51 protein-coding genes, 1 tRNA gene and 1 pseudogene are annotated in these 55428 nt (G+C 69.1%); 32 read left to right on the top strand and 21 right to left on the bottom strand.

The features are described 5' to 3' along the window. Both ptsP and nagE read left to right on the top strand, forming a co-directional pair. A partial coding sequence (gene ptsP, locus L8H00_RS17145) for a phosphoenolpyruvate--protein phosphotransferase (protein ID WP_242098524.1) occupies positions 1-1575 on the top strand: 1575 nt, incomplete at its 5' end. Then, positions 1572-3281 (top strand): N-acetylglucosamine-specific PTS transporter subunit IIBC, encoded by a 1710-nt coding sequence (nagE, locus tag L8H00_RS17140; protein WP_242098523.1) that lies wholly within the window; start codon positions 1572-1574, stop codon positions 3279-3281. The genes ptsP and nagE, both read left to right, overlap by 4 nt. Positions 3282-3308: 27 nt before the next feature. Here nagE and L8H00_RS17135 read toward each other — a convergent pair whose 3' ends face one another. Next, entirely contained in the window at positions 3309-3884 is a 576-nt protein-coding gene (locus L8H00_RS17135) for a helix-turn-helix transcriptional regulator (protein WP_242098522.1), read from the bottom strand. A gap of 87 nt (positions 3885-3971) precedes the next feature. Between L8H00_RS17135 and L8H00_RS17130 the strand changes: the two genes are divergently transcribed. Both L8H00_RS17130 and dapF read left to right on the top strand, forming a co-directional pair. Further along, on the top strand, positions 3972-4433 hold the full coding sequence (locus tag L8H00_RS17130; RefSeq protein ID WP_242098521.1) for a DUF6456 domain-containing protein: 462 nt from the start codon (positions 3972-3974) through the stop codon (positions 4431-4433). Next, the gene (gene dapF / locus L8H00_RS17125; protein ID WP_242098520.1) at positions 4430-5374 is read left to right on the top strand and encodes a diaminopimelate epimerase; all 945 of its coding nucleotides are present in this window, start codon (positions 4430-4432) and stop codon (positions 5372-5374) included. Before L8H00_RS17130 ends, dapF begins: the two co-directional genes overlap by 4 nt. 7 nt (positions 5375-5381) lie before the next feature. On the opposite strand, the gene L8H00_RS17120 is transcribed toward dapF, so the two are convergent. After that, positions 5382-6794 carry a hypothetical protein gene (locus L8H00_RS17120; protein ID WP_242098519.1) on the bottom strand — a complete coding sequence of 471 codons (1413 nt, stop codon included), beginning with the start codon at positions 6792-6794 and terminating at the stop codon, positions 5382-5384. A gap of 111 nt (positions 6795-6905) precedes the next feature. Here L8H00_RS17120 and glf point away from each other — a divergent pair, with 111 nt between their 5' ends. From glf to L8H00_RS17055, 13 genes are all read left to right on the top strand, one after another. Next, positions 6906-9179, top strand: a complete 2274-nt coding sequence (glf, locus tag L8H00_RS17115; protein WP_242098518.1) for a UDP-galactopyranose mutase — start codon at positions 6906-6908, stop codon at positions 9177-9179. 172 nt (positions 9180-9351) lie between these two features. Next, positions 9352-9846: a hypothetical protein gene (locus L8H00_RS17110; protein ID WP_242098517.1), complete on the top strand. Its 495-nt coding sequence runs from the start codon at positions 9352-9354 to the stop codon at positions 9844-9846. A 59-nt stretch (positions 9847-9905) separates the two neighbouring features. Further along, the gene (locus L8H00_RS17105) at positions 9906-11147 is read left to right on the top strand and encodes a terminase family protein (protein WP_242098526.1); all 1242 of its coding nucleotides are present in this window, start codon (positions 9906-9908) and stop codon (positions 11145-11147) included. A 51-nt stretch (positions 11148-11198) separates the two neighbouring features. After that, positions 11199-12311 (top strand): phage portal protein, encoded by a 1113-nt coding sequence (locus L8H00_RS17100; RefSeq protein ID WP_242098516.1) that lies wholly within the window; start codon positions 11199-11201, stop codon positions 12309-12311. After that, positions 12308-12601 (top strand): DUF6127 family protein, encoded by a 294-nt coding sequence (locus tag L8H00_RS17095; protein WP_242098515.1) that lies wholly within the window; start codon positions 12308-12310, stop codon positions 12599-12601. The genes L8H00_RS17100 and L8H00_RS17095 overlap by 4 nt, the downstream gene beginning before the upstream one ends. After that, the gene (locus L8H00_RS17090; RefSeq protein ID WP_242098514.1) at positions 12598-12966 is read left to right on the top strand and encodes an HK97 family phage prohead protease; all 369 of its coding nucleotides are present in this window, start codon (positions 12598-12600) and stop codon (positions 12964-12966) included. Before L8H00_RS17095 ends, L8H00_RS17090 begins: the two co-directional genes overlap by 4 nt. A gap of 21 nt (positions 12967-12987) precedes the next feature. Beyond that, positions 12988-14010, top strand: coding sequence for a phage major capsid protein (locus L8H00_RS17085; RefSeq protein ID WP_242098513.1), 1023 nt, complete (start codon positions 12988-12990; stop codon positions 14008-14010). 60 nt (positions 14011-14070) lie between these two features. Continuing rightward, positions 14071-14622 (top strand): hypothetical protein, encoded by a 552-nt coding sequence (locus L8H00_RS17080; protein WP_242098512.1) that lies wholly within the window; start codon positions 14071-14073, stop codon positions 14620-14622. After that, positions 14619-15008 carry a DUF3168 domain-containing protein gene (locus L8H00_RS17075; protein WP_242098511.1) on the top strand — a complete coding sequence of 130 codons (390 nt, stop codon included), beginning with the start codon at positions 14619-14621 and terminating at the stop codon, positions 15006-15008. The genes L8H00_RS17080 and L8H00_RS17075 overlap by 4 nt, the downstream gene beginning before the upstream one ends. Positions 15009-15021: 13 nt before the next feature. Further along, the gene (locus L8H00_RS17070) at positions 15022-15429 is read left to right on the top strand and encodes a phage major tail protein, TP901-1 family (RefSeq protein ID WP_242098510.1); all 408 of its coding nucleotides are present in this window, start codon (positions 15022-15024) and stop codon (positions 15427-15429) included. Then, complete coding sequence (locus tag L8H00_RS17065) at positions 15426-15770, top strand: gene transfer agent family protein (protein WP_242098509.1); 345 nt, start codon at positions 15426-15428, stop codon at positions 15768-15770. The genes L8H00_RS17070 and L8H00_RS17065 overlap by 4 nt, the downstream gene beginning before the upstream one ends. After that, positions 15767-15970, top strand: a complete 204-nt coding sequence (locus tag L8H00_RS17060) for a phage tail assembly chaperone (RefSeq protein WP_242098508.1) — start codon at positions 15767-15769, stop codon at positions 15968-15970. The genes L8H00_RS17065 and L8H00_RS17060 overlap by 4 nt, the downstream gene beginning before the upstream one ends. Next, on the top strand, positions 15963-16520 hold the full coding sequence (locus L8H00_RS17055; protein ID WP_242098507.1) for a tail tape measure protein: 558 nt from the start codon (positions 15963-15965) through the stop codon (positions 16518-16520). The genes L8H00_RS17060 and L8H00_RS17055 overlap by 8 nt, the downstream gene beginning before the upstream one ends. Positions 16521-16582: 62 nt before the next feature. Here the strand turns inward: L8H00_RS17055 and L8H00_RS17050 are convergent, their stop codons facing one another. Beyond that, positions 16583-17542 (bottom strand): response regulator, encoded by a 960-nt coding sequence (locus L8H00_RS17050; RefSeq protein WP_242098506.1) that lies wholly within the window; start codon positions 17540-17542, stop codon positions 16583-16585. Positions 17543-17809: 267 nt separating this feature from the next. Here L8H00_RS17050 and L8H00_RS17045 point away from each other — a divergent pair, with 267 nt between their 5' ends. The 6 genes from L8H00_RS17045 to L8H00_RS17020 all read left to right on the top strand — a co-directional run bounded on the left by L8H00_RS17045 (position 17810) and on the right by L8H00_RS17020 (position 25196). Continuing rightward, complete coding sequence (locus tag L8H00_RS17045; protein ID WP_242098505.1) at positions 17810-20080, top strand: DUF2460 domain-containing protein; 2271 nt, start codon at positions 17810-17812, stop codon at positions 20078-20080. Then, positions 20077-20874 (top strand): DUF2163 domain-containing protein, encoded by a 798-nt coding sequence (locus tag L8H00_RS17040; RefSeq protein WP_242098504.1) that lies wholly within the window; start codon positions 20077-20079, stop codon positions 20872-20874. Before L8H00_RS17045 ends, L8H00_RS17040 begins: the two co-directional genes overlap by 4 nt. Next, positions 20871-21251, top strand: a complete 381-nt coding sequence (locus L8H00_RS17035) for a peptidoglycan endopeptidase (protein ID WP_242098503.1) — start codon at positions 20871-20873, stop codon at positions 21249-21251. Before L8H00_RS17040 ends, L8H00_RS17035 begins: the two co-directional genes overlap by 4 nt. A 13-nt stretch (positions 21252-21264) precedes the next feature. Continuing rightward, positions 21265-23442 carry a phage tail protein gene (locus L8H00_RS17030; RefSeq protein ID WP_242098502.1) on the top strand — a complete coding sequence of 726 codons (2178 nt, stop codon included), beginning with the start codon at positions 21265-21267 and terminating at the stop codon, positions 23440-23442. Then, complete coding sequence (locus L8H00_RS17025) at positions 23439-23939, top strand: DUF2793 domain-containing protein (protein WP_242098501.1); 501 nt, start codon at positions 23439-23441, stop codon at positions 23937-23939. Before L8H00_RS17030 ends, L8H00_RS17025 begins: the two co-directional genes overlap by 4 nt. A gap of 126 nt (positions 23940-24065) precedes the next feature. Then, positions 24066-25196 (top strand): OmpA family protein, encoded by a 1131-nt coding sequence (locus L8H00_RS17020; protein WP_242098500.1) that lies wholly within the window; start codon positions 24066-24068, stop codon positions 25194-25196. A gap of 156 nt (positions 25197-25352) precedes the next feature. Here the strand turns inward: L8H00_RS17020 and L8H00_RS17015 are convergent, their stop codons facing one another. Next, positions 25353-26084, bottom strand: coding sequence for a folate-binding protein (locus L8H00_RS17015; RefSeq protein WP_242098499.1), 732 nt, complete (start codon positions 26082-26084; stop codon positions 25353-25355). 43 nt (positions 26085-26127) lie between these two features. Here L8H00_RS17015 and L8H00_RS17010 point away from each other — a divergent pair, with 43 nt between their 5' ends. Then, on the top strand, positions 26128-27450 hold the full coding sequence (locus tag L8H00_RS17010) for a dihydroorotase (RefSeq protein ID WP_242098498.1): 1323 nt from the start codon (positions 26128-26130) through the stop codon (positions 27448-27450). Between the two features lie 73 nt (positions 27451-27523). Beyond that, a complete protein-coding gene (locus tag L8H00_RS17005; protein WP_242098497.1) occupies positions 27524-27661 on the top strand; it encodes a hypothetical protein in 138 nt (45 codons plus the stop codon). A gap of 40 nt (positions 27662-27701) precedes the next feature. On the opposite strand, the gene L8H00_RS17000 is transcribed toward L8H00_RS17005, so the two are convergent. Next, positions 27702-28472: a DUF1134 domain-containing protein gene (locus L8H00_RS17000; RefSeq protein WP_242098496.1), complete on the bottom strand. Its 771-nt coding sequence runs from the start codon at positions 28470-28472 to the stop codon at positions 27702-27704. A 166-nt stretch (positions 28473-28638) separates the two neighbouring features. Between L8H00_RS17000 and L8H00_RS16995 the strand changes: the two genes are divergently transcribed. Further along, positions 28639-28728: transfer RNA gene (locus L8H00_RS16995), tRNA-Ser, on the top strand. Positions 28729-28985: 257 nt separating this feature from the next. On the opposite strand, the pseudogene L8H00_RS16990 reads toward L8H00_RS16995, so the two are convergent. The 3 genes and pseudogenes from L8H00_RS16990 to L8H00_RS16980 form a co-directional block, all read right to left on the bottom strand. Beyond that, positions 28986-29510 (bottom strand): annotated as a pseudogene (locus L8H00_RS16990) (IS5 family transposase); the annotation flags it as partial. 107 nt (positions 29511-29617) lie between these two features. Further along, positions 29618-30586: a UTP--glucose-1-phosphate uridylyltransferase GalU gene (gene galU / locus L8H00_RS16985; protein ID WP_242098495.1), complete on the bottom strand. Its 969-nt coding sequence runs from the start codon at positions 30584-30586 to the stop codon at positions 29618-29620. A gap of 170 nt (positions 30587-30756) precedes the next feature. Then, positions 30757-31734 (bottom strand): ferritin-like domain-containing protein, encoded by a 978-nt coding sequence (locus L8H00_RS16980; protein ID WP_242098494.1) that lies wholly within the window; start codon positions 31732-31734, stop codon positions 30757-30759. Positions 31735-31886: 152 nt separating this feature from the next. Here L8H00_RS16980 and L8H00_RS16975 point away from each other — a divergent pair, with 152 nt between their 5' ends. Continuing rightward, complete coding sequence (locus L8H00_RS16975; RefSeq protein ID WP_242098493.1) at positions 31887-33002, top strand: hypothetical protein; 1116 nt, start codon at positions 31887-31889, stop codon at positions 33000-33002. Between the two features lie 219 nt (positions 33003-33221). Here the strand turns inward: L8H00_RS16975 and L8H00_RS16970 are convergent, their stop codons facing one another. From L8H00_RS16970 to L8H00_RS16945, 6 genes are all read right to left on the bottom strand, one after another. Next, positions 33222-33785, bottom strand: a complete 564-nt coding sequence (locus L8H00_RS16970) for a class I SAM-dependent methyltransferase (protein WP_242098492.1) — start codon at positions 33783-33785, stop codon at positions 33222-33224. A gap of 315 nt (positions 33786-34100) precedes the next feature. Continuing rightward, positions 34101-34742 (bottom strand): 4'-phosphopantetheinyl transferase superfamily protein, encoded by a 642-nt coding sequence (locus L8H00_RS16965; RefSeq protein ID WP_242098491.1) that lies wholly within the window; start codon positions 34740-34742, stop codon positions 34101-34103. Between the two features lie 14 nt (positions 34743-34756). After that, entirely contained in the window at positions 34757-35533 is a 777-nt protein-coding gene (locus tag L8H00_RS16960) for a Crp/Fnr family transcriptional regulator (RefSeq protein ID WP_242098490.1), read from the bottom strand. Positions 35534-35546: 13 nt separating this feature from the next. Further along, entirely contained in the window at positions 35547-37751 is a 2205-nt protein-coding gene (locus L8H00_RS16955) for a polysaccharide biosynthesis tyrosine autokinase (RefSeq protein ID WP_242098489.1), read from the bottom strand. A 16-nt stretch (positions 37752-37767) separates the two neighbouring features. Next, positions 37768-39108, bottom strand: a complete 1341-nt coding sequence (locus L8H00_RS16950; protein WP_242098488.1) for an outer membrane beta-barrel protein — start codon at positions 39106-39108, stop codon at positions 37768-37770. Next, on the bottom strand, positions 39105-39665 hold the full coding sequence (locus tag L8H00_RS16945; RefSeq protein WP_242098487.1) for a polysaccharide biosynthesis/export family protein: 561 nt from the start codon (positions 39663-39665) through the stop codon (positions 39105-39107). Before L8H00_RS16945 ends, L8H00_RS16950 begins: the two co-directional genes overlap by 4 nt. A 491-nt stretch (positions 39666-40156) precedes the next feature. Between L8H00_RS16945 and L8H00_RS16940 the strand changes: the two genes are divergently transcribed. Continuing rightward, a complete protein-coding gene (locus L8H00_RS16940) occupies positions 40157-40756 on the top strand; it encodes a sugar transferase (RefSeq protein WP_242098486.1) in 600 nt (199 codons plus the stop codon). Between the two features lie 8 nt (positions 40757-40764). Here L8H00_RS16940 and L8H00_RS16935 read toward each other — a convergent pair whose 3' ends face one another. The 4 genes from L8H00_RS16935 to L8H00_RS16920 are packed head-to-tail and all read right to left on the bottom strand — an operon-like array spanning position 40765 to position 45708. Continuing rightward, positions 40765-41970 carry a glycosyltransferase family 4 protein gene (locus L8H00_RS16935; protein ID WP_242098485.1) on the bottom strand — a complete coding sequence of 402 codons (1206 nt, stop codon included), beginning with the start codon at positions 41968-41970 and terminating at the stop codon, positions 40765-40767. Next, the gene (locus L8H00_RS16930; protein ID WP_242098484.1) at positions 41967-43169 is read right to left on the bottom strand and encodes a glycosyltransferase family 4 protein; all 1203 of its coding nucleotides are present in this window, start codon (positions 43167-43169) and stop codon (positions 41967-41969) included. Before L8H00_RS16930 ends, L8H00_RS16935 begins: the two co-directional genes overlap by 4 nt. Positions 43170-43192: 23 nt before the next feature. Then, complete coding sequence (locus L8H00_RS16925) at positions 43193-44218, bottom strand: hypothetical protein (protein WP_242098483.1); 1026 nt, start codon at positions 44216-44218, stop codon at positions 43193-43195. Then, the gene (locus tag L8H00_RS16920; protein ID WP_242098482.1) at positions 44215-45708 is read right to left on the bottom strand and encodes a DUF6418 domain-containing protein; all 1494 of its coding nucleotides are present in this window, start codon (positions 45706-45708) and stop codon (positions 44215-44217) included. The genes L8H00_RS16925 and L8H00_RS16920 overlap by 4 nt, the downstream gene beginning before the upstream one ends. Positions 45709-45834: 126 nt before the next feature. On the opposite strand from L8H00_RS16920, the gene L8H00_RS16915 reads away from it, so the two are divergent. Then, entirely contained in the window at positions 45835-47268 is a 1434-nt protein-coding gene (locus tag L8H00_RS16915) for an oligosaccharide flippase family protein (RefSeq protein WP_242098481.1), read from the top strand. On the opposite strand, the gene L8H00_RS16910 is transcribed toward L8H00_RS16915, so the two are convergent. Together L8H00_RS16910 and L8H00_RS16905 are read right to left on the bottom strand one after the other, a co-directional pair. Beyond that, positions 47255-47953 (bottom strand): hypothetical protein, encoded by a 699-nt coding sequence (locus tag L8H00_RS16910; RefSeq protein WP_242098480.1) that lies wholly within the window; start codon positions 47951-47953, stop codon positions 47255-47257. The genes L8H00_RS16915 and L8H00_RS16910 overlap by 14 nt on opposite strands. After that, positions 47950-49167: an acyltransferase gene (locus tag L8H00_RS16905; RefSeq protein ID WP_242098479.1), complete on the bottom strand. Its 1218-nt coding sequence runs from the start codon at positions 49165-49167 to the stop codon at positions 47950-47952. The genes L8H00_RS16910 and L8H00_RS16905 overlap by 4 nt, the downstream gene beginning before the upstream one ends. A gap of 68 nt (positions 49168-49235) precedes the next feature. On the opposite strand from L8H00_RS16905, the gene L8H00_RS16900 reads away from it, so the two are divergent. Together L8H00_RS16900 and L8H00_RS16895 are read left to right on the top strand one after the other, a co-directional pair. After that, positions 49236-50345: a glycosyltransferase gene (locus tag L8H00_RS16900; RefSeq protein ID WP_242098478.1), complete on the top strand. Its 1110-nt coding sequence runs from the start codon at positions 49236-49238 to the stop codon at positions 50343-50345. Continuing rightward, the gene (locus L8H00_RS16895) at positions 50338-51606 is read left to right on the top strand and encodes a glycosyltransferase family 4 protein (RefSeq protein ID WP_242098525.1); all 1269 of its coding nucleotides are present in this window, start codon (positions 50338-50340) and stop codon (positions 51604-51606) included. Before L8H00_RS16900 ends, L8H00_RS16895 begins: the two co-directional genes overlap by 8 nt. Here the strand turns inward: L8H00_RS16895 and L8H00_RS16890 are convergent. Then, complete coding sequence (locus tag L8H00_RS16890; protein ID WP_242098477.1) at positions 51533-52648, bottom strand: glycosyltransferase family 1 protein; 1116 nt, start codon at positions 52646-52648, stop codon at positions 51533-51535. The two genes, L8H00_RS16895 and L8H00_RS16890, sit on opposite strands and share 74 nt — an antisense overlap. A gap of 157 nt (positions 52649-52805) precedes the next feature. Between L8H00_RS16890 and L8H00_RS16885 the strand changes: the two genes are divergently transcribed. Beyond that, complete coding sequence (locus tag L8H00_RS16885) at positions 52806-55301, top strand: amino acid adenylation domain-containing protein (protein WP_242098476.1); 2496 nt, start codon at positions 52806-52808, stop codon at positions 55299-55301. The last annotated feature ends 127 nt before the right edge of the window (positions 55302-55428 follow it).

The following is a 55428-nucleotide window of genomic DNA, read 5'->3' as shown; positions in this document are numbered from 1 at the left end:
CGCGGCGAGGGTGTGGCGGTCGAACGGGGCCGGTTCGCCACCGGCATGGCGACCGTTCGCGCGGCGCTCGGCTTGGCGGCGGAGGCGCACGGCCAGGCAGCGGGCGTCTTCGGCGCACACCGCGAGATCCTCGACGATCCGATGCTCGCCGAGGCGGCCGAGGCGGCGATCGATGCGGGGGCGAGCGCCGCCGCCGCGATCCTGACCGCGGCCGAGGCGCAGGCCGGGCTGCTGCGCGCGGTGGGCGATCCGCGCATCGCCGAGCGCGCTGACGATATCGTCGATGTCGGCGAACGCGTCGCGCACGCGATCCTGGGCACCACGGCGGGCGGCGAAGCACCGCCCGCGGGCGCGATCCTGTTGGCCGACGATCTGCTCCCCTCGCAATTCGTCGCGCTCGATACCGCGCGCATCGCGGGCATCGCGCTCGTCCGGGGCGGCCCGACCGCGCATGTGGCGATCCTCGCGGCGGGCGCGGGCGTGCCGATGACGGTCGCACTCGGCACCGCGCTGGAAAGCGTCGCGGACGGCACGCCGATGCTGATCGACGGCGATGCGGGCCATGTCGTCGCCGATCCCGACGCGGCGACTCGCAGGGCGGCCGATACTGCCATCGCGCGCCATGCCGCCGCGGCGGTGCGGGCCGGATCGATCGGCAGCGCGTCGGTCGCCACCAGCGACGGCACGCCGATCGCGGTGCAGGTGAATTGCGGTTCGGCCGCCGATGCCGTCGCCGGCATGGCGGCGGGTGCGGACGGTTGCGGGCTGCTGCGGACCGAATTCCTGTTCCTCGATCGGACCGCCGCGCCCGATGCCGCCGAACAGACCGGGGCCTACCGCGCGGTGATGGAGGCCTTGCCCGATCGGCCGGTGACGATCCGGCTGCTCGATATCGGCGGCGACAAGCCCGCGCCCTATCTGGCGCTGCCGGTCGAGGAAAATCCGGCGCTCGGCCTGCGCGGCGTGCGGATCGCGCTGGCCCAGCCCGCGCTGCTCGACGCGCAACTGGCCGCGATTCTAGCGCTGGCCGAGCCGACGCGCGCGAAGATCATGGTGCCGATGGTCGCGAGCGCGGCCGAGCTGGCGAGCGTGCGCGCCGCACTCGAACGGATCGGCGGCGGCGCTTGCGCGCTGGGCGCGATGATCGAGACGCCCGCTGCGGCGATCGGCGCGGACCTCATTGCGCGCGAAGCCGATTTCCTGTCGATCGGCAGCAACGACCTCACCCAATATACGCTGGCGGCGGATCGCGGCAACGCCGCGGTCGCGGCGATGCTCGACGGCCTGCACCCCGCGGTGCTGCGCCTGATCGCCGAGACGTGCGCGCGGGCGGGCGTCGTGCCGGTCAGCGTCTGTGGCGGCCTTGCGGCCGATCCGCTCGCCGCGCCGATCCTGATCGGGCTCGGGGTGCGTACGCTCTCGGTGCCGCCCGCCCGCGTCGCCGCGACCAAGGCGCTGGTGATGGCGCTGGCCCTGGATGCGGCCGCCGACCATGCGCGCGCCGCGCTCGCCTGCGCCTCGGCCGCCGAGGTTCGCGCGCTCGCCCGCCGTTTCGCCGAGGAGACCGGCCGATGATCGTCAAGTTCGGTTCGCCGATGCCGCTCCTCCAAGCGCTCGGTCGTGCGCTGATGCTGCCGATCGCGGTGCTGCCGATCGCGGGATTGCTGCTGCGGCTGGGCCAGCCCGACCTGCTGAACATCGCCTTCGTCAGCGCGGCAGGCGAGGCGATCTTCGCGCATCTCGGCCTGCTGTTCGCGGTCGGCGTCGCGACCGGCATCGCGCGCGACGGCAATGGCGCGGCGGCGATGGCGGGCGTGGTCTGCTATCTCGTCATCGACAATGCCGCGCAGGTGTTCCTCGTCGCACCCGCGGGGCTGGTTCCGCCCGGCAGCGCGGCGGCGGTGGGGCAGGCGCTGCTCGGTGCGTGGAAGGCGGCGGCGATCGACAAGCTGCAGGTGCCGATCGGCATCGCCGCAGGCCTGGTGGGGGGCGGGTTCTACAATCGTTTCTCAACGGTCAAGCTGCCCGATTATCTCGCCTTTTTCGGCGGCCGGCGGCTGGTGCCGATCCTGGCCGGCATCGCCGGTCTGGCGGTCGCGTTGCCGCTCGGCCTGACCTATGGCTGGATCAGCGCCGGGGTGGACGCGCTCAGCCAGGGCATCGTGGCATCGGGCAGTTGGGGCCTGTTCGCGTTCGGTCTGCTCAACCGGCTGCTGATCGTCACCGGACTGCACCACATCCTGAACAACGTCGCCTATTTCCTCGTCGGCGATTATCACGGGCAGACGGGGGATCTGACCCGCTTCTTCGCCGGGGACCCGAGCGCCGGCGTTTTCATGAGCGGCTTCTTCCCGGTCATGATGTTCGGCCTGCCCGCCGCCTGCCTTGCCATGTACCGATCGGCGGCGCCGGACCGGCGCGCGGCGGTGGGCGGTCTGTTGCTGAGCCTGGGGCTCACCTCGTTCCTGACCGGCGTGACCGAGCCGATCGAGTTCAGCTTCATGTTCCTCGCGCCCGTACTTTACGTCGTGCACGCGGTGCTGACGGGCACGGCCGAAGTGGTGATGAACCTCCTCGGCGTGCGGCTCGGCTACGGCTTTTCGGCCGGGCTGCTCGATTATGTGCTGAACTATGGACGCGCGACGCGCCCGCTGCTGATGCTGCCGGTGGGCGCGCTCTACGCGCTGCTCTATTACGGCCTGTTCCGCTGGGCGATCGTCCGGTTCGATCTGCCGACGCCCGGGCGCGAGCCGCTGGTCGCGGGGGCGCCGCTCGCACCGCCGGTGACCGCCAAGGGCAAGGCCGCCGCGTTCGTCGCTGCACTGGGTGGTGAAGCCAATCTCCGGCAGGTCGATGCGTGCGCGACCCGGCTGCGGCTGACGCTCGCCGATTCCGGTGTGATCGACGAGGCCGCGCTTCGTGCGCTGGGCGCGCGCGGCGTGCTGCGGCCCTCGGCGAAGACCGCGCAGGTGATCGTCGGCGGGATCGCCGACGGGCTGGCGATGGAGATCCGCGCGGTGCTCGATCAGCCCGAACCGGTCGCCGCCACGCCCGCGGTGGCCATTGCGGCGCCGGCCGGCACGCTGCCGCGTTCGATCGGGACGGCGGTCGGCGGGTGGGGCAATATCCGTTCGGCGACGCGCCATGCGGGTCGCTGGCGCATTCTGGTCGAGGATCCCGAGCGGATCGACGATATCCGGCTCGCCGCGTGCGGTATCCGTGCCCTGGCCCGGCCGGCCCCCGCCATCATCCACCTGTTGTTGCAGAACGAAGAGGTCTGATGACCGCCCGTCGCGGCTAGCGGTGCGTCACAGATCGCGCACCAGCCGCACGGCGCGCGCGATCCATGGCGGATCGGCGATCACCTGCTGACGCTGGCCCGCACCGGGCGGAAGCAAATGGAGGCGCGCGCCTTGCGCGCCGGTGTCGCGCCCGATCAGCCGGCCGAACAGGAACCGGCCCGCGGCGCGCGGCACCAGCACGTCGCGGTTGAGGGCATGGCCGAACGCGTCGGGCGCCAGCGGTTCGCACCAGATCGAATCGCCCGCGCGGTAATCGCCGATGCCGCCGGTGACGCTCACCGCCACCCAGCCCGGCTGCGCCAGGGGTGGCGTCACGCTCGCCGCGCGGCGTGGCGCATGCACGCCGCCCGCATCGAGGATCGCGGCCACGGGCAGGTCGGACCGGTCGGGCAGCGTCACCAGATCGGCCGCGGTGACGCCCATCGCGGCGGCGATCCGGTTGAGCCACGCGATCGACACCGTGCGCGTGCCGGTTTCCAGGCGGCCGATCGTCTGCGGCGTGGAGGGCGGGACACAGGCGCGGGCGACATCGTCGAGCGTCAGCCCGCGGGCACGGCGAACATCGCGAATGGCAGTAATCACGATCGCTCTCCAACCATATCGGTTCGCCACTGTCCTACACATGTGCCGTTGTGGCAAGCCCGCAGCGATCTGGAGGATGGAGGCATTATGCGCGAGCTGGTGGAACATGGGCTGGAGAATGGCGTGGTGCGGGCGAACCCCGCCGGTCGGGGTCGGCGCGTCAGCGTGAATATCGCCGAATCGCCGCTGGGCTGGCTGCGCGCGCGCGGGATGGTGGATGCCCGGCAGTTCGAGGCCGGGGAGCGGCTGCGCGCCGATTACGAGCGCGCCGCGCTCGCGCCCTCGGTCACGATGCGCTGGGCGGCGCGGGTGGACGGAGCGACGGGCGAGCGGCTCGATCCCACCAGCGCGCAGATCGCCGCCAAGCGCCGCTTCGATGCGGCGACGGCCGCGCTGGGGCCTGGCCTGCGCGACGTGGCATGGCGCGTGGTGTGCGCGTGCGAGGGGCTGCCCGCGGCGGAGCGGGCGCTCGGCTGGCCCGCGCGCGCGGGACGGATCGTGTTGGGGCTGGCGCTCGACGCGCTGGCCGACCATTATGGCCTCCCATGAGGTTCGCCATCGTCAAATGCCACGGGTCGGGCAACGACTTCCCGATGATCGACGCGCGGGGGCTCGCGCTAGGCGACGCCGAATGGGCGATCGTCGCGCGCGCGCTGTCCGATCGCGCCGGCCCGGTGGGCGGCGACGGGATCCTGCTGCTCGGGCCGGCGCGCGGCGGGGCCGATTTCGCGATGACGATGCGCAACGCCGATGGCAGCGAGGCGGAGACGTGCCTCAACGGGTTGCGCTGCGTCGCGCGCGCGGGCTTCGCGGCGACCGGGCTGAGCGCGGCGACGGTCGCGTTGAAGATCTCCGCGGCGACGGCGGTGCGCGCGGAGGATCTGGCACCCGGCGTGTACACGGTGCGCGAGCGGGCGGGGCCGGCGACGCTCGACCTCGCCTCCTGGCCGATGCACATCGGGGCAGTGACCCTGGTCGATGCGCCGATCGCCGCGCTCTCGCCGGCCCAGCGTTTCACCGCGGTGCGGATGCCCAATCCCCATCTCGTGGCGTTCGTCGAGGCGATCGACGAAGCCGAACTGGCCCGGATCGGCGCGCTGTGCGAGGCAGCGCCCGATTGGCTGCCCGGCCGCGCGAACGTCAGCTTCGTAGAGGTGCGCGGGGACGCGCTCTTTGTGCGCACCTTCGAGCGCGGCGTCGGCCTGACCGACAGTTGCGGCAGCGCAATGGGCGCCTCGCTCTACGCGGCCTGTCTCACCGGACGGGTTGGCTACGGCGTCGACACCATGATCCTCAACCGCGGCGGGATGATCCGCGGTCATGCGGAGGCGGATGCCATGGTGACGCTGTCGGGCAACGCCACCTATGAATGGGCCGGCCGCGTCACGGTCGATATGGCGACCGGCATCGCCTCCGATCTGGTGGTGGAACAGCGCTTTCCGGACGAAGTGGCGGCGTGGGACGCGCTAAAGGCGCGCATCGCCGGGTAAGAGCGCCTCAGATCCGCCGGATCGCGACCGCGCAGTCGCCGCTGACGGTGACGTCGAACGCCAGTCCGTGCTCGTCCGCGACCACCTCCCGCTCATCGCGGCTTTGGCCGGCGATCGTGTCCCAAATGGTCACGCGAAACCGGCCGGGCGGCATCGGCACCGTGATCGGGCGCAGCGTGAAGGTCGCGTTGTCCACCCGGCCGTCGGGCATTCGGCCGCCGCGGCGCACCAGCCACAGCACCGCCTGATCCGCATCGCCGCAGCCGAGCGCGTGATAGCTCCGCACGCGCACCGCGAACGGCGTGCGGCGAAAGCGTTGCCAGTCGATCAGCGGCAGGAAGCCGCTCATCGCTCGCTGCGCCAGCCGCATGCCGGGGGTGAGGACGTGCGGATGGCGGTTGGGCCAGCGCATCCCGCCGCCGACCCCACCGCTGGCGAGATGCGCCCAGCTCATGTGGCGGAAATATTCGTCGTCGAACGGCGCGGGCAGCGTGCGGTGCTTGTCCTTGAAGGCGTGGATCGGGCCATGTTCGGTATCGAGAAAGGGCCGGGTGTCGGTGATCTCGCCCAGGCACTGGCGCACCACGCGACCCATCGCGAGCGCGGGTCGCACCGTGTCCGTGGGGTTGTCGATCGGACCGGAGCGATAGATGTGGATGGTCGCGAAATCGAGATCGGGGTGGCGGAAGATCGGCTCGGCCATTGCCAGCTCCGGGCGCCACCACAATTCGGGGCCGTAGATCGACACGGTCTGCGGATGGCTGCGCCCATAGAGCCGCTGCTCCAGGCCGCGCACATGCTGCGACAGGTCGGCGATGAATTCGTCGAAACAGGCCGCGCCGTTCTCCGCCTGCGCGGGGTGGATCTCGTTCCACAGATCCCAGGCGAAAAGCGCGCCCGATCCGCCCCAACGCTCGACCATGAAGGTCAGCCGCGCCTTGATCGCCTGGCGCAGCTCGGGGCTGAGCAACAGGCGCGCGGCCGTGTCGAGCGGGCCACCATTGGCGGCGTTCCACGGATGGTGGCGCCAGTGGATCCACATCCAGAACGTGTCCACCGGCGTGAGCAGGATGCGCAGGCCGGCGCGTTCGCACAGCGCGAACAGATCGTCCCACAGCCGCACCATGGCGGGAACGCGCACGCCCGCCGGCCGCTCGAAATAGCGATGCCGCACCTGCGCATATTCGACCATCAGCCGCAGGCAGGTGACGCCGTGCTCGACCAGCCAGGCGAGATGGCGCTTCACCGCGGCCAGATCGCGGCGGCGGAACAGCGGCGCGAGTTCGGGCCAGGTAATCGCGTCGTTCTGGCCGATCGGCGTCCAGTTCGCGCCGGTATCGTCGATGAAATAGGGCGCGCCCGGCGCGGTCCGGATCCACGGCAGCGGGGGCGTGCGGGGCAGGGGAACGGAATCGGTCACCCGCGCGCTCCTGCCAGACGCCGCCGCCCAGACCAAATCGCGATACGGTAGCATGGATCAATGCCTTTTCCGTGTCTTACCGGTAGGGGCGGGGCTTGATTGGAGTTGCTGATGAACGTTCTGGCCCCGCGTGCCTCCCTCGATCCCGCTGCCCGTGCCGGCCTGTTCCTCTGCTTTTCGCATCTGCGCTGGGATTTCGTCTTCCAGCGGCCGCAGCATCTGCTGACCCGCATGGCGCGGCATCATCCCATCGTCGTGTGGGAAGAGCCCGAGACGGGGGGCGTCGCCTCGCCCGATCTGGCGATCCGCGCGTCGGGGCCGGGTCTGCGCATCGCGACGCCGCGCCTTCCGCACGGGCTGGACGACGGCGCCCGCGATGCCGCGCTCGCGCAGTTGCTGGCGGCGTTCCTCGCGGACGAGCCGCCGGTGGCGGTGCGCTGGTATTACACGCCGATGATGCTCGCCTTCTCGCGCGGGGTCGCGGCCGACTGCACCGTCTATGATTGCATGGACGAACTGTCCGCCTTCCGCTTCGCGCCGCCCGAGCTGCTGGCGCTGGAGGAGGAATTGCTGGCCGCGGCCGATCTGGTCTTCACCGGCGGCTACAGCCTGTACGAGGCCAAGCGCACCCGCCATCCGGATGTGCGCCCCTTCCCCTCCAGCGTCGACGTCGCGCATTTCGCCCGCGCGCGCGACACCGTTCCCGATCGGACGGCGCGGCCGCGGTTCGGCTTCTATGGCGTGATCGACGAGCGCATGGACCTCGACCTGCTGGCCGGGCTGGCCGATGCGCGGCCGGAATGGACGATCGAAATGGTCGGCCCCGTCGTGAAGATCGATCCCGCCGATCTGCCGGTGCGCGACAACATCCTCTATTCCGGTTCGCGCGGCTATGACGAACTGCCAGCGGCCGTGGCGGGCTGGGACGTGGCGCTGATGCCGTTCGCAATTAACGCGGCGACGCGCTTCATCAGCCCGACCAAGACGCCCGAATATCTCGCTGCGGGGCGCCCGGTGGTGTCGACGCCGATCGTCGACGTCATCCGCCATTACGGCACGGTCGCGGGTGTCCGGATCGCCAAAGGCGGCGCGGATTTTGTCGCGGCCTGCGACGCGGCGCTGGCGCTGGCGCGCGGCGATGACCGCGCCTGGCGCGACGAGGCGGATGCGCTGCTCGCGGCGATGTCGTGGGACGATACCGCCGACGCGATGCTCGCCGCGATCGACGCGAAACGCGCCGCGCCGGTGGAATTGCCGCATTACGACTATCTGGTGGTGGGGGCCGGATTCGCCGGATCGGTGATGGCCGAGCGGCTGGCGGCCGATGGCGGCAAGCGCGTGCTGGTGATCGACCGGCGCCCGCATATCGCCGGCAATGCGTTCGACGTGGCGGACGAAGCGGGCATCCTGATCCACCGTTACGGCCCGCACATCTTCCACACCAATTCGGCCGAAGTGTTCGACTATCTGTCGCGCTTCACCGATTGGCGGCCCTATGAGCACCGCGTCCTGGCCGAGGTGCGCGGACAGCAGGTGCCGATCCCGATCAACCGCACCACGCTGAACGCGCTGTTCGACGCCGGGCTCGAGAGCGACGCCGATGCGGCGGCCTTCCTCGCGGCGCGCGCCGAACCGGTGGCCGCGGTGCGCACCTCGGAGGACGTCGTCGTCTCCGCGGTGGGGCAGGAGCTCTACGAACTGTTCTTCCGCGGCTACACGCGCAAGCAATGGGGGCTCGATCCGTCGGAGCTGGACAAGGCCGTCACCGCGCGGGTGCCGACGCGAACCAACGTGGACGATCGCTATTTCGCCGACACCTATCAGGCGATGCCGGCGGAGGGCTTCACCGCGATGTTCGCGGCGATGCTCGATAACCCCGGCATCACGGTGCGGCTGGGGGTCGATTTCGCCGAGGTGAAGGACAGCGTGCGTTACGACCGGCTGGTCTATACCGGGCCGATCGACGAGTATTTCGACCATTGCCACGGTCGCCTTCCCTATCGCTCGCTGCGGTTCGAACATCGCACGCTGCCGGTCGCGCAGCACCAGCCCGTGGCCGTCGTCAACTATCCCGACGAGGCGGTGCCCTTTACGCGAGTCACCGAATACAAGCATTTGACCGGGCAGGTGGCCGCGGTGACCAGCGTCACCTACGAATATCCCGCGGCCGAGGGCGATCCCTATTATCCGATCCCACGGCCCGAGAACCAGGCGCTGTTCAAGCGCTACGAGGCACTCGCGCTCGCCGAGCCCGACGTGGTCTTCGTGGGGCGGCTCGCCACCTATCGCTATTACAATATGGACCAGGTGGTGGGCCAGGCGCTGGCGACCTATCGCCGGCTGAAGGCGCGCGAACCGGATACGCTGCTTGCCGCGGCCGAGTGACCGTGCGAACCAAAAGGGTACAAAACACTTGACAGCGTCACGCTTCTTGGGTATATAACAGGAACGCTGAAGAATTGCGAGTCGGGCCGGGATGGCGCGGGCAGAAGCCCGTGTCGTCGCCGGCCCGAACTGCGTTCGGCGGCCGGCGATCATGGCGGTGCGGGGGTGGATCATGGGCAAGCGGGACGACGCGCATGACGGCGAGGTCGCGACCCGCCGCTGGACTCCAGGGCGGCGGAAGCGGTTTTTCGATGGGCTGGCGCAAACCGCCGATGTGGCGGGCTCGGCGCGGGCGGCGGGGATGTCCGCCGAACGCGCCTGCCATGCGCGCCGGACCAATGCCGCGTTCGCCACGGCATGGCGCGACGCGCTGGCGATCGGTTACGAACGGCTGGAAACGGCGTTGCTCGGCCATGCTCTGACGGGCGTCGATGCGCTCGAGGTGGCGGCGGCGGATGGATCGGATGCGTCCCCGCGCGTGATGGCGCCGGATCAGGTGAAGGTGGCAATGGCCATCCTCAACCGGCACGACGCCGCGCAGCGCCGCGGGCCCGAGCTGCCGCGCGAGCGGCCCGCCGCGACGCTGGCCGAGGCCGAGGCGGCGCTGACGAAGCGGCTGGACGCGGTCGCGCGCCGCCGGCCGGTCATCGACGGCGATCCGGCGTGAACGCGCGCGTGGGGGTCGCGCAGCTCGCGGCGATGGGGCCGATCGAACGCGCCGCGGCGATGAAGGGGTTGAACGCGGCGCAGGTCGGCCGCCTGCTCGAACATTGGGATGCCTGGGCGCTCGACGGCCAGCGCGCACCTCCCGGCGACTGGCGGGTATGGCTCATCCGCGCCGGGCGGGGTTTCGGCAAGACGCGTGCGGGCGCCGAATGGATCAGCCAGTTCGCGCGCGATCATTCCGAGGGGCGGATCGCGCTGGTCGGCGGCACGCGCGAGGACGTGCAGCGCGTGATGGTGGAAGGCGAAAGCGGGCTGGTGAGCGTGGCGCATGCGGGCGAGGCGCCGCGGTGGCGCCCGACGGCGGGCGAGCTGCGGTTCGCCTCGGGTGCGATCGGCTTCGTCTATTCGGCCGGATCGCCCGAGGCGCTGCGCGGGCCGCAGCATCACGCCGCCTGGTGCGACGAGCTCGCCAAATGGCGATACGGCGACATCGCGTGGGACAATCTGGTGATGGGCATGCGGCTGGGCGACCAACCGCGCATCGTGGTGACGACGACGCCGCGGCCCACCAACCTGATGCGTCGCGTGATGGTGGAACGCGGGATGGTCGAGACGCGCGGCCGGACGGACGACAATCCGCATCTGCCCCAGGCGTTTCGCGATGCGATGCGGGCCTATGCCGGCACGCGGCTGGGGCGGCAGGAACTCGATGGCGAACTGATCGACGACGTGGCCGATGCGCTGTGGACGCGCGCGCGGCTGGAGGAGTGGCGCGTGCGCGTCCACCCGCCCGTGCGGCGCGTCGTGGTGGCGGTGGATCCGCCCGCGGGGATCGGCGGCGATGCCTGCGGGATCGTCGCGGTGGCGCTGTGCGACGATATGCGCGCCTATGTGCTGGACGACGCGAGCGTGGAGGGGCTCGCCCCCGAAGGCTGGGCGCGCGCGGTGGCGACGTGCGCCGCGCGGCACGGTGCGGACCGGGTGGTGGCCGAGGCCAATCAGGGGGGCGCGATGGTGCGCAGCGTCCTGCACGCGGCCGACGGCACGCTGCCGCTGAAGCTCGTCCATGCCGCGCACGGCAAGGTGGCGCGGGCCGAGCCGGTGGCGATGCTCTACGACAATGACCGCGTCCGCCATGTCGGCGTCTTTCCCCGGCTGGAGGACGAATTGTGCGGGCTGGTGCCGGGCGGCGTCTATGCCGGGCCCGGCCGGTCGCCCGACCGTGCCGACGCGCTGGTCTGGGCGATGACCGCGCTGATGCTGGAACGGCGCGTCGCCGCGACGGTGCGCCCGATCGGCTGAGCCGCTTCGGCCCCCGCCCCGCGGGCGGGGCGAACCTTTAGGAGAATCATCATGAAGATCTTCGGCTGGAAGACGCCGCGCGACGGCGCGCGCCCGGCGCTGTCGACATCGGGCGGGGCGGGGGGAAGCTGGGCGACCGCCGGCGGCTGGCCGCAATCCTATGAGGCGCAGCTGCGCGAGGGCTATGGCCGCAACCCGATCGCGCGGCGCGCAGTGCGGCTGGTGGCCGATGCAGTGGCCGATGCGCCGCTGGTTGCCTCCGATCCCGCGCTCGCCGCGCTGGTAACCGCGCGGTCGGGCGGGCAGGCGCTGATGGGCGACGTGGCGGCGCATCTGCTGCTGCACGGCAACGCCTATATCCAGGTGCTGAACGATGCCGAGGGGCGCGTCGCCGAACTCTATGCGCTGCGCCCCGAGCGGGTGGTGGTCGAGCCTGACGCGGGGGGCTGGCCCGCCGCCTATCGCTATGCGGTGGGCGCGAACGTGGTGCGGCTGAATGCGGGGCCGGAGCGTCCGCAGGTGATCCACCTGCGCAGCTTCAACCCGCTCGACGACCATTATGGCCTTGGCTGCCTGGGTGCGGCGGCGGCGGGGATCGCGGTGCACAATGCCGCGGCGCGCTGGAACGCGGCGCTGCTCGACAATGCGGCGCGGCCGAGCGGCGCGCTGGTCTATGATCCGGGCGACGGCTCCGCGCTATCGCCGGACCAGTTCGCGCGGCTGAAGGCGGAGATGGAAGCGGGCTTTTCGGGCGCGGCCAATGCCGGGCGGCCGATGCTGCTGGAAGGTGGTCTCAAATGGCAGGCGCTGTCGCTGTCGCCCGCCGACATGGATTTCGCCGGCACCAAGGCCGCGGCGGCGCGCGATATCGCGCTCGCCTTCGGGGTGCCGCCGATGCTGCTCGGGCTGCCGGGCGATTCCACCTATGCCAATTACAAGGAGGCGAACCGCGCGCTGTGGCGGCTGTCGGTGCTGCCACTGGCGGGCACGATCCTCACCGGCATCGCGCAGGGGCTGCGCGGCTGGTTCGCCGGCGCGGCGCTGTCGGTCGATCTCGATCAGGTGCCGGTGCTGGCCGACGATCGCCAGCGGCTCTGGGCGAGCATCGGCGCGGCGACCTTCCTGACCGACGCCGAGAAGCGCCAGCGCCTGGGTGTCGCATGAGCGGCGCGGTGCTGGCGCAGCTCATCGCGCAGGGGCAGGCGGGCGGCACCGATCGGCTGACGCTGCGCGCGATCGCGGAGGAGGCGGGCGAACTGGGCGCGACGCGCGCGCTCACCCGGCTGGGCTTGGCCGACGAGGGCGCCGAACGCGACATGGCCGAATTGCGCGAGCTGCTGGCGGCGTGGCGCGATGCCAAGCGTTCGGCGTGGAAGGCGGTGGTGGGCTGGCTTTGCGCGGCGTTGCTCGCGCTGCTGGCGGTCAAGCTGGGCCTGAGCGAACTGGTCAAATGAGCATGGCCTTTGCGGGCTATGCCGCGCTGTTCGACCGGGTCGATCGCGCGGGCGACGTGACTCGGCCAGGCGCGTTCGGCGGCCCCGCCACCGTGCCGCTGCTGTGGCAGCATCGCGGGCGCCCGGTGGGGCACGTCACCACGCAGGAGGATGCGCACGGGCTGCGCGTGGCGGGGGTGATCGACGATCCCGAGGCGGCGCGGCTGGTGCGCAGCGGCGCGGTGGCCGGGCTGTCGGTCGGTTACCGCCCGCGCCGCGTCCACCAGGGCGCGCACCGCGAATTGCATCGGGTCGATCTGGTCGAGGTGAGTCTGGTGGCGGTGCCGATGCAGCCGCGCGCCCGGGTCGACCGGATCGACGGATAGGTTTCACACGAGGAGAATGTCATGGACACGACGACGATGGATATCGGCGGCGCCGCGGTGGCGCGCCCGGTGCTCGAGGGCGGGACGAAGCCCGACGGCGCCTTTGCAGGCTATGTGCGGCAGGGCGCCACGCTCGAGATGAAGGCGTTCACCGGGGTGACGGGCGATGCCGGCGGCTATGCGGTGCCGCGCGAGATCGATGCGGTGATCGACCGCACGCTGACCGCGATCTCGCCGATCCGCGCGCTCGCCAATGTGGTGAAGGTGGGGACGGCGGGCTATCGCAAGCTGGTGACGACGGGCGGCACGCCGTCCGGCTGGGCCAGCGAGGTGGACGCGCGGAACGGCACCGCCACGCCCGTCTTCGCCGAGATCGCGCCGCCGATGGGCGAGCTTTACGCCAATCCGGCCGCGAGCCAGGCGATGCTCGACGATGCCGCCTTCGACGTCGAGCAGTGGCTCGCCGACGAGATCGCGACCGAATTCGCGCGCGCCGAGGGGGCGGCGTTCGTCAACGGTTCGGGGGTGAACCAGCCCAAGGGCTTCCTCCAGTCGCCGACCGCGTCCACGCCCGACAAGGCGCGGCCGTTCGGCACGCTGCAATATCTGCCCAGCGGCGCGGCAGGCGATTTCGGCGCGGCGCCGCAGGAGCGGCTGATCGACCTCGTGCAGAGCCTGCGCGCACCCTATCTTCAGGGCGCCGCCTTCGTGATGAACGCCGCCACGCTGTCGCGCATCCGCAAGTTCAAGACGAGCGACGGCGCGTTCGTCTGGGCGCCGAGCCTCGCGGTGGGCGTGCCCGCCACGCTGCTCGGCTATCCGGTGGTGGAGGCCGAGGACATGCCCGACATCGCCGCGGGCAGCCTGTCGATCGCGTTCGGCAATTTCCAAGCGGGCTATCTGATCGCCGAACGCGCGGAGACCGCGATCCTGCGCGATCCCTATTCGAACAAGCCGTTCGTCAATTTCTACGCGACCAAGCGGATCGGCGGGTGCGTCGCCAATTCGGAGGCGATCAAGCTGATGATGTTCGCCGCCAACTGACCGGCCGGGGCGGGTGCGCAGCCGCGGCTCGCCCCTTGCTCGGCTTCGAGGAGAATCACCATGACGCAATCGGCGATCCCGCCGGCCGTCGTCGCGCGGGCGGCAGCGGCGGCGGGCGCGTATCTTCGCCTGCAGGGGGGCGACGAGGACGCGCTGCTCACCACGCTGGCGGCGAGCGCGCTCGCGCTGGCCGAGGCGTTTCTCGGCAGCCCCTGCGTGATCCGCGGGAGCGAGGACCTGTTGTCCGCGGGCAGCGGGTGGCAGCGGCTGGCGCAGGCGCCCGTCGTCGCGATCGACGGCATCACCGGCCTGCCGGCGGACGGCGCGCCGTTCGTGCTGCCCGTCCAGGATTATGGCTATGACATCGCGGGCGACGGCACCGGCTGGGTCCGCGTGCTCGCGCCCGGCGCCGCGGGGCGGGTGGCGGTCGCCTATCGCGCCGGGCTGGCGGCGGACTGGGACGCGCTGCCCGCACCGATCGCGCAGGGCGTCGCGATGCTGGCGGCGCATCTGTTCGAGCGGCGCGACGGCGACGGTGCGCCGCCCGCCGCGATCGCCGCGCTGTGGCGGCCGTACCGGCGCATGCACCTCGGCGGGCAGCGCGCGGCATGAGCGCGCGCATCCTGTTGCAGGCGGCCGTCGTCGCCGCGCTGAAGCCGGCGCTGCCCGGTGCCCGCGTCTTCGATGCGCCGCCGGTGCGGGGCGGCGTGCCCTATGCGGTGGTGGACGAACCCGTGCTGGCCGATTGGAGCACCAAGAGCTGGTCGGGCTTCGAGGGGCGCGTCGTCGTCGCGCTGACCGATGCGGGCGAGCGGCCGGTGCGGCTGCGCCAGCTCGTCTCCACCGCCGAGGACGCCGCCTGCGCCACCGGACCCGAGATCGGCGAGGGCTGGCGGATCGTCCAGTTCCGCCTGGTGAAAAGCCGCATCGCGCGCAGCGGCGCCGACCGATGGGGCGCGGCGAGCGAGTTTCTCGTCCGCCTCTACCGTTTATCCTGAAGGGAGAAGAATGATGGCCGTGGAAAAGGGCAGTGCGTTCCTGCTGAAGGTGGGCGACGGCGCCGCGCCGCCGAATTTCGCGACGGTGGCGGGGCTGCGCACCACGCAATTGTCGGTGAACGGCGAGACGGTGGTGGTGACCAACAAGGGATCGGGCGGGTGGCGCGAGCTGCTGTCGGGCGCCGGAGTGCGCAGCGTCAGCGTGGCCGGCGCGGGCGTGTTCACCGGATCGGCGGCGGAGGCACGGATCAAGGGCAGTGCGCTCGGCGGCGTGCTCGACGATTACCGGCTGAGCTTCGAAAGCGGCGAGACGATGACCGGGCGGTTCCTTGTCTCGCGGCTCGACTATGCGGGCGATTTCAACGGCGAGCGCTCCTATACGCTCGCGCTCGAAAGCTCCGGCCCGGTGGTGGTGGCATGAGCGCGCAGACCGGCGCCCGGCCGGCCAATCCCGTGCGCGGCGAGACCGCGCTGCGTGTGAACGGCACCGAGCTGACGCTTCGACCGAGCTTCGCCGCGCTGGTGGCCGCCGAGCAGGAGCTTGGCCCGCTCTTCACGCTGGTCGAGCGCGCGGCGGAAGGGCGGATCGGCATCGCCGAGACGGTGGCGCTGCTCTGGCACTGCCTGCGCGATGCGCCCGCCCATGTGACCCGCGAGGCGCTGGGCGAGGCGATCGTCCAGGGTGGGCTCGCCGCGGCGACGCCGATCCTGCGCGCGCTGCTCGGGCAGATTTTGAGCGGCCAGGATCTGGCTCGGCGGTGACGTTCGCGCAGAGCGCCGGGCGGCTGGCCGGCATGGCGGGGGCGGCGCTCGGCTGGAGCCCGGACCGGTTCTGGGCGGCGACGCCCGCCGAACTGGCGAGCGTGGTGAATGCGCTGGCCGGGGCGGGCGGTGGCGCGGGTGCCGCCCCGCCCGACGCGGCGATGCTGGCACAATTGAAGGAGGCCTTTCCCGATGGATGATCCGATCGCACCGGTGACGATCCCGGTCCATGCCGACAGCGCGGCGTTCATGCGCGAGGTGGCGGCGATGCGCGCCGAACTCGAGACCGGGCTGGGTGCGGGCGCGGACCGCGCCGGCCGCACGATCGAAACCAGCCTGATCCGCGCGGCGACGAGCGGCAAGCTGGGTTTCGAGGAGCTGAAGACGGTGGCGCTGAAGGCCCTGGAGCAGATCGCCGCCGCCTCGCTGCGCGCCGCCCTGGGCGGCGGGACGAGCGGCGGGGCCGGGGCTGGGCTGGGGTCGATCCTCGCGGGCCTGATCGGCCTGCCGGGCCGCGCGACCGGTGGCCCGGTGGCGCCCGGCGCGGCCTATGTCGTGGGGGAGCGCGGCCCCGAACTGTTCGTGCCCACCGCAAGCGGGCGGATCGAGACGGGCGCCGCGCCCGGTGGCGGCACGCGCGACGTGCGCGTGGCGATCACGGTGAACGCGAACGCCGCGACCACGCCCACGGCGCTCGCACAATCGAGCCGCCAGGTGGCGCGCGCGGTGAAGGCGGCGCTGGCGGAATGAGGGATTGCGCGAAAGAGGCGCGCCGCTTCGTCCGGTGCGCCTCGTCCGTGACGATCGATCCGCTAGGCGGCCAGAACCGGTCTGCGATCGATCATGCTGCCGAGAATTTCCGTCAGGGACGCCAGCTTGCGAGTCATGCTGGATGGTACCGGACGAACCTTCGTATCGAGAACGCAAAGCGCGCCGAGCTGGATCCCGTCGCCGGACACGATCGGCTGACCGACATAGGTGCGGAAGCCCGGCGCTCCCGTAACCATGGGGTTGTTGGCGAAGCGCGGATCCGTCTCGGCATTGCCGACCACGAACAATCGGCCTCCGGCGATCGTATAATTGCAGAACGCGTCGGATCGGGGTCCGCTGGTCACGTCAAAGCCGAAGGATGATTTGATCCACTGCGTGTCTTTGTCGATGAAGGTCAGCAGGCAGACCGGAAATCCGGTCTCTTCCGCCACAAACCGCGTGACGAGATCGAATTCGCGCTCCCGCACGGCATTGTCGAGCCGCCGGCGCTGCAACTCGGCCAGCCTGGCCTCTTCATCGACCGGGATCGGTATGCCGAAATGAACGGGCTGACGCGAACTGCGGGACCCGCCGCGCGTTCGTCCGTCGGACGTCAGCGTCAGCAGCGGGCCGCTGACCCAGCTTTTCGCTTCCAGCGCCTCGCATGCCTTTACCATGTTCTTGAAGAAGGCCTCCGGGCGGTGAACGAGGTCCTGCTTTCCCAGACACAGCGTCGCGCCGAGTGCCTTTAGCTTGGCGGCCATGGCGATGTTGGTCGCAGCCAGATCGGAGACGACGATCTTGCAGGTCGCCGTCAACGGCGCGAGCATGTCCAGTAACGCCGAACCATCGATATACGGCATGCACAAATCGATCGTAACCAGATCCGGGCCGAGCCGCCGAACCATCGTGTAGCCGGCCGCCGCATCGCTGGCCATGCCGACGACGTCGAACCCCCCATGAGCTTGAAAGGCGGCTTCCAGTATCAGCTGTGACGTCCGTGAATCGTCGACGATGACCACGCGCCTGATCTTCGAAGTAGCAGCCTGCATTGTGCCCTCCCGACAACCGCTCCAATCGTGCCGCATTCGTAACGGTCACGTTATTTTTTATGACGCTTTCGTTAATGCTTCATGAAACGACGATCCATGTAATTGATCGAAGGAAGGTTTGTCCGTGTGCGCCGACGCTTGGTCGGCGCGATCGTAACCGCATCCACCGCCCCGACCATCCGCCTCGCACCCACGAACGCTGCGCGCCCTGCCGCGTGGACGATAAGGAGATCCGCCATGGGACATTGGCTCGCCGCCGCGCCGACGGTGCAGGCGCAGGATGTCGTCACGCGGTTCGATCCGCGCTTCTGGACGGTGAATTTTCCGCGGCCGATGATGGCCGCCGTTACCAGCATCGCCGCGGACGCGCTGCGGGTGGATGCCGTGTTCTACAAGGCGGACGATCTCGCCGGCCTGATCTGGGAGGCGGAGGACCGGTTCGATCATCCGCTGCTCGCCTATGAGACGGCGCGCGATTTCACCGGATGCCGGCTGCGTTTCCACTGGCGCTCGGCGGGCGTGATGCCGCTCGACGCGGTCAACGGCCCGGTGCTGACGATCGAGGGGCGCGACGCGGCGGGCGCGCCGCGCGCCTGGTATGTGCGGTTGTGGAACTATGCGGTCGGCCATCCCGAGGATGCCGCGATCGCGATCGATTTCGCAACGCTCGACGGCGGGTTCCTCCTGCCGGGCGAAGCCGATCCGGTGTGGGCGGGCGATATCGACCGGATGTTCGTCTCGCTGGTGCCGCCCGGCTATACGGCCAAGGACGCGGCGCTCGCCGCGGCGTCGGAAGCCTGGGTGGAGCTGACCGGCATCGCCTGCGAGGGGCCGGGCGCGGTGCTGGCGATCGGCGCGGTGGTGGTGCCCGAACACGGGTTCGGCATCGCGAGCGGCTATGACGACAGCTACAACATCACGCCGGCGCGGCTGCTGCGCGCGGCGCTGCATCTCGGCTATCGCGGCAGCATCGTCCATTATGTCGGCATGAGCCATTATTTCCGGCTCGATGCGCTGTATGGCGGCTATTATGTCAGCCTGGCCGGCGGCACGCTGAACGTGGCGTGCGCCGCCTGGCACCGCGATTTCGCCGCGCGGGCGCAGGCGCTGGGGTTCGGCATCATCTGGTCGGTCAGCTACGAGCTGTTCGACGCGCATTGCTGGAACGACTGGAAGCAACGCGCGTCGGACGGCAGCCCGGCGCAGACCGGCTGGGTGCCGCCATCGACGCTGCTGTCGCCCGCCCACGACGGCGCGATGGCGTATCTGCGTTACGTGGTGCAGGCGTTCATGGGTATCGCGACGGCGGCGGGGCTGGTGCCGCGGTTCCAGGTGGGCGAGCCCTGGTGGTGGACGATGCCCGACGGGCGGCCCTGCCTCTATGATGCGAGCGCGGTGGCGGCGTTCGCGCCGGTCGCGATCCCGACGCTGTCCGGCGCGCTGAGCGCCGACCAGATTGCGACGCTCGACCGCGCGGGTGCGTGCCTTGCCGCCTCCACTGCGGCGCTGTGCGCGGCGGCGCGGGCCGCGGCCCCCGGATGCGTCACGCATCTGCTGACCTATCTGCCGACCGTTCTCTCGACCGCGGCGCCGGAGGCCAAGCGCGCGAACATGCCGGTCGGATGGGCCTCGCCCGCGTTCGACGTGCTGCAGCTCGAGGATTATGATTGGGCGGCGGCCGGCGACGCGGCTTCCACCGCGCGCGGTGTCGCGCTGGCCGAAGCGCGGCTCGGCTATCCGCCTGCGCGGCAGCATTACCTCTCGGGCTTCGTGCTCCGATCCGATCAGTCGGCCGAATGGTCGGCGATCGATGCGGCGGCGGAGACGGCGCGCGCGCGCGGCGTCGCGGCGACCTTTCTCTGGGCGCTGCCGCAGGTGGTGCGCGACGGCTTCGTCCATTTCGATACGCAGGAGCAAGCCATGCAGGATTTCGACGACATCGCCTTCCCGCTGGCGATGGGGCGCGAGGCGGAGGTAACGCCCGGCTTTTCCACCAGCATCGTGACGAGCGCGGGCGGCGCGGAGCAACGCAGCGCCGCCTGGGCGGAGGCGCGCACCGCCTATGATGTCGGCCCCGGCATCCGGTCGGAGGCGGACATCGCGGTGTTGCTCGGCTTTTTCCGGGCGCGGATGGGGCCGGCGCGCGGCTTTCGGCTGCGCGACCCGTTCGACAGCGACGCGGTGGCCGTCCCGATCGGCACGGGTGACGGGCAGCAGCGCCGCTTCGCGCTGGCCAAACATTATGGCGACATGGTGCGGCGGATCACGCGGCCGGTGGCGGGCAGCGTGACCGTGGCGATCGACGGCCGCGCCACCCAGGCCTTCGCGGTGACGGACGGCGGCTGGGTCGAACTGGACGTCGCCCCTGCGGCCGGCGCGGCGGTGAGCGCGAGCTTCGCCTTCGACGTGCCGGTGCGCTTCGCCGAGGATCGGCTGAGCGTGACGCGCGCGACCTTCCTGGCGGGCAACGCCGCGCAGGTGCCGCTGATCGAAGTGCGCGAGGCATGAGCGCGCTCGTCACCCTCGCCTGGTGCTGGCGGATCGAGCGGCGCGACGGCGTGACGATCGGGCTGACGGGCCACGACCGCGATCTCGTGGTGGACGGGCTGGTCCATCGCGCGGCGCCGGGCATGACGCCGTCCGCGATCGTCCGCACCGACGGGCTGGAGGCGGCGACGATGGATGCGAGCGGCGCCTTGACGAGCGATGCGATCACCGAGGTCGATCTGCTCGCCGGCCGCTTCGACGGCGCGCGCGTGACGCTGTTCGCGATCGATTGGACCGACGGCAGCGGCCGGGTCGATCTGGGCGAAGGCACGATCGGGGCGGTCGAGATCCGCGACGCCGCGTTCACCGCCGAACTGGCGGGCGCGACCGCGGCGCTGGAACGCCCGGTGGTCGAGCAGACCTCGGCCGAGTGCCGCGCCGAACTGGGCGACCGGCGCTGCCGCGTGGCGCTGGCCGGCCGCCGCCGCTTCGCGCGCGTGATCGCGGTGGACGGACAGGTGGTGACGCTCGACACGGCCGAGCCGACGCCGGGTGCTTGTGCGGGCGGGCGGCTGCGCTGGTTCGGCGGCGCCAATGGCGGGCTGGAGGGCGCGGTGGCGCGGTCGGACGGCGCCACTGTCACGCTGCGCATGCCCCCGGCGTTCGCGGGGGAACCGGACACGCTCGTCGAATTGGTGGAGGGGTGCGACAAGAGCATCGCGACCTGTGCCGCCCGGTTCGGCAACGCGGCCAATTTTCGCGGCGAGCCCTATCTGCCCGGCATCGACCTGCTCACGCGTTATCCGGGCGGATGAGCGCGGTGGCAGCGGCGGCGCGCGCTCTGGTCGGCGCGCCGTTCCGGCTCCACGGGCGCGATGCGGCGGGTGGGCTCGATTGCGTCGGGGTGGTGGCGCTCGCGCTGCAGGGTGGCGGCCATAGGGTGGTGGTGCCGAGCGGCTATGCGCTGCGCGGCGGCGATCCGGCTTCCGTGATCGCGCGGATCGATGCGGTGCTGGCGCGGGCGGCGGCCGATGCGCCGGGCGACATCGTGCTGACGACGACGGGTCCGGGGCAACTGCATCTCGCGGTGCGGGTGGCCGGCGGGTTCGTCCATGCCGATGCCGGGCTGCGGCGCGTGGTGATGCGGCCGGGCGAGCCGCCATGGCCGCTGCTGGCCGCATGGGCGACATGAAGGGAGACGCAGGATGGCGACGCTGGTGTTGACCGCGGTGGGCGGCGCGATCGGTGGTCCGGTGGGGGCGGCGATCGGCGGGTTGCTGGGCGGCTTCGCGGACCGGGCGTTGCTCGCGCCCAAGGGCCGCGAAGGGCCGCGGCTGACCGAATTGTCCGTACAGACCTCCTCCTACGGCACGCAGATCCCGTGGATCTTCGGCACGATGCGCGTGGCGGGCACGGTCATCTGGTCGACCGACCTGATCGAATCGCGCGCCACCGGCAGCGCCGGCAAGGGGCAGCCGAGCGTCACGACCTACAGCTATTCCGCCTCGTTCGCGGTGCTGCTGTCGGGTCGGCCAATCCGGAGCGTCGGGCGGATCTGGGCCGACGGCAACCTGCTGCGCGGGAGCGCTGGCGACTTCAAGGCATCCACCGGGTTCCGGCTTCACACGGGCGGCGAGGATCAGCCGGTCGATCCGCTGATTGCCTCGGCCGAAGGCGGCCTCACGCCCGCGCACCGCGGCTGCGCCTATGCGGTGTTCGAGGGTCTGGCTTTGGCCGATTACGGCAACCGCATTCCCTCGCTCACCTTCGAGGTGACCGCCGACGACGGACCGCGGGCGATCGGTGCGATCGCGCAGGCGCTCGCGCCCGAGGTGACGGGGGACGCGGCGCTGATGCTCGACGGCTTCGCGGCATCGGGCGGCAGCGTGCGCGCCGTGCTCGAGACGCTGGGCGATGTCGGGGGCGCGTGGTTTTCACCTCAGGGGCGTGCGGTCGTGATGCGCGATTCGGCGACGAACCCCGTGGCAATCACCGATTGTGGCTTTGCTGCAGATGCGAAGAGGATCCGGCGCGCGCGCAGCATGGCGGCGGCCAGCGGCATTCCCGCCGCCATCGCCGTGTCGCATTATGATCCGGCACGCGATTATCAGATCGGTCTTCAGCGGGCACGGCGACCCGGTGCCGGGGTGTCGGAATCGCGGATCGAGGTGCCGGCGGCGATCGCAGCGGGCACGGCGAAGTCGATCGCCACGGCCATGCTCGCCCGCGCCGAAATCGGCCGGACCACCCGCAGCGTCGCCGCCGCGATCGACGCGCTCGCGATCGGACCCGGGGCATGCGTGACGATCCGCGGCGATCCGGGCGTTTGGCGCGTGACGAAGGCGCGGCTCGAGGCGATGGTGGTGACGCTCGATCTCGTCGCGCTGGCGCCCGCATCGCTCTCCGCGCCCGCAGCGAGCGGTCGGGCGCTGGCCACGCCCGATCTGACGATCGGCGCGACATGGCTTCAGGCGTTCGAGATGCCGGCGCTCGACGATACGCTGCTCACGGCGCCGCGGATCGCGCTGGCGGCGACGGGCGCTGGCGCGGGGTGGCGCCGGGCAGCGCTGCTCTACAGCCTGGACGACGGTGCGAGCTGGACGGCGGCCGGGGCGACCGCGTCGCCCGCGATCCTGGGCACGATCGAGGTGCCGCCCGATCCCGCCGCTTCCGCGGCCTTCTATGATCTGCGCAGCGCCGTGGTGGTCCGGCTCGCGCATGCGGATCTGATGCTAGGCGATGCCGACGATGCGGCGCTGGATCGCGGCCGGAATCTCGCGTTGATCGGCGACGAGCTCGTCCAGTTCGGGCGGGCGGAGCCGCTGGGGGGCACAGGCTGGCGCCTCTCGCGGCTGCTGCGCGGGCGGCGGGGAACCGAGGCTGCGATGGGCGCGCAGGCGGCGGGCGCGCGGTTCGTGCTGGTCGAAGCGGACACGGTGCGCACGCTCGATCTGCCGCTGTCCGCGCTTGGGCAGCGCGTGCGCGTGCTCGCATCGGGGGTCGGCGATACGAAGGTGCCGGTGGAATCCGCCTTCGCCCTGACGGGCGCATCGATCCGGCCGCCGGCACCGGTCCATCTCGCCGTCGCGACCGACGGAACGGGCGATGCGACGCTGCGCTGGACGCGGCGGAGCCGGGCAGGGTGGCGCTGGATCGACGGCGTCGATGCGCCTCTGGGCGAAGAGGCCGAGCGGTATCGCGTCGCCCTTACGCTGGGCGACGGCAGCACCCGCACGATCGAGACGACGGAACCCCTCGTCACCATCGCTGCCGCCGACCGGGCCGCCGGTCCGATAACCGCCGCGGTACGCCAGCGCGGTACGGTCGCCGAATCGCTGCCGGCCGGCATCACCATCGCTTCATCGACAGGAGGACATGCATGACCGACATCACCGCACGCCTGGCGCTGCCCTTGCTCGAATCCGGGCAGGCGCAGAAGGAGGTGACGCACAACGAGGCGCTCGCCCGGCTCGACCTCGCGGTGCAGGCCAGCGTGCTCGCATCGGGCCTGAGCACGCCGCCGGTTGCGCCGGCAGACGGCCAGGCCTGGATCGTGGGCGATTCGCCGACCGGCGCGTGGACGGGGCAGGGCCGCGCAGTCGCGGGCTGGACGGTGGGCGGGTGGCGCTTCGTCGCGCCGTTCGAGGGCATGGCAGTGTGGAGCGTGGCTGATGCGCTGGTCCTGCGATTCATCGCGGGAGCGTGGGTCGCCGGACGGGTCACCGCGACGCGCCTTGTCGTCGGTGGCGTGCCGGTGGTGGGCCCCCAGCAGGCGCCCATCGCGGCGCCTATCGGCGGTGCGACCGTCGATGTCGAGGCGCGTACCACGATTTCCGTGATCCTGCAGACACTTCGGAGTCACGGGTTGATCGCGGGTTAACAATTCCGGCGAAATGGTTCCGTTGTATTTGGGCAACACTCGAGTTTTTGTTCGCTTGCGCGGCAACTATGGTTCGGATAGTGAGTTTGCGCTGTCCGTAGTGACACTCATGGAAAGGGGAATATGATGCGGAAGCTTGCCGTAATTCTGGCACTCGCCTCCACCGCACTCGCCACGCCCGCCTTCGCCCGCGACAAGTCGTGGTACGTCGGCGCCGAAGGCGGCGGTATGATCGTGGAAGATATGCACTACGACCTGGGGGGCGTTGTCAACGGCGCCAAGGTCGATCACCATTATGGCTACGATGTCGATGGTACGATCGGTTACGACTTCGGTCCGATCCGCATCGAAACTGAGGTTGGCTATCGTCGTGCCGGCGTCAACGGCTACACGTCGTCGCTGACCACGCCGACGTTCACGGCGACTGGTGCGCGCGTGAATTCGGCTGCTGGCACGTACAACTATGCCGGCGGCTATGACTCGGCGCTCAGCTTCATGCTGAACGGCTTGCTGGACTTCGGTCCGGATGACGGCATTCAGGGCTTCGTCGGCGGTGGTGCCGGTGTCGCTCGCGTCAAGTCGAGCTACGGCCTGAACCGTTATGGCCGCTTCCTCGACGACTCGGACACGGTGTTCGCCTATCAGGGCCTCGCCGGCGTGCGTGCGCCGCTGACCAGCCACATCGATGCGACGCTCAAGTATCGCTACTTCCGCACGCTGAACGATCATCTGGTTGACGTGTCGAACCGTGGTGCGAACGCGCACTTCGTCTCGCACAGCATCCTGGGTGGCGTGACGTACAACTTCGGCGAGCCGGCCGCACCGCCGCCCCCGCCGCCGCCGCCGCCGCCGCCCCCGCCGCCGCCTCCCCCGCCGCCTCCGGCACCGGAGCCTGTGGTCTGCTCGCCGGGTCCGTTCATCGTGTTCTTCGAGTGGAACAAGTCGGACATCACCCCCGAGGCCGCGTCGATCCTCGACAACGCCGTCACCCAGTATCAGAGCTGCGGCAATGCGCAGGTCATGCTGGCCGGCTTCACCGACACCTCGGGTACGGCGAAGTACAATGTGGGTCTCTCGCAGCGTCGTGCCGACGCGGTGAAGGCGTACATGACGTCGCACGCCATCCCGGATGCGGTCGTGACGACCCGCGCCTTCGGCGAGGATCCCGCCCACCTCCGCGTTCAGACGGCGGACGGTGTTCGCGAGGTCCAGAACCGTCGCGTGGAAGTCACCTACGGTCCGGGTTCGGGCAACTAAGCCCAGACCCCTTGTGGGACGAGATCGGGGAGGTTGGCTCATGCCGGCCTCCCTTTTCTTTTGCCTTAGCCTCAGGACGCGAACGCGAGAGATACCCGGTCGCCGGATCGGGCATCGGCCGGAGATTATGGTTCCGTCGGTGGCAACACTTCCGGTTTATTCGCCGGCGGCGATCGCCTCGACCAGCCAGTCGGGCCGCAGTGCGTCGCCAAGCGCCTCGACGCGGCGATGCTCCACCATCAGTCCGAGATCGGGATAGATCGCCCTGGTCCGCTCGCCGGCCTCGGCCAGCGGCGCGACGACGAGGCGCCGATTCACTTTCGCGCGGTGGTGCATGCGCGCGGTATTTTCCTGCCCGACATAGCAGCCCTTGCCGAAGCTCACCCCGTTCAGCTCGCGTGCGTTGCATTCGAGCCAGAGCGTTTCGCCGGATCCGAGCTCGCCCACGCCCTCGCATATTCCCAGCGTCAGTCGGCGTGCCCGCCACCCCGCGGCTGGAGCGGCCTCCCCGTCCAGCCAGCGCCACCCGAGCGCCGCCAGGCGCGGATCCTGCGGTCCCCGCGGTTCGGTCGCCGACCAGTGCACACGCCGCGGATCGGGATCGATCGCGATCGCACGCCGCAAGCGATACATTGCGAGCCGCCGGGCAAGCGCTTCCGCCTGCTCCGCTTCGCAATCGATCAGCACGTCCGCAGCATCGGCCCAGAGCACGAAATCGAACAGCGCCTTGCCCTGCGGACTCAGCAGCCCCGCCCATAGTGGCGCATCGCTCGCCAAGGCGTTCAGATCGTTCGTCACGAGCCCCTGCAGAAAGTCGCGCACATCTTCGCCCGAAAGCCGCAGCACCGCGCGGTCTGCGAGCATCGTCCCTGGGGTGGTGTCGTCCATCGGCTCAAGGTAGGAGGCGTGCGGCATCGACGAAAGGGCTCACGTGACCTACGATCTCAAGCTCAGCGGCGGCACGGTCCATCTGCCCGGCGGCCCGGTGGAGGCCGATATCGGCGTCTGGGGTGGTCGCATTGTCGCGATCGGCGCATCCGGCGATGCGGGGCGCACGATCGACTGCACGGGGCTCGATATCCTTCCCGGCGTGATCGACACGCAGGTGCATTTCCGCGAGCCCGGCCTCGTCCACAAGGAGGATCTGGAAAGCGGCGCGCGTGCGGCGGTGATGGGCGGCGTTACCGCGGTATTCGAGATGCCCAACACCAAGCCCAACACCGACAGCGCGGATGCCATCGCCGACAAGCTGGCCCGCGCCCGCAACCGGATGTGGTGCGATCATGCCTTCTATGTGGGCGCCACCAACCATAATGCCGCGGATCTGGCCGAGCTGGAGCGGTTGCCCGGCACCGCGGGCGTCAAGATCTTCATGGGCGCCTCCACGGGCGACCTGCTCGTGTCGGAGGATTCGCGCCTCGCCGCGGTGCTCGCCTCAGGCCATCGCCGCGTCGCGATCCATGCCGAGGACGAGGCGCGGATGCAGGCGCGCGCGGGCGAGCGCATCCCCGGCGACCCCGCCTCCCATCCGGTCTGGCGCGACGACGAGAGCGCGCTGATCGCCACGCGCCGCATCCTCGGCCTAGCGCGCGCGGCGCGGCGACGGATCCATGTGCTCCATGTCACCACGCCGGCCGAGCTCGCGCTGCTCGGCGAGAACAAGGATATCGCCAGTTGCGAGGTGACGCCGCAGCATCTGACGCTGGCGGGCGAGGAGGCTTATCCGCGGCTCGGCACGCTCGCCCAGATGAACCCGCCGATCCGCTCGGGCGCGCATCGCGACGGGCTGTGGCATTGGCTGAATCAGGGCGTGCCTGACGTCATCGGCTCCGATCACGCGCCGCATACGCTGGAGGAAAAGGCCAAGCCCTATCCCGATTCGCCCAGCGGCATGCCCGGCGTGCAGACGCTGCTGCCGCTGCTGCTCGATCATGTCGCGCATGGGCGCATGACGCTTCAGCGCTTGATCGAACTCACCAGCGCCGGTGCCCAGCGGATCTTCGGGATCGTCGGCAAGGGCCGGATCGCAGTCGGCTATGATGCCGATTTCTCGATCGTCGACCGAAAGAAAAACTGGACGGTGACCGAGGATTGGCTCGCCTCGCGCAGCGGCTGGTCCCCGTTCACCGGCATGACCCTGACCGGCAAGCCGATCGGCACGATCGTGCGCGGTCAGGTCGCCATGTGGGAGGACGCGCTCGGCGATGCGGCGATGGGCGAACCCATCCGATTCGAGGCAGTTGAGTTCGGATAATCCGCCGAACCGGGTTCTTTACATTGCGTTAGGCGGCCCGATCCTACGCCCGATCCGAACGAAAGGATCGGTCATGGCTTCGCCGGAACGCACGCTTGGAACCCTTCGCGCCAAACTCGCGCGTGGCGGCGGCATCATATCCAAACCCTATCAGCCGCCCGCGATCGGAGACCTGGTGCGCCGGATCGATCAGGCACTGGCCGCACGCTGACGCACCGTTCTCGCCGCGGCTTCGGCGGCGAGCATAGTCACTAGAACGGCAACCAGCGGGTCTTGTGCGTGATGTTCATATAGCCGACATTGACGCCCGCGCGCCAACCCACGCCCAGCCGGATGGGAATGAGTACTACCTTGCCGCGCCGCAGATAGGTCGCCGAAAAGCCGCCGATCGCATAAAGCCGGCCTTCGGCCGCCGGGAAGCGGTGATAGAGATCCTCGGTATCGTAGAGATTGTAGACGAGCACGAACACCTTGTTCGCGTCGCCGCCCGCGTCGAAGCCAATCGAGGGACCGGTCCAGAAGACCGGCTGTTGGCCCTCGATCTTGTGCGTCATGATCCCCGATCCGTAACGCAGGCCGACGATGAAGGCGCCCGAGGCCTCGTGCCCCGCGATATACGCGTTGGGCTGGCCTTGATCCTTCAGGATCTTTTCGAGCAGCCCCGCCAGCCCCGCGGCCCCTTTACCGAAAACGCCCTCGCCGGCACTCAGCAGATCGTCGCGCTGATAGGTGTCGGCGGCATGCGTGGTGGCGTCGGCGCGTGCCTCCTGCGCGGTTTCTCCGTTCCGTGGCACCGGAGCGGGCTCGGTCGGGGCGGTCTGCCGCATCGGCGCGGATTGGGGCGCATCATAGTCGTCTGGCGTTTGCGGCTGCACGCGGGGAGAGGGCGCGGCGCCGCGCGCGCTTCCGCCCAGATCGCCATCGATCGCTTGATTGGGATCGATCGTGCGGACCTGTGCCGCTCCCGCCCCCGCCATCGCCATGGTCAGCGCGGCACCCATTCCCAGCCATTCGATACGCATACGCCGATCCCCGCCCTTGTGCCGGCGAGTTAACCAAGCTTTGCATTGCGGTGCAATGAACGCTCGCCGAGCCGCGTCGTTTTCACGCCCGCCCGCGTGTCGGCAATGCACCACATGCGGTTGATCGCGCGCGCCAGCCTCGCTATAGCGCCCCTCTGCCGCAGCCGGAGACGTGGGTGAGTGGCTGAAACCAACGCTTTGCTAAAGCGTCATACGGGAAACCGTATCGAGGGTTCGAATCCCTCCGTCTCCGCCATGCAGGCTCAACCTCCTGATATTACTGGGAAAATTGGCCATTTCTGGCGCTAATTCGCGCTATTCCCGTCTTGATCGGTAGTGCCGAGAATCGGCTTCGAACCATCAATATGGTTTTTAAGCCAGTTTTCTCCGCGGCGGTTTGCAGCAGTACGGTTCTCGATAATTCGTGCATCCTTCCACTCGCTCGCGGATAATGCACCATCAATCCCCGGGACCAAACACCTAGCAGCACCTGGGATACGCATCGCAGGATCGTTCGATCAGACCGGGCGCCCCGTCGCGGTCTTGAACATCGGCGCCGTGCACCACGCCTTCGAGCATATTGCCGAGCGTGTCCGTCACGATGTGCCGCTTGCGCCCCTTTATCTTCTTGCCGGCGTCGTATCCGCGAGGCCCGCCCGCCTCGGTCGTCTTGACCGACTGGCTGTCGATGACGCCTGCGGTCGGCGTCATCGTCCGACCTTCCAAAACTCGCACCCATGTCACCAGCACCGCGTTGACAGCATCCAGCAGCCCGTTGTCGCGCATCCGGTAGAAATGATACTGCACCGTCGTGAAGGGCGGGAAGTCCTTGGGCAGTTGCGCCCATCGGCATCCCGTCGCAGCGATATACTGGATCGCATCCCAAAGGGTCCGCACCTTGTGCTTGCGCAGGCGCCCCACCCGAGAAGTCCGCCTCAACAAGGGCCGGATGACAGCCCATTCCTCATCGGTGCAGTCGCTTGTATAGCGCAGCCCGCTTCTGTCATGCTCGCGTCGAGCGGTTTCAGTCCAGCCTATGTGGCCTCGTGGTATTCGCAACCCCCGGTGAATCACAAGCTACTGAAATCGCTCAACTCAATTTTCGGTCGGGCTCTAAGCCCTCGTTCATCAACCAGGCCCCGAGACTACCACTTAGCCAAGACTGGGTGCGCGAGTTCCAGCGTCTTGCAAACGCGTCCGAGTGGATCATGAGCTTGAGCAGAGGCGTCGGCTAGCTGCGGCCGCGTATCCAGCGCACGCTTGATCCGGTCACGGACCGTATCGCCGATGTCGTGGCGGGCGAGCGCCAGCGCGACATTGGCTTCGATGAATTGGGCCTTGTCGCCGCAATCATAACGTTGCCCCGCGAAGGTCACGCCATGGACCGGCTGTCGGCCGATCAATCGTGCGATGGCGTCGGTCAACTGGATCTCGCCGCCCGCGCCCGCCGTCTGCCGACCCAGGATGGCCATGATCTCGGGTTGAAGGATGTAGCGGCCGGGGATCATCAGGTTCGATGGCGCGGAACCCCGTGGTGGCTTTTCGACCAAAGCCGCGACCGTGGTGATGGCGCCCTTCGTCGCACCCGGCGCGATAATGCCGTAATTCGCCGTCTCGTCCGGATCGATCGCGAGCGCACCCACGAGATTGCCGCCCACCTTGTCATAGGCCTGGATCATCTGGGCGAGGAACCCCGGGGTGCCCACCATCAGCTCGTCGGGCAACAGCACCGCGAACGGTTCGTCGCCGACGATCTCGCGCGCGCACCAGACCGCGTGGCCGAGCCCTAGTGGTTCCTGCTGGCGGACATAGACGGGATTGCCGGGCGTCATCCGGATGCGGGTGAGGACGTCCAGCGACTTGCCGCGCGCCCGCATGACGCTTTCGAGTTCGTAGGCGATGTCGAAATGGTCGTCGATCGCGCCCTTGTTCCGGCCGGTGACGAAGATGATCTGCTCGATCCCCGCCGCCAGCGCTTCCTCGACCGCATATTGGATCAGCGGCTTGTCGACGACGGTTAGCATCTCCTTCGGCATCGCTTTGGTGGCCGGCAGGAACCGCGTGCCGAGACCGGCTATCGGAAAAACCGCCTTTCGAACGGGTCGCATCATCACTATCCCCTTTCGACAAGGGTTTAGCGGTTCAGCGACCTTCAGAAGCCAACAAAAGACGCTGGCCCGTCGCCTCTGGGAGGAAGCCGGAGCGGTTCGCGCCGGTGCCGCGCCTCGCCGAGGCCGGTCGCAAGGGTGATGCGCGTAGAACCGGCGTTCCGATAGGCCCTGGATCAGACACGGACGCCGTTCGTACCCGACGGGAGGAAGCCGCCGGCGGTACTCGCCGAGCGGTTGAGATAGACCAGGTTCAATGCCTGGGTCGGGGTGCGCAGGAACGGGATGGCGTGGCCGTCGGAATCGACGATGTTCGCGCTGTCGCCGTTCGTTCCCGCCAGCGTCTGGTCCCCGGTGTCGGTGCCGTCCAGCTTGGCGGTATAGGCCGACAAGGCGGTGTAGGAGAGGGTCAGCGCGGCATCCCCGTTGGCCTGCGCGGACAGCAGCGTCCGCACCAGGCCGCCATGATAGATCGCGCCGCCCAGATTGTCGGTCATCGTCTGGAGCGCGTCGCCGGCCGCCATCGTGGCCATCTCGCGACGATAGGTCGCGGCCACGGCGTTTTCGAGCAGGAAGGCGCTCAGCAGGAAATTGGCGTCGCTGGCGAACGGATCGAAGGCCACGCCCGATGCCACAAGGCCGGCCGCCTGGGCCGCGACCGAAAACGCGCTCGTCGCGGTGGCGGTGAAGTCGATCGTCGGCTGGGCTGCGGCGGACGTGCCGAGCCGGCCGCGCAGTGCGACGACGGTCGCCAGCTTGTCGGTCGCGCTCTCGGCGGCGTGCTGCGCCACGAGCGTGTTGGCGAGACTGGCCTGACGACCGCCGAGCACGCGCCCCTGTGCGCCGATGCCGGCGACCATGTCGGAAGCGAGCCCCGTGCCGTTCACGGCATAGCTGTAATATTGGGCGCACAGATATTCGAGATTGAGCGCGAGGTTGAGGCTGACCGCTTCGGGTGTCAGCGACAGGGGTGTGCTTTCGCTGGTCGTTGGGGGCGTCGATCCCGCTCCCGACGACACCACGGGGACGGGATCGCTGCTCGCGTCGCCCCCGCCACAGCCGGACAGGAGGACGGTGCCGGCAAAGCCGGCGGCGAGACGCAGGAAGCCGCGGCGGTCGGCGGCGTCGAGGCGGAGCGGGGAGGCGTATGGCATGCGGGCATGAGCCAGCATCGGAGCTAACGGATGGTTAACCCGCAGCGCAACTCGCTGCAAACCCATCAAATGATGCGTCGGCGACGCTTCGCCTTGCAACTTTTAAGCTCTGTTAACCAGGGTTCGGCGATCCCATCCTCATGACAACGCTCATGTCCAGCACCGACGCCACCGCAACGCTTCAGGCCTTGCTTGATACGGCCGCGACCACACGCAAGACGTGCATCGTGCCAGCCGGAGGCTACCGGCTGTCGAGTACGGGATTGGGGTATAGCAGCAATTCGGTCGTCCTGATGATCGGCGACATCTACAACGATCATGGCCCCGCCGTCGGCACGCTCTACTGCCTGACCAACCGCACTTCCGGGCGATTGTCGAACGTTACCATCCAGGGCGCGGGTGGAAGTTTCGTGGGCTCGACTTCGGCGTCGGCGGGTGCCACCCGCAAGGGCCTCGGCATCGTGGCGACGGACGGCTTCGTCGTCGTCAACGTGCAGACCAGCGGGCCGCTCACCGGCTTCGGCATGGAAATCAAGAATTCGACGGGCGGCCATATCAACGGGCTGAAATTGTTGTCGGGCGTGAACAAGCCCGGCGCCGACGGCTTGCACTTTTTCGGCGCCTGCTCGCGCATCACCGGATCGACGATCCGCGTGTCCAGCGGCGACGATGCCCTGTCGTTCACGTGCGAGAACAGCGAATCCACCAACGCCACGCTCGAACGGGTGACGCTCAGCGGACTGACGCTCGACAGCATGGGTTTTTCCTGCATCAAATTCTATACCGGCACGGGCACCGGCAAAGCGACGATCCGCAACATCCGGTTGAGCAACATCGTCGGCAAGATCACGCAAGGCCCCACGGGCTGTCCGCTGATGATGCAAAACGATGGCGTGGCGCAGGGCTGTACGATCGACAATGTCGTGATCGAGAACGCCGATCTCGACTTCGGCGCGGCGACGCAGGACGGGCCGACGGCTTATATCACCGATTGCTCGAACGTGACGCTACGCAACATCACGCTTCGCGGGCGTCGCAACGGCCAGTTTCTGCGCGCGATCCGCTGCAACGGACTGACCGTGACCGGCGATGTGTGGGACACGATCGGCGGAAACACCATGGACGACCTGGTACAGCTGGAGTCCTGCTCGAACTATTCGATCAATCTCGTGGTACGCTCCGCAAGCGGGGCACAGATCGGCACGATCGTCACGTCCAACTCGGGCACGGATACCAAGACGCGCTATATCGGGCTGACCGGCTCGTGACACGGTCGGCGACCCACCCCGCTCGCGTGCGGGTCGCTGCTTCGGCGTATCGACCTCGGTCGTCCGCCGCGGCATCGACGCATCGGTCGGCCGGGTCACCGGCATCATCCCATCCGGAAAGCGCGTCGGCGTTGACCGGATTGCGGATGATCGTCATCGCCGCGCTTGGTGCGGCATGCTGGGTGCCGATCGTCGCGCTCGTCTGCCGCTAAGGGTCCTTCAGTCGCGGATCACCGCACGGTAGCCGGGCTTGGTCACGACGATCGGGTGGCGGGTCGCGGCGTCGTCGCCATCATCGTCCAGCCGCCAGATGGCGATCGCCTCGTCGGCGTCGAAGGCGAAACGGCATTCCTCGGCAGTGCAAGACAGCATCGCCGCAAAGATGCGCCGGAAGGCGGGATGGTCGTCGAACACCGCGCCATGAACCGGATTTTCGTAGATGACGTGAATGACCCGGCCGGGCGCGTGCGACTGGACCAGATGCTGGGTCAGCCGGCGGATCAACGGTTCGCCGAAGGGATGATAGAGGAACAGCACCACGTCCCCCTCGGGCAGTGCCGGCGCGCTCGCGTCACCTTCGTCGATCCGAATGGCCGGCCGCGTCGGTTGGGCCGCGGAGACGCGGCGAGCGTTGCGGCGGGCGACGGCGACTAGATCGGGGTTGAGCTCGATGCCCATGACCGCCCGAAACGAAAATTCCGAAGCGACGGCCAGAGCCCGCCCCTTGCCGCAGCCGAGATCGACGAATGTCGCTTCATGATCGTTGGGCAGCGTGCCGAGCACGTGCCGAAGGGCGCTGGGTACACAGCCCGCATAGGGAATCATGTGCCCGTCGGCCGACGATCCGGTCTTGAGCAGATAGAGCGGAACGGGTGTCTGCGTGCTGATGCCGTACCGCCGATCGATCGGATGGGTATGTTCGCGCGCGATCAGCCCTGCGCCGAAAAGGTGAAACCGCGTGAGCGCGCGCCGCACCACCGGGTGTCGCGCCGCCGTCCGTTCAAGTCTGCGACGCAAACCCAAGCCCATGCCCGCACCCCCCGATCGCGCGTGGTACTAACCGCCAGCGGGCCGGCCACTTGTGCCAAATGAGGCATGTCACGGATGATGGACGATCCCGATCAGCAAGGGCCCCACGCGCATGAGGCGAAAGCGGCACCGGGCGAGATAGGCCGCATCGCCGGCCTGCGAGGCGCTGGCGACGATCGCCGGTCCATCAGCGGCGAAGCCGATCGTGTGCAGCGGCAGGTTGAGGCCGATCCCGCGGACCTTCGCATAGGCTTCCTTCAAGACCCAGCGACAGGCGAGCTCGTCGAGGATGCGGTCATCGGGCCAGGGCGCGAGCGCCTCGGCCTCGGAGGCGGAAAGCCAGCGATCGTGGCGGGTGGCATTCGCTGCCACCCGCGCGATCGTTTCCATATCCAGGCCGATCCGGCCGGCGGGCGCGACCGCCACGCCGCGCCATCCCGCCGCGCCGGACACACTGAAACCCGGTCGCGCGTCGCCCGCGCGACACTCCAGCATCGGCTCGCCATAGGCCGACCGAACGATCGACGACGTGCGGATCGGCCGACCTTCGTACCGGGAGAGCGTCATTGCCAGCAGTCGTTCGGACGAGAGCGACGGGGCGGACTGAACGAACAGCGTCGTTCCGCCCGGAACGTCATAGCGGGTGATGCCGGCTGCATCCGCCGCTTCGTAGAGCGCCACCGGTGCCGGTTGGTGGACGGTTGCGATCAAGCCACCGTTCGCGTTCAATGCTCCGGGGCGCCCCGGCTGGTCGGATCGACGCGATCCGCCAGTAGCGCGAGCGCCGTGAAGTCCTCGACGATGGCCACGCCCGACCGGATGCGGATCAGCGAATCCCGCTTCAGTTGCGCCATGATCCGGTTGACGTGGACGAGGCTGAGGCCGAGCAGGTCGCCGAGGGTTTCCTGCGTGAGCGGCATCGGGAACGTGCCGTCATGCGTGAAACCGATCGCTTCCAGCCGGGCGTGCAGCTCGAGCAGGCAATGGGCGGTCCGCTGAAGCGCAGTCTGGCAACCGAGCCGGACGATGTGATCGAGCAGATGGCTTTCCTGCATCCGGTCGATCCGGCCGAGCGCCGCGCACAATTGCGGATATTCGTCGGGTTTGCTGAGCAGGGCATCGTACAGCTTGCTCGCGCTGATCGAGCGAACCGTGGTGAGTGCGACGGCCGGGTTCATCGCCAGCGGCCGGCGTTCCCCACGATCGCCGATCAAGTCACCGGGTAGCAGCACGTTCAACATCTGTCGGCGCCCGTCGGGCAGGATGCGCGGCCGGCATGCCCAGCCCGAGGCGATCAGCCGCGGATGCGGGCTGCCATCGGCCTTGGGGCAGATCATCGATCCCGGGCCGTGAGTCTTGGCGCCCTCGTTCAACGACAGCACGAGGTTGATCTCGGCGCCGTTGAGCGACACCAGGCGCCGGAGCCGCCGCAGCAGCAATTCGCTGCCGATGGCGTTTCCCAGACTGCGGGTCTCGGTGGGCATGCGGGGGGCTGCGCTCATATCCATGATCGCCTCAACTCGCGTAATAGCTGCTGTACGACCCCATGAACTGCGCGGGATCGCCATAGCCCGAGCGGGCCAGTTCCTGAAGATCGACGCGGGTGAGCGCCACGCCCGTCATGGTGACGCCTAGCGACCGGAGCAGGTGCGCCGCCATCTCCACCGCCGAATCGGGCGTCTTGCGCCATCGCACCAGCAGCACGGTGGCGTCCGCCTTCTTCGCCACGATCCGCCCATCGACCACCGGGAGCACCGGGCTGGCATCGAGGATCACCACGTCGAACCGCGCCTTCAGTTCGGCGAGGAGCGAAACGAAAGCGGGCGTGTTGAGCGCCGCCGACGACACCTTGCCCATCCGCAGCATCGGCAGGATCGCGGCGCCGCTTTCTCCGTCATGGACCAGCGCTTCGCTGATGGTCGCATCGCCGTCCAGCACGTGCTGCAGACCGACGGCCGGTCGTATGCCGAGCGCATCGGCCACGCTCGGGCGCCGCATGTCGACATCGACCAGCACGACCTTCTTGCCACTCATCGCGAGGATCCGGGCAAGGCCGATCGCGGCGGTGGTCTTGCCCTCGTTGGGAAGCGCGGACGTCATCGCGATGGATTGCACGATCCCGGTATCGGCCGCGTCGAGCACGGCCGATGCGAGATTGCGGAAGCCCTCGGCATAGGCGGATTCCCGGTGATCGACGACCGCGGTGACCGGGTCGCTGCCCTGCGCGTGGCGCACCGAAGAACCGAGCGTCGGCAGGCCGGCGAGATAGGGCAGATGGAGCCGTCCCTCGACATCCTCCAGCGTGCGGATGCCCTGATCCATGCTCTGGCGGAGGAAGATCGCGCCGAGGCCGCCGCTGAGCGCGAGCAGCGCACCCACCAGCAGGTTGATCGGGATGTTGGGCGAACTCGGTTTCACCGGCACGGGCGCGAGGCTCGCGACACGCGAGTCCGCCTGGGTCGTCGCCGCCTGGGCGCCGATCTCGTTCACGCGGGCGAGGAGTTGCGCGTAATTGGCGCGCGCGGTGTCGGCGCGCAGTTGCAACCCGCCGAGCTTCACCGACGCGATGCTGTTGCCCGCTACGGCCGAACGGGCGGCACCGGCGCTGCCGGCGAGCGAGGCGACGCGCCGTGACGCCACTTGGCGCTGCGCTTCCAGATTGTTGATCGTGCGGTTGATCTCGCCCTGGATCTGGGTGTCGATGTCGCGCAACTGGCGCCGCGCGGCCGAGAGCTGGGGATAACGTTCGCCATAGCGGCCAGACAGATCGGCGACCTGCCCGCTCACCGCGGCACGTTGCGACCGGAGCTGCTGGATGACGGGAGAGCCGAGCGCTTCGCCCAGATCGTCGCCCGTCGATCCCGCGGCAAGCTGGCGGCGCGCGGTCTCGAGCCGGGCGCTGGCCTCGGCCTCCCCGGCGCGTGCGGTCGCGACCTGCTCGTCCAGCGACGAGAGCTGCTGCTCCGCGATGGTCGATCCCTGCACGCTCATGAGGTTGTGTGCGACCTTGTACTGACCGAGCGCGGTATCGGCGGCCTCGACCTCGGCGCGCGCCTGCGCCAATTGGCCGCGCAGGAGCGTGTCCGCGGACACCGCGCCTTCGCGCTTCACCACGGTGGACTGGGCGACGAACTGGTTGGCGAACGCGTTGACGATCGCCGCGGCCAGCCGCCGGTCGCTGTGCGCGAACGACAGCGTGATCGCAAAGGTCTGCGCAGTGCGGTGGATATCGAGCCCCTGTTGCAGCCGGTCGATGGCCATCTCGCGGCGGCCCTGCGCATCGCTGTCCTTGTCGCCCCATCCGCCAAGACCGGGGATCCGGTCGCGTAGGCCCGGCTCGTGCGTCAGCGTCGCAAAGCGCGCCGGCGAGGCCAGATCGAGCTGATCGACCACCGCGCCCGCCAGCCCGCGGCTTTTCAGCAGCTCGACCTGCGTGTCGACGCTGGAGTCGGCGGCGGGATCGCTCAGCGGCGACGTCCGGTCCGATCCGATCTCCGCCGGCCGGGGCGCGATCACCAACGTGGCGGTGGCGGTGTAGCGCGGCGTCTGCAGGAAGGTGTAGGCGGCGACCACGATCATGATCGCGCCCGCCACGCCCAGAAACAGCGGGATGTGCCGGCGATAGGTGCGGGCAAGATCGATCACGCCGCTGGGCGCGGCGCGATCGTAGCGCTGGGGGAGGGCGTTGGTGCCGTCGTACCGTTGAAGCGCAGTAGCCATGACGCGCGGTCTCCGATTAATATTGGAAAGTGAGGGCGGCGGTGATGCGGTGGTCGTCGAAGCTGGCGATGCCGGAATTGCAGCCGCAGTGGCGCGACAGGAAGCGATAGCCGAGCCGGGCATTCCAGTGGTCGCGCGACAGATAGGTGCCGCTGACCTCCGCGAAGGGCAGCCGGTCGCGGCGGTCGATGCCGCGATAGCTGTCTTCGAAATACCCGCCGGCCACGCTCGCGATGATGTAGCGGCGCAGTTCGTGATCGGCGCGGAGCGACGCGCCCGCATGGACATAGCCCGCCGTGCCCGGCACGCCGCTGTCCTGCACGCTGCGTTCGCCCTGGGCCGTGAACGTCCAGAGCTGGTTCGGGAAGAATTGCAGCGTGCCGAGCGCGCCCAGGCCCGCGATCGCATCCACCCCCGGAAGCTGGAACGTCTGGTGGATATAGCCGAGCCGGATGTCGCCCCGTGCCAGCCGAGTCACGTCGAAACTGGAACCGAGATAGGCGCCATAACCCCAGGAATCGCGCTGGAGATTGCCCGTTGCCAGATACCGATAGTCGATCTTGTTGAGCGTGCCCGCGGCGTAGAAGGAAATCGCCGGGCTCAGCGCGCGCTCGACGCGGACGAGGCCGCCATAGCGCGTGCGATCGCGGTCGCGCGTGAACAGCGTGCTGCCGTCATAGGCGGGCGTGTCGCTGAAGCGCAATCGGGTCACGTCGGCGCGCAGGATGACGCGCGTGCTCGCCCCCTCGATCGTGGTGCCGAGATACCCGTTCAACTGGTCGAACTGAAGGGGATGCGCGGCATCCTTGGGCGAATCCGAGGCGTAGCGCGGATCGATGAGGGTGCCATAGTTGACGCCGGCGGTGATGCTGCTGAGCGGCCCGATCGCGACCGATCCCTCGGCCCCGCCGAGCCCCTCCTGGCTGTTTTCGCTGCCGTGGGTGGCATAGCGGCGGATGTCGCCCTGGCCGTAGACCGAGAAGACATAGGGGCCGCCGCTGGTGCGCAGCGTCGCCTGGGGACGGATGACGAGCGCGGCGTCGCTGCGCTTGCGATCATTGTCGGCATAGAGGTTGGACGTATAGAGGCCGCCGATCGTCAGGCCGGGATAGAGGTCGAAATTGCCGACGCTCAGCCCTTGTGCGGAAAAGGCCGGCAGCATCCGGTCGGCGACCGGAATGGTGCTGTCGCGGGCAAAGATCGAATGCGCGGTGGTGATCGGCGGGGGCGGGGGGACGACGACGGTCTGCGGATCCTGCAGCAACTGCGCGTCCGCACCCCCGCATAACGCGCCGAGCGGCAGCGCCAGGTGCCATGCCCGGCGACGCTTGGCGGGAGATCCTGGCGCGCGGCTCAAAACCAGCGTTCCTTGATTTGGATGGTGTCGCCGGGCGCGACGGCGGTGGCGCTCGTCAGCGGGTAGATATGCGCGTCGGTCTCGCCGGCATGTTTGATGAGCACGCGGCCGGTCTTGGCGCGATAGGTATAGCCGCCTGCCTGCGCGACCGCGGTCGCGACGGTCATGCCGTCGCTGAAGGGATATTCGCCCGGCCGATTGACCTCGCCAAGGATGTAGAAGGGTCGCGTCGTCAACACTTCGACCGCGACGCGGGGTTCCTTGATATAGCCGTCGGCCAGCTTGGCCGCGATCCGCTGCTGCAACTGGGTGGAGGTCAGCCCCTTGGCTTCCACGTCGCCGATGAGCGGGATCGCGACCAGACCGGAACCGCTGACGGTATAGTCTCCACCGATCCCCGTCTCGCCGAAGACGATCAGCCGGATCTTGTCGCCGCCCGACAATGTATAGCTATAGGTCGGAAGGCCGGGGCCGTTGGGTTCCGCCGTCGCTACCTTGATCGTCTTGTCCCGCGCAATGGCGGGGTTGGCAAGGATCAGTATCGATAGAACAGCCATGCGCGCGTTCTTCACCAGTATCTCCCTGTGGCTTGATCCAGTGTGAAAAGCAAAAATATCCGGATGCCGCCTACACTATGTGCGACGACACCCACCCCAATTACGGAATGCTTGGCAAAATGAACGATATACAATCTTACTCTGCAATCTATGTTATGTTTATCGACTGCAAATCATGGCGTGTTGTTCAACGCCCACCAATTTCATCGTGTATCCGCCATCTAAAACGGTTTGGCGCTATACCAAGTTATCAAATTGCAGATAACTGGTTGAAAAACCGTCTTTTGATTGATTGGGGGGCGTTCGCCTCGCATGAGCCGCAGTTGGGTTAACTTTGGATAAGCGATATTTTTGCCCGAGGCGTTGGGAGGCCGCTTCTCGGAGAACAATCGATGTCCAAATTGCCCCCTTTCGGCGCGCCGCCCCGTGTCGCGCGCGCCATCGATGCGCACGCTGCGGGAACCGCTTCGCCGTCGAGCGTCGATGAGCGGATGATCCGTATACTCGACGTGACGCTGGCGCTGGGCCTGCTGGTCTTTCTTGCGCCGCTGATGCTGATCGTCATGTTTGGCATCACCATCCAAGACGGGCGCGCCGCGATCTTCGCGCACCGCCGCTATGGGCGCGGCGGTCGCACGTTCCTGTGCTACAAGTTCCGATCGATGGCGGCGGATGCCGATGCGCGCTTGGCGCGGCTGTTGTTGCACGATCCGGTTGCGCGGGCGGAGTGGAACCTCGACCACAAATTGCGTCGCGACCCCCGGATCACGCCGATCCGCCGTTTCCTCCGCAAGACCAGCATCGACGAGCTGCCTCAGTTGTTCAACGTGCTGCGCGGCGAGATGAGCCTGGTGGGGCCGCGTCCGATCGTAGCGGCCGAAGTCGCGCGCTATGGCCGGCATTTCCAAGCCTATTGTTCGATTCGGCCGGGCGTCACCGGCATCTGGCAGATCAGCGGCCGCAACGATGTCGGCTATCGCCGGCGGGTGGCGATGGACAGCATACTCGCCCGGCGCCTGTCGCCGCGGCTGTATGCGCGGATTCTGGTCGGCACGGTGCGCACGGTACTGCGCGGCTCCGGCGCCTATTGAGGCCGGGTCTACCGGGCGCGTGCGGCAAGCAGCGCCCGGTAGAGATCGGCAAAACCGCCCGCCACCGCGTCCGGGCTCGTCCGCGCGACCACCCGGTCGCGGCCGGCCGGTCGCGTGCGTCCGTCGCGAAGCGCGCGTGTCATCCGCGCCGCCAGCGCATCGACATCGCCCGGTTCCACCAGCCAGTCGTCGTCTGCGATGATCTCGGCGATGCCGCCGCTGCGCGATCCGATCACCGGCACGTCCGCCTGATAGGCCTCCAGCACGGTGCGCCCCAGCGGCTCGGCCCAGAGCGACGGGGCGACCAGCATGTCGATCCGGTCGAACAGATCCTTGGGCTGCGAGAAGCCGACGAACGTCACCGGCAGATCGCGCGCCAGTTCCTCGAACGCGGCAAGGTCGCCGCCGGGGGTGCTGCCGGCGATCAGCAGGTGCCAGCCGTCGCGGGGCAGACAGCGCACCGCCTTCAACAGCACGTCGACACCCTTTTCGGGGCTGATGCGGCCGAGATAGCCGAACACCATTGGCCCGGTGCGCGCGGCGCGGTGATAGTCGGGCCCGATCCCCTCCACCCGCGCGGTGTTCCAGATCACCCGCCGCAGATCGTGGGGCACGCCCTCGAAGAAGCCATAGCGCAGGTGTCGTTCCAGCACCTCGTTGCCGACCGCACTCACCGCCGAGACGATGCGCTGGTCGTAGCCCTTGGCAAAGGTGAGGACGCGGCATTTCAGGTGGCGGTGCGTGCACGGGCCGGTCTCGCGGTACATCGAGCTGGCCGCGCACAGCAGGTCGAAATCGCGCAGCGTGTGCACCACTGGCACGCCGCGCGCGCGGGCGGCGTGCCAGACGCGCGTCGAGATATCGACCATGGAATGCGTGTTGACGATATCGGGGTGGAACCGATCGATCACCGCGCCGAACCGTCGTTCGATCCCGAAATTCGCCTGCTGCTTGAACTTGGCCCATTCGCGCGCGCGCGGCGAATGCCGGGTCCAATCCTCCAGCCAGAAATCATTGCCGTGCGGCATGCGGAAGACGGCGACGCCGTTGCGCACCTCTTCCTCCGCGTCGCCAGGCGTCAGGCACGCGGCGGCGACCTGCCAGCCCGCCGCGGCCTGCGCCTCGGCCAGCATGCTGACCGATCGTTCCGCGCCGCCGACGATATGCGGCGGATAGAGGCTGCTGAGATGCAGGACGCGAATTGGCCGGCTCATGCGGCGCGATCTCTCGCCGCGACGTGCGCATAGAGATCGTCATAGCCATCGACCATCCGGTCGAGCCGCACCGCATCGAGCACGGGCGCGAAGGCGGCGGGCGGCGGCAGCGCTTCGCGGCCGGCGGTCATCGCCTGCCGCATGCGCGCGGCAAGTGCGGCGGGATCGTCCGGCTCGACCAGCCAGTCGTCGCCCACGGTTCCCACCAGATCGCCGATCGCACCCAGGCGCGATCCGATCACCGGCACGTTCTGCGCGAACGCCTCGACCACGGTCAGCCCGAACGGCTCGCGCCAGATCGACGGCACGACGAGGATGTCGATGGTGTCGAGAAAGGCGCGCGGATCGGTGAAGCCGAGAAACGTGACCGGCAAATCGTGCGCCATCGCGCGATAGGCCGCGTCGCCCTCCTGCGCCCGGCCGGCGACCAGCAGCCGCCAGCCCGATGGCGGCAGCATCCGGCATGCCGCGATCAGCGGCGCGATGCCCTTTTCGGGAACGAGCCGCCCGAGAAAGCCGAAGGTGAAATCGCCGTCGCGGGCGGGCTTCGCCGGGGGTGGGCCGCGGTCCTGCACGGCATTCCAGATCACCCGTGCGCGATCGTCGGGCAGGTCCGCGAAAACGCCGAAGCGACGATGTTCCGCCAGCACCGGGGCCGACACGGCGGCGACGGCATCGATGTCGCGCGCGAACCGCCGCTTCCACTGCGACGCCACGCGGCATGAGGCATGGAGCGCATCGCACGACCGGCCGTCGCGGAACAGCGACGCGCGCGAGCATAGCAGATCATAATCGTGCAGCGTGTGCACGGTGCGCGCGCCGCGCCGCGCCGCTTCGGCCCAGATCATCGGCGGCAGTTCGACCATCGAATGGGTGTGGACGATATCCGGGCGGAACGCCGCGATCGCCCGCGCGAAATCGCTGGCCGCGCGATAGTTCACGAACTGCCCCAGCTTGTTGGCGGTGCGCAGCGCGCGCGGCTGGCGGAACACATCCTCCATCCACACCAGGTTGCGGCTGGCCTGCGGCAGCACGGTCACGCCGTGCCGCGTGCCCGCCGCTTCCGGCGCGCGGGTGAGATAGGCGGCCGCGACCTCATGCCCGCGCGCGACCTGCGCCTCGGCGAGCATCTCGACCACCTTTTCCGCGCCGCCGATCACATGGGGCGGATAGACTGAACTGATATGCAGGATTCGCAACGGGGGTGGGCTTTCTTGCTGGCTCAGCCGCGCCGGAAGCGGCGTGCGGCGGCCGCGGTCATGTCGAGATAGCGCGTGCCATATTCGCGCGATGGCTCGATCTCGGATCCCTCGTGCCATTCGTTGAACGAGGTGACGATCACCCAATCCGCATCGTGGCGGATCGCCGCGTCCCATAAGGTGGCATAAGTGCGCCCGTCGAAGCGCGGCACGGTGGGGCGGGGCAGCGTGCGGCCGGGCACGCGCGTGTCGTCGAAGCCGGGGATGACGGTGGCGCAGAACAGCCGCGAACCGATCGCGCGCTTCCAGGCGGGATAGGTGCGGTCCGCCCAGGCGGCCATCGCCGCCGGCTCCATGCCCTTCACATAAGGAGCGAGCACATAGACATGGATGCCGTCCATGAACGGCGACCAAGCCGCGAAGGTCGTGGTTTCGCGCGGGCTGACGTCGCCTACCAGGAACGGCTGGCGGCCGGTCGCGTCGGCCGCCGTGCGCCAGCCGCTGGCGGGCAGATCGCGCAGCGCCTGGAGATAGAGGAACAACACGGGGCGGCGGTCGACCGCGAGCCAGGCAGGATGATCGCCATAGCGGCGCATCAGATAGGCGAGATCGGCATCGGCGCCAGCCTGCCCGTTCTTCTGTTGTTCCAGATACACGGTCACCTTCAGACCGCGGGCATGCGCCGCATCGAGGATCGCGGGCAGCGCGCCGTCCTCGAACGATCCCTGGCCCCACCAGCTTGTGACCAGCGCGGTGATGCCCGCCGCCTTCATTTGGTTCAGATGTGTGGCGATTACCGCGGGATCGTGGCTGTCATAGGCGCCGAGCGTCGGGTGATCGAGCGTCGGGCTCTGCCGCGGCGCCTCGCCCTTCGGGCCCTGCCAATGCGCCCAATGGCCGCTGCGCGCTGGCGTGGCGTACCAGGAATAATAGAAGGTCAGCACCTCGCGCGGGAACCGCGGCGCGCGCGGTGGCGCGGCCGGCGCGCGGACGGCGGCGGCGAGGGGAAGGGCGAGCCCGCCGCCCAGGATCAGGCGCCGCGAGATCATGCCGCGCGCCGCCCGGCGAACGTCGCCGCCCGCGCCCGGCCGAGCGCCGCGACGATCTGCGCGCGGTTGACCGCGAGCAGGATCATCTCGAGCGTCAGGAACATCAGCAGGCGCTTGATCTGCCCCGGCGCCGCCACGCTCCACAGCGAAGCCTGCTGGACGGCGAAATACACCTGAAGATAGGTCCATACCGCGAACAACAGGGTGAGCGGGAAGGCGGACGCGAAGGCACGGAAGAGATAGAGCGCGGCGAAGCCCATGATCGCGCCCAGCAGCGCCATGACGACGGCGGCTCCCCAATAGCCGAACATCACCAGCGCCATCGCCTCGGTGCCCATGGTTAACTGCACCCAGCCTTGGTTCTTGCGGAAGCTGGCGGCCAGCTTGGCGGGCGAATAATGCTGGATGAAATAATAGGTCTCGACGCCGTTGGCAAAGGCGGAGGCGGGCGGCGACTTGTCGTCGAGCACCGCGATGTACCGCTGGACGAGATGCGCGTCCCAGTTGGTCGGCCGCCGATCGTCCTGCGTGGCCACGAACCACAATTCGCCCTGGCCCGCGATCCGCTCGCCCACCAGCATCGCGGTGCGGTCGAGCGGCAGGCGACCATAGCCCGAATAGATATAGAGCGTGGCGGCGAGCGACCCGCACATCAGCGCCAGCCCCAGCGGCGCGATCCGCATCAGCGTCCGCCCTAGCGTGGCGCGGCGTTGCAGCAGCAGCGGCATCACGAAGAAAGCCACCTCGGCGAGGATCGTGAAGAACTTGTCGCCGAACAGGAAATACAGCGCGGTCAGCCCGGCGAAGGTCAGCTTGGCGCTGGTCTTCAGCAGCGGCGCATGGCGCGGCGCGAAGGCGATCGCGCCCAGCACGGCGGCGAACAGGAATTTGTTGTCCAGCAGCGCGAGCACCAGCCCGCTGCTATATTCACGGCGATAGAGAAACCGGTCGACGCCCTGGATCAGCGGAAAGCCGCCGCGAAGGCCGTAGAGAAAGGCGAGCGCGCCGCACGCCATGCAGGCTAGCACCACGGGCCAGCCGATCGCCGCGACGAGCCGGTCGAGCAGCGGCGAACGCGCGAACGCGGTCGCCTTGTCCTCGAACGGACGGAACGCGATCGCGAAGGTGAGAAAGAAGATCGCGGTGTAGACGACGAACGACGCGCTGGCGTCGCCCGCCTCGCCCAGCCGGTTGACCTCGGGCATATAGGCGCCGGCTTCGATCACCGAAAGCGAGATCAGCGTCGCCGCGCGGGTAAGGACGACCGGGATCAGAAGGATGAACCCCGCCGTGCTCAGCCGTGCCACGACCAGTAGCAGCCAGCCGAACAGCAGCAGCGACGTCAGCGAGAACAGCGAACTCGCGAGCGCGGCCGCAAGATACCAGTTGACCGCCATCGCCGTTGCCATCGCGACGATCTCGCCGAACCCGGCCCGCCGGTGGCCGACCGCCTGGAATTCCGATTCCGCGATTGCCGATCCGCCCGTCAAACCCGTTCTCCCGCGCGCGGTCCTACTACGCCGCTCTAGGAACGCGCTTCACCCGGCGGCGCATCAAATGATGCAGGTGCGAAGACGGGGGCGTGGTGTGCGAAGGCCGCCAACCGGAGGTCACGCGTGCTCGGCAAGAATATGCTCTCGATGTCCGGGCTGAGCCTGTACCGCAATGCCATCCAGTTCGGGATGAACATCGCGATCGCGGCCTTCGTGACGCCTGCGGATTACGGGCTGGTCGTCTTCACCACGCCGTTCGTCGTGCTGATCGCGATGCTGACCGATCTGGGCATGACGAGCGCGATCACCCGCGCGCCGACGCTCAGCCGCGACGAGGCGGGGGCCGCCTTCGGCGCCATGGTGCTGGGCGGGATCGGGTGCGCGGCGCTGCTCGCGATCGTCGCCTATCCGTTGCAGTTCGCGATCGGGATGAACGGCCTTGCCCCGGTGATGATGGGGATGGCGGTGGTCGTGATCCTGAGCGTTACCGCCGCGACGCCGCGCGCGATGCTGGAGCGGCAGTTGCGCTACGGCCGGATCGCCGCGATCGAGGCCGCCGCGATCGCGATCGCGGCGGTGATCGGGCTGACCGTCGCCTGGCACGGCGGCGGGGTCTGGTCGCTCGTGGTGTACAATCTGGTCAACCACCTGCTGCGTGCGGGCGCGTTCGGCTGGCTGACCCGCGAGACGCTCACCCCCAATCTCCGCCTGCGGCAACTCGGTCGGCTATTGTCGTTCGGCGGATGGGTGCTGGCGACCAACCTGCTGAACTTCCTGGCGCGCAACAGCGACAATCTGCTGGTCGGCGCCTGGCTCGGCGCCAGCATGGTCGGCCTGTACGGCCTGGCCTACCAGTTCATGCTGGCGCCGCTGATGGCGATCACTTGGCCGACCAGCGGCATCCTGCTGGCGACGCTGCGCGATCAGGATCCGCATGGGCCCGAGACACGCGCCATGGTGGCGAGCGTGTTGTCGGCCACCGCCATGATTACGATGCCGACGATGACGTTCCTTACCTTCGGCCTGGCCTTTCCGGTCCACGCGCTGCTGTCGCCGCGCTGGGCCGTGGTGCCGGCGATCGTCGCGTGGCTCGCGCCGCTGGGCGCGATTCAATCGATCGCGTCCTATAACGGCACGCTGCTGATGGTGGCGGGAAAGGCGCGCGCGCAATTCCTGCTGACCATCGTCAACACACTATTGCTGGTGGCGACGTTCGTCCTGTCGCTGCCCTTTGGGTTGCTCGCGCTCGTCAAGGCCTATGCGGTCGTCATCACCCTGCTGAGCCTCGCGTTCATATGGATGACCGTCGCGTTGACCGGGCTCGGCTGGGGTGCGCTGCTGCGCGCGCTGGGACCGGCGATCTCGGGCACGGCGGTCGCACTCGGCGTGGTCGGGGCGACGGTCGGGCTTGCGCCGGTATCGTGGCCCGGCTGGATCGCGGCGGCGGGGATCTATGCGGCCTGCGTGCTGGCGGTCTATGTCGCGCTCGGCGCGCATGTCCGCCGGACGATCGCGGTGCTGACGGCGCCGCGCCCGACGCTGGCTACAGATAGATAGCGGGCCGATAGGCGCCGGTGGCGAAGATGGCCTGGGTCTTGGCGGCGCGGGTGACGCCGACGCCATAGTCGGCGCCGAGCTGCTGGAGCCGCTTGTGAATCGCGGTGACGGTATCCTGTTCGCCCGGTCGCTCGGCATCGTCGAGGATCAGCACGACATCGTCGGGCAAGGTATCGTCCAGCATGGCGAGGATGCCGCTGCGCGAATGGCGGCGCGTGCCGTTCGGCCCGTCGCAGACCATCGCGTCGAAGCGCCGCCCCGCCCGCGCGCGTGGCCAGTCATAGGTGAGCGACGCCCGGCCACCGGCCCGGGTCGAGGCCAGCGGTGTCACCAGCACCTCGTGATCGACCTGCGCGGCGATGCGTGCGCCCCAGGACGCGTCGCTCTCCAGCGTCAGGACGTCGCCGACATAGCCCGCGCGGTGCAGCATCGACCAGAGACGCGAGCTTTGCCCCGCGCCGATATCGAGCACGGATCGCGGCCGAAGCTGCACGCCGACCTGCAGGATCAGATAGAGCAGGCTGTAATTGGCGGCGCCCCCCACCGGAAAGAAATCGTCCACCTCGCCGATCTTGGCGAGTTCGCGCTGGAACAGTGCGCGATAGATCGGCTCCAGTGCGGGTTCCGTGGCGAAAGGCGACGGCGTGCCGGTGAAGCGGCGGATATGTTCGCGCAACGTCATCATGTCTTGGCTCCTCGGATCGGGAAGGCGTCGTCGCGCGAGCGGGGCATGATCCGGGCGGCGAGCCGGGCGTTCACCCAGCGCGTCAGCGGCCGTTCCAGCCGGCGATGCGCGACCAGCGCGACGGCGATCGCGACGCCGACCATGCCGGCCACGATCGCGCCCCCGGGCAGCGCCCTGAAGGCGGCGGATTTCTGCGCCATCTTCTCCACCGCGATTAGCACGAAGGGGTGAAGCAGATAGAGCGAATAGGAGGCGTCGCCGATCGCGCCGAGCGGCGCCAATAGGCGGTGGACATGCGGCTCGGGCCCAAGCACCGCACCCGCCAGCACGAGGGCGGCGGGCAGGCCGGCGACGATGACGCGGGGCCAGCCATTGGCGACGGTGATCCCCACCGGCCCGTTGAACAGATGGCAGGGATCGGCACAGAGGATCGCGACGCCCGCCGCCACCATCGCCCATCGCACGAGACGCGGCAGGACGACCCCTTCGGCCAGCGCCAGCGCCACCGCGAGGCCGAGCGCGAAATCGACGATAATCGGCCGAGTCCAGAAGCGGAGCGCTGCCACCGGCATCGGCAGCCACGCCCCGATCAGCACGACCGCCAGGAGCGCGACCGCGATCCCCATGGTCGCGCGCACCCGTCCGATTCCGGTGGCGAGCGTGGCGGCGAACACCGCATAGAAGAACATCTCGTAATTGAGCGTCCAGCCCAGATCGAACACCGGAAAGGCGAGTGCGCCGTTCGATGCATAGGGCACGAAGGCGTAGCTCGCGAGGATGGCGGCGGCGGACGGAAAAAGATCGCCGCCCTTCAGGCTCGCTGCGGCCAGGATCATCAGGAACAGTGTCGTGGCGAGCCAATAGAGCGGGATGATCCGCGCCAGCCGTCGCTTGAGGAAGACGCGCGCGGCGCCCGCTTCGCCGAACAGCGCACGCGAGGCATGCACCATGATGAAGCCCGAGATGACGAAAAACAGATCGACGCCGGCCCCCCAGGGCAGCACCGTCGAGCGGGTGAAGGAACCGCCGGTAGTCCGGGCGATGCCGCCGACCACGCTCTGGCTGTGGCCGATCACCACCATCAGCGCGGCCGCCGCGCGCATCCACTGCACCGTCCACAAGGTGGCAGGCGCGTGCGGCTTCGAGGGGACGGAACGAACGCGCGCGACCATGAACGGACGACAAGCATGGCCGCCGCTTCGCGATCCGATCATTTGATGGTGCCGGGATCATGCTGCACCCGCACAAGCGGGCGATGCACGGTCAGCGATCCGGAACGGCCATGAGGGTTCTTCACGTCGCCGAATCGGCGCAAGGGGGCGTCGGCACCTATCTGGCGGAAATGCTGCCCTATCAGGCGCGGCGCCTGGGGATCGATCATGTGCGGGCGCTCTTGCCCGATCGCCATGCGGCGCATGTCAGCGGAGTCGATCGTCGCAGCGTGGAAAGCTGGCGTCGCCGCGGACGCTCGTTGCTCGCGCTGCTGACGCTCGGGATCGCGCTGGTGCGCGAAGTCCGCCGGTTCCGGCCAACCGTCATCCACGCGCATTCGAGTTTCGCGGGCGCGCTGGTACGGCTGATCTATGGATGGCGCCGCGTGCCGTTCCGCATCGTCTACTGCCCCCATGGCTGGGGCTTCGACCGAAAATCGGCGGGGTGGAAGCGGTGGCTGGTCGCGCGGGTGGAGCGGGCATTGTCCGGGCTGTGCGACCGGATCGTCGTGATTTCCGATCACGAACGCCGCCAAGGCATCGGCGCGGGCATCGCCGAACAGCGTATGACGCTGGTGCTGAATGGCATCGCCGACATCGCCCCCGCGCGGCCGGCGCGCTGGGACGATCCGCGGATCAAGGTGCTCTTCGTCGGACGGCTCGATCATCAGAAAGGTTTCGACACGCTGCTCGATGCGGTCGAGCCGCTCGGCGGTCGGCTGAGCGTGCGCGTCATCGGCGAGGCGATCGTCGGCCGGTCGGGCACCCGGCGCGCGGCGGGATCGATCGAGACGCTCGGTTGGCGCTCGCTCGCCGAGGTGGCGGCCGAGATCGCCGCCGCCGACGTCGTCGTGATCCCGTCGCGCTGGGAGGGCTTCGGCCTGGTCGCGATTGAGGCGATGCGCGGCGGCCGGGCGGTGGTCGCCTCGACCGTGGGGGGCCTGCGCGAGATCGTCGTCGACGGCGAGACGGGGCGGCTGGTTTCGCCCGACATGCCCGAACGGCTCGCCCATGTGCTCCAGCAGGTTGGGCGCGACGAATGGCATGCGATGGGCCGGGCGGGACGCGCGCGCTATCTCGCGCGGTTCACCGCCGATCGCATGAACGACGAGCTGATCCAGCTCTACGAGGCGCTCGGATCGGATATACCGGCGCTGTATCGCACCGTTGCGCGTGGTTGAGGGCCGCGCGATCATCCTGTCCGACTATGCCGGTGGCGATTCCGCGGCCAGCGGGGGGGCGGGCCATGCGGTACGCGATCATTACAGCGCGCTTCGCGACCACGGCGTGGACGTGCGGCTCGTCTCGGGGTTCGCGGCAGGCGAGGACGCGGACATCGTATCGCTCGGCGGCGCGGATCTGCGCGAAGGCGGCCGGGGCGGCGCGATCCGCACGATCTACAATCCCGCCGCCCGCCGTTCGCTGGGGGCGCTTTTGGCCGACGAGGATCCCGAGCGGACCGTCGTCATCCTCCACCAATGGACGCGCTATCTCTCGCCCGCGGCGATCGGGCTGCTCGCGCCGTTCCGCACGATGATCTACATGCACGATTATTTCTGGCCGTGCCCCAACGGCGCCTATTACGACTTCGTCGAACGACGGCCCTGCGATCGCCGGCCCTTGGGCCTGCGTTGCGTCGCCGCCGATTGCGACCGTGCCGGGCGCCTGCACAAGCTAGGGCGGCTGGCACGCCACGTCGCCCTGCGCGGGGTGACGCGGGGGCATGCCGATCGCCGGCTGTTCCTGCACCTGTCCGATCATGCGCGGCGCACCGCCGAGCCGCTTCTGCCCGGTGAGCGGCACGCCGACGTGCGCAACTGGCTCGCCATTCCGGCCGCCCCGCCGCCGGCGCGCGGCACGCCGCGGTTCGACATCGGCTATTTCGGTCGGCTGGAGCCCGAAAAGGGCGTGAGCGAGCTCGCCGACGCCGCCGTTCGGCTCGGCCTGTCGGGCTATTATGTCGGCACGGGTTCGCTGGTGGCCTCGCTTGCCGAACGCCCCGGCCAGCATCATCGGCGCTGGCGCCCGCGTGCGGAGATGACCGCCGCGATGCGGGCCTGCCGCGTGGTGGTGCTGCCGTCGCGCTGGCCCGAAACCTGGGGGCTCATTGTGCCCGAGGCGATGGCGGCGGGTGTGCCGGTGGTCGTGTCGATGCGCGCCGGATCGGCCGAGCTGGTGCAGCGCTTCGGTGGTGGGGCGACGTTCGATCCCGCCGTTCCCGGCGATCTCGACCGGGCGCTGCTCGAAGCCCTGACGGCAGGAGAACCGGTGGCGGCGGATCGCTGGCCGCGGTTCGCGCGCTATCTGTCGGCGGAGCGCCATGCCGATCGCATCGTGGCGCTGGCGGCGCAGACCTGGGCAATCGATCTCAGGCCGGCGCATGCCCCTCGACCAGTGGCGTCAGAATCGCTGCCAGGCGTTCGCCAGCCGCTCGCCACGTGAACCCGGCCGCGCGGCGGTGTCCGGCGGCGATCTTGGCGGCGCGCAGGGCCTGATCGCCCAGCGCCACGATCGCGTCGGCCCATTCGGCGGGCGAGTCCATGCCCGCGTAATGGACCGCGTCGCGGCAGATTTCCGGCACCGCCCCGGCTGGCGCGGCGACGACCGGGCAGCCGCACAGCATCGCCTCGACCGGCGGCAGGCCGAAGCCTTCGGTGCGTGACGGGTAGAGCAGCGCATGCGCGTGTTCGTAGAGATCGCGCAACGTGGCGTCATCGATCGGGCCGACGAACACGGCGCTGGCCGGCGGTTCGAGCCCCGCTGCGGTCAATCGGGCGCGATCGGGGCCGATCACCACGAGCGGCAATCCGGCAAGCGCGGGCAGCGCGAAGGCCGCGAACACCACCGCCAGATTCTTGTACCGCGCGGCGGAGCCGAACAGCACGCAATAACGCCGCGAATCGAGACCATGGCCGATCCGAACGTGCGGATCGGCCCGCGGTTCGAGGATATGGTCCGCGCCGTTGTGCAGCACGATCGTTGATGCCGGATCGGCGATCCCGAACGTGGCGAGGCTGTCGCGCGCATAGTCGGATACGGTGAGCACGATCCGGCTGGATCGCGCGCCGAGCGGGATCAGCGCCCGGTAGCCGAGGCGCAGCTTCGCCGGATAGGATTCGGGCGAGAGGCGGAACTGGGCATCGTGCACCATCGTCAACTTGCGCGGATGCGCACGCGGCGCGAGATTGGCGAAGCTGGCCAGCGCCCCGCCACGTGCCGCGCGCGGCAACAGCATCTGTTCCCAATATTGGGTGTGGCCGAGCCGCTGCGGCACGCGGACGATCGCCTGAAATGGCGGTGCCCAGTCGCCGCGGTCGGGCAGCAGCAGCCGCATGTCCCAGCGATCGGGCCCGCCGCCGCGCACCGCCAGCGCATCGAGTTCGCGGAGCAGGCGGTCCGCCACGCGGTGCACCCCGTTCATCGCGCCGCCATAGAATTTGCCGTTGAGGAACAGCCGCCCCGCGGGGCCGGGCGTCATGGGCATAGCGGACGCATCGGCCGGGCAAAAAGATCGGACATCGTTCGCCGGTACGCGGCCACATCGGCGCGTTATTTAACAAATGGCGGCGCCGGGGTGCCTCCTCCGGCCGAAGAGGCCCGATCCGCACACGGGCAGGGTGGTGGAACGACAGGGGGGCACGATGGCGCGTGACGATGCGGACTGGCGGCTGGTCGCGAACATCCCCGATCGTTGGTCCTCCATCATTCGCCGTTTCGCCGACCGCGTGGCGGAAACCCCGGACGCCGTCGCCGTCGTGGCGCGCGGTGCGCGTGCCACCTATGCCGAACTCGCGGAGGCGGCGGATCGCTGCGCACGGCGGATCGCACGCCATCGGCCGGAGGGCCCGGACGGTGGGGAGATGCTGGTCGGGCTGTGCCTCGAACGGACGATCGACCTGCCGACGTGGCTGCTCGGCGTGTTCCAGGCGGGGGGTGCCTATGTCCCGCTCGATCCGGCCCAACCGGCCCAGCGGTTGCGCCGCATCGTCGAGGGGGCGTCGCCCGCGGTCGTCGTCGTCCACCGGGCGCTTGCCGATCGTCTGCCGCCGCTGTCCTGCCCCGTGATCGTGGTGGAGGACGATGCCGACGCAAACGCCCCGCCGCTGCCGGCACGGGCGACCGCGCCCGATGCGCTCGCCCCCGATGCGCTCGCCTATGTCATGTACACCTCGGGATCGACGGGCCAGCCCAAGGGCGTCGAGATCGAACATCGCGGCGTCGTCGCTCTGCTCGACTCGATCGCCGCGGCGCCGGGGCTGGTCCGCGGCGAGACGCTGTTGGCGCCGACGCGGATCGGGTTCGATTTGTCGGTGATCGACATCTTCCTGCCGCTGATCGTGGGTGGGACGATCGTCCTTCTCGATCTGGACGAGGTCGCCGATCCCCGTCGCCTGGCGGCGGCGATCGCGCTTCACCGGCCCGACCTGATGCAGGCGACGCCCGCCACGTGGCGGGCGCTGCTCGATGCGGGATGGCCCGGCCTGCCGGGGCTGAGGCTGCTTTGTGGCGGCGAGGCGATGACGCGCGATCTGGCCGACCGCCTGCTCCCGCGATGCGCCGAATTGTGGAACGTATACGGCCCCACGGAGACAGCCGTGTGGTCGACCGCGTGCCGCGTCCGTGCAGGCGAGGGGCCCGTGTCGATCGGCCGACCCATCGAAGGCACGACGGTGCGGATCGCCGATGCCGGCCTCGCGCCGGTGGCGACGGGCGCCGTCGGCGAGATCGTGATCGCCGGTCCCGGCGTCGCGCGCGGTTATCGCCGAGACCCCGATCTGAGCGCCAAGCGCTTCGTGACGCTCGAGAATGGCGCGCGTGCCTATCGCACCGGCGATCTCGGTTCGATGGACGGGGACGGCGCGCTCTATTGTCTCGGCCGCATGGACGATCAGGTGAAGGTCCGCGGCTTTCGCATCGAATTGGGCGAGGTGGAGGCCGCGCTGGCCGCTCATCCCGACGTGGCATGGGCTGCGGCGCGCGTGTGGCCGGACACGTCGGGCGAAAACGTCCTCGTAGGATATGTCGTCTCACGGGTGGGCGGGGCGTTGCCGGCGGCGATGCTGAAGGCGTTCCTCGCCGATCGCCTGCCGCCTTACATGGTTCCCGGCCGATTGCTGCCGATGGTCGAGATGCCGCTCACCCCCAATCGCAAGATCGACCGTGCGGCCTTGCCCAATCCCATGCCGTCGGCGGACGTGGCATCGCCGGCCACGATCGCCGGCGATGCCAGTGCAGAAGGCCGGCTGGCGGCGATCTGGAGCGAGTTGCTGGGTATCCCGACGATCGGGCCGGCCGACGATTTCTTCGATCTCGGCGGCTATTCGCTCATCACCGTCCGTCTGCTTCGCCGGATTGAACAGCAATTCGGGCGCGGGTTCGAATTGAGCGATCTGATGCAGGCATCGACGTTGGCGGCGATGACTGATCTGGTGACAGGGGCCAGTCCGACGATGGACGGCGTGTCGATGCTGTTGAACGACGGCGGCGATCGGCCGCCGCTTCATTGGCTCGACGCGGGGCCGCTGATCCGCGGCATGGTGCGCGCGATGCCGCCGGGCCAGCCCGTCCGCTCGCTCAATCTTTACCGCGAGGACGAGGCGGATCTGGGCGAGGGGGCCCTCACGGTTGCCGATGTCGCCCGCGCGGCGATGGCGCGGCTTCTGATCGTCCAGCCGACCGGGCCCTATCGGATCGGCGGATGGTGCCGCTGGGGCGTAGTCGCGCATGAACTCGCCTGCCAGCTTCGCGAGGGGGGATACGCGGTCGAGCGGCTCGTCCTGCTCGACGCCGCCCTCCCCGGGATGCGCCTCGATCGCCGCTTGCAGGCGATCGTCCAAAATCGCTTTCGTCCACGATGGAACGCGAGCGATGCGCCGCCGGCGAGCTTCAGCGAACGGGTGGAACAGGCGACCCGTCGCCACCGGGCGAGACCACTAAATGCGGCGACGCTCCTCGTACTATCGCATTCCAGCGATGCCCATGCCGTCGTGTCCCGTTGGTGCCAAACGACGCCGCGTCTACATGTGGTGCGCAACGATGGCGATCATGAGAGCATCGTGCGACACCCCTATCGGGTAGCAACGGCGATCGCGATTCACGATTTTCTCAGCATCGCCGACCAAGCCGATGTCCATTGAAGGCAATGGCTCTGTCAGACCAACGTGGCAGGCTGGGCAGGGGGCTGGTAACGGCGGCTGATGCCTCGCCCTTCACGTGCCCTGCCGCCATCGCCATTTCGCCGCTTCAACTCGTCACCTGAGGTGG

It is taken from the genome of Sphingomonas sp. CROZ-RG-20F-R02-07 (assembly GCF_022662335.1).
Lineage (GTDB): Bacteria > Pseudomonadota > Alphaproteobacteria > Sphingomonadales > Sphingomonadaceae > Sphingomonas.
The sequence above is the reverse complement of the archived record's forward strand: the minus strand, read 5'-3'. Positions and strand labels throughout refer to the sequence as shown.

Coding starts and splice junctions, on each gene's coding strand:
- L8H00_RS17035 (WP_242098503.1), top strand. CDS start 20,871: ATGAGCGCGGTGGCAGCGGCGGCGCGCGCTCTGGTCGGCGCGCCGTTC.
- L8H00_RS16890 (WP_242098477.1), bottom strand. CDS start 52,648: ATGCCCATGACGCCCGGCCCCGCGGGGCGGCTGTTCCTCAACGGCAAA.
- L8H00_RS16955 (WP_242098489.1), bottom strand. CDS start 37,751: ATGGCTACTGCGCTTCAACGGTACGACGGCACCAACGCCCTCCCCCAG.
- dapF (WP_242098520.1), top strand. CDS start 4,430: ATGAGGTTCGCCATCGTCAAATGCCACGGGTCGGGCAACGACTTCCCG.
- L8H00_RS16940 (WP_242098486.1), top strand. CDS start 40,157: ATGATCCGTATACTCGACGTGACGCTGGCGCTGGGCCTGCTGGTCTTT.
- L8H00_RS16980 (WP_242098494.1), bottom strand. CDS start 31,734: ATGCCATACGCCTCCCCGCTCCGCCTCGACGCCGCCGACCGCCGCGGC.
- L8H00_RS16960 (WP_242098490.1), bottom strand. CDS start 35,533: ATGAGCGCAGCCCCCCGCATGCCCACCGAGACCCGCAGTCTGGGAAAC.
- L8H00_RS17025 (WP_242098501.1), top strand. CDS start 23,439: ATGACCGACATCACCGCACGCCTGGCGCTGCCCTTGCTCGAATCCGGG.
- L8H00_RS17070 (WP_242098510.1), top strand. CDS start 15,022: ATGGCCGTGGAAAAGGGCAGTGCGTTCCTGCTGAAGGTGGGCGACGGC.
- L8H00_RS16885 (WP_242098476.1), top strand. CDS start 52,806: ATGGCGCGTGACGATGCGGACTGGCGGCTGGTCGCGAACATCCCCGAT.
- L8H00_RS17030 (WP_242098502.1), top strand. CDS start 21,265: ATGGCGACGCTGGTGTTGACCGCGGTGGGCGGCGCGATCGGTGGTCCG.
- L8H00_RS17065 (WP_242098509.1), top strand. CDS start 15,426: ATGAGCGCGCAGACCGGCGCCCGGCCGGCCAATCCCGTGCGCGGCGAG.
- L8H00_RS17075 (WP_242098511.1), top strand. CDS start 14,619: ATGAGCGCGCGCATCCTGTTGCAGGCGGCCGTCGTCGCCGCGCTGAAG.
- L8H00_RS17105 (WP_242098526.1), top strand. CDS start 9,906: ATGAAGGGGTTGAACGCGGCGCAGGTCGGCCGCCTGCTCGAACATTGG.
- L8H00_RS16945 (WP_242098487.1), bottom strand. CDS start 39,665: ATGGCTGTTCTATCGATACTGATCCTTGCCAACCCCGCCATTGCGCGG.
- L8H00_RS16910 (WP_242098480.1), bottom strand. CDS start 47,953: ATGATGACGTTGCGCGAACATATCCGCCGCTTCACCGGCACGCCGTCG.
- L8H00_RS17040 (WP_242098504.1), top strand. CDS start 20,077: ATGAGCGCGCTCGTCACCCTCGCCTGGTGCTGGCGGATCGAGCGGCGC.
- glf (WP_242098518.1), top strand. CDS start 6,906: ATGAACGTTCTGGCCCCGCGTGCCTCCCTCGATCCCGCTGCCCGTGCC.
- L8H00_RS17080 (WP_242098512.1), top strand. CDS start 14,071: ATGACGCAATCGGCGATCCCGCCGGCCGTCGTCGCGCGGGCGGCAGCG.
- L8H00_RS17045 (WP_242098505.1), top strand. CDS start 17,810: ATGGGACATTGGCTCGCCGCCGCGCCGACGGTGCAGGCGCAGGATGTC.
- L8H00_RS17055 (WP_242098507.1), top strand. CDS start 15,963: ATGGATGATCCGATCGCACCGGTGACGATCCCGGTCCATGCCGACAGC.
- L8H00_RS17005 (WP_242098497.1), top strand. CDS start 27,524: ATGGCTTCGCCGGAACGCACGCTTGGAACCCTTCGCGCCAAACTCGCG.
- L8H00_RS17090 (WP_242098514.1), top strand. CDS start 12,598: ATGAGCATGGCCTTTGCGGGCTATGCCGCGCTGTTCGACCGGGTCGAT.
- L8H00_RS17000 (WP_242098496.1), bottom strand. CDS start 28,472: ATGCGTATCGAATGGCTGGGAATGGGTGCCGCGCTGACCATGGCGATG.
- L8H00_RS17095 (WP_242098515.1), top strand. CDS start 12,308: ATGAGCGGCGCGGTGCTGGCGCAGCTCATCGCGCAGGGGCAGGCGGGC.
- L8H00_RS17015 (WP_242098499.1), bottom strand. CDS start 26,084: ATGGACGACACCACCCCAGGGACGATGCTCGCAGACCGCGCGGTGCTG.
- L8H00_RS16905 (WP_242098479.1), bottom strand. CDS start 49,167: ATGATCGGATCGCGAAGCGGCGGCCATGCTTGTCGTCCGTTCATGGTC.
- L8H00_RS17085 (WP_242098513.1), top strand. CDS start 12,988: ATGGACACGACGACGATGGATATCGGCGGCGCCGCGGTGGCGCGCCCG.
- L8H00_RS16935 (WP_242098485.1), bottom strand. CDS start 41,970: ATGAGCCGGCCAATTCGCGTCCTGCATCTCAGCAGCCTCTATCCGCCG.
- L8H00_RS16925 (WP_242098483.1), bottom strand. CDS start 44,218: ATGATCTCGCGGCGCCTGATCCTGGGCGGCGGGCTCGCCCTTCCCCTC.
- L8H00_RS16975 (WP_242098493.1), top strand. CDS start 31,887: ATGTCCAGCACCGACGCCACCGCAACGCTTCAGGCCTTGCTTGATACG.
- L8H00_RS16900 (WP_242098478.1), top strand. CDS start 49,236: ATGAGGGTTCTTCACGTCGCCGAATCGGCGCAAGGGGGCGTCGGCACC.
- L8H00_RS17130 (WP_242098521.1), top strand. CDS start 3,972: ATGCGCGAGCTGGTGGAACATGGGCTGGAGAATGGCGTGGTGCGGGCG.
- L8H00_RS17110 (WP_242098517.1), top strand. CDS start 9,352: ATGGGCAAGCGGGACGACGCGCATGACGGCGAGGTCGCGACCCGCCGC.
- nagE (WP_242098523.1), top strand. CDS start 1,572: ATGATCGTCAAGTTCGGTTCGCCGATGCCGCTCCTCCAAGCGCTCGGT.
- L8H00_RS17100 (WP_242098516.1), top strand. CDS start 11,199: ATGAAGATCTTCGGCTGGAAGACGCCGCGCGACGGCGCGCGCCCGGCG.
- L8H00_RS17020 (WP_242098500.1), top strand. CDS start 24,066: ATGCGGAAGCTTGCCGTAATTCTGGCACTCGCCTCCACCGCACTCGCC.